Consider the following 57,671-nt stretch of genomic DNA (forward strand, 5'->3'; position numbering starts at 1 on the left):
ACCCGCCAACACATGGAAGAGTTATACGAAATGATCAGGAATAACAAGGATTTCCGCCTCGTTTTTGTAACCGGCCGTGGAATGGAAAGCGTATTACCTTTATTAAGTGATCCCGTTATTCCAAGGCCTGAATTCATCATCTGCGATGTGGGCGCCACTATACTCGATGGCACTACCCTTCAGCCCGTTCAGCCTATTCAGAACAATATTGAAAGCAAGTGGCCCGGTAAACAGGCCATCCTGCAACAGTTAAAAGATGTAAAAGGCATCCGCATTCAACCGGTGCCGCAACAGCGCCGCTGCTCCTTCATTTTCGATGAACACCTGGAACAGGAGGGGATCGCCGCACTGGAACAACAACTGGGTTGCGACATCCTCTTATCAGACAACAGGTTCTTTGATGTATTACCCATCAATGTAAATAAAGGCACCACCCTCACACAACTGATCGATCACCTGAATATTCCGGAGGAAAAAGTACTCGTTGCCGGCGATACGCTGAACGACCTTGCCTTATATGGCCGGGGTTATAAAGGTGTAGTGGTAGGCGAAGCAGAACCGGCACTGGTAACTGCCACACAAGGCCTTCCCGGCGTATTCCATTCTGCCATCCGTGGTGCGGGTGGTATCATGGAAGCGATGGCGCATTTTGAAGATTTTTCACCCTTCTATCAAAAGAAAGCAGCCAGAGATTGTAATACGGATTCTTCCCAACTGGTGATGCTCTATCACCGTTTCCCATTTGAAACAGCAGAAGAGAACGGCAGGATCATTAAACGCGCACCGAAAAGCCCCAACGGCATCCTGCCTACGCTTACTAATTTCTTCAAATCCAACCGGCCGGGATTATGGATAGCCTGGCAGGAAATAAAGGAAGGAGATGCCCCGGCAGGGAATTTCTACATTGATAAAGAAGTATATCCCCATTTGCAGGCAAGCCCTGTTATGATGGAGAAGAACGATATTGATATCTTCTACAAGCTCTTCTCAAAAGAAGCTTTCTGGCCCGCCATCTTTTCTTTCATAGAAAAAGTGCAGTTCAATCATGAACACTGGGAACACTACCTGGCCATCAACCGGAAGTTTGCAGAGAAAGCAGCAGCCGAAGCAGAACTGAATGCCACCGTATGGATCCATGATTACAATCTATGGATGGTACCCGGTTATCTCCGCCAGCTAAGGCCGGACCTTACGATCGGTTTCTTTCATCATACGGCATTCCCTGCTGCCAATACTTTCAATATCATCCCCTGGCGGGCAGAGATCATCGGCAGTTTATTACAATGCGATTATGTGAGCTTTCATATACCACGTTATGTAGAGAACTTCGTGGATGTGGTAAAAAGCCTGATGCCCGTAAAGATCATAGAACAGGAAAGTGCCGCGCCCCGTTTCCTTACTTACAGCTGTGCCATGGGTACCGGTGTAATGACGAGGGAGATACAGGCAGGCAGAAGGAAGGTACGTTTAGGGGCCAACCCCGTGGGCGTGCATGTGGATTATATCAAAGAACTCACACAACAACCCTCCACGCAGGAGCTGATCGCAGAACTGAAGAAAAGCACTGCAGGTAAAAAAACGATCCTCAGCATAGAGCGCCTGGATTATGTGAAAGGCCCATTGGAGAAGATCAGGGCCTTCGGGCAGTTCCTGGATGAACATCCCGGCCTGCATGGAAAGATAGAGCTGATCAATATCTGCACCCCTCCTGCCAGCGGCATGAAAATATACGAACAGGTGCAGCATGAACTGGAACAGGCCATCGGCGCTATCAATGGTAAGTATTCCCGGATAGACTGGGTGCCCATCCATTTCTTTTTCCGTTCCTTTTCTTTTGAAGAGGTACTGGCCTATTATGCTATTTCAGACATTGCCTGGATCACCCCATTGAGGGATGGTTTGAACCTGGTGGCCAAGGAATACATTGCCGTACAGGGGCAAAACCCTGAATCAGATGGCGTGCTGGTGTTATCAGAGTTTGCAGGGGCCTCGGTGGAATTGCCGCATGCCATCCTCACCAACCCTTATGATAATGATTCCATGAAAGGCAGTTTACTGCGGGCTATCAGTATGAATAAACAGGAAAGACAGATAAGGATGAAACGTTTATATGAAAACGTTAGTCATCACAACATAGGATATTGGGCAGATGAATTTATGCAGGAATTAAAAAAGGCCGGGTGTTAACCCCGGCCTTTTTTCTATTAAACACCGCCTGTTACGGCTACTACGATCATCACCACAAAAGCCAGTATTAAAAATGCAAGCATAATGATCGTAAATACGCCTACAAATTTAAAACTGGATTTCAGACTGGAAAAGGCGCTGTTCAATGCATTCTGATCAGAACCATGTAAAGCTGCCTTCATTCTGCTGCCAAACTGAAAAAGGTACAGATAAGGGAAAATAGAAATAACCGCCATAACAAGATAAATGACCCCAACCATCATAGGACTGCTATATCCCGCGTTTTGAAAGCTGGCTTCGATCAAGGCGTTTGAACTACCTAACCCGATGATGGAAAGGCTGATCAGCACCATAAAACCCACCATCACAAAACCCACAATAGAAAGAAATTTAGCCCAGCGGCTGGTTTCATTTAAAAAGCCGGAAGATGCTTCATCGATAGAGAGTTCGAATAAGTTTGGTGTTTCCATGCATTAGCTATTTGCTACCCAAAATAGCAATTTAACTGATATTATAAAATAAGGGGCCGGTGTTGACCGGCCCCTTACCAGTTAAAATGCCCCCCATTCCGCTATATGCGTAAAGTGAGTAGCTCCAAAGCTGGCAGAAACGGTTATCCTGTAATAACGGGCCTCCTGTGGCGCAGGCAGGTAGGCGTATTGCTTATCATAAGTATTCACAAAGGTGAAGTCTGTAGCACTGCTCCAGGTAGTGCCATCTTTGCTCAGCTCCACGCTGAGGTTCTGCGGGTTACCGGTTGCCACAGCGGAAGGCAGTGTGTAAAAACCATGCAGCATCACCGTAGTATCCATATCCACTACCAGGGTATGCGGATGTTTCGGTTGCGCGGCTTTCCATTGTGTATGCCAGGAAGTGGTCAATACATTATCCCAGGCTTTTTCTCCCGTATTAGGTGATTCTGAAGAAGATGCGCTCACCACCTTCCAGCGGGCGCGTGCAAACTCTGCATAATCCGCCCGGATCAGGAAATACGCCGTACGTAACTGCTCATTCACTTTTAAGGAAGGCGTGGCAGATTCCAGCGTTACCGGCAACAGGTAGTTTGTTTTGGAAGATAAGCCCCCCACTGTTTTTACCCTGATCTTTAGCGCATTGCTGCTGAAATCCTTTGGATGGATCACCGCATCCATGGCATCTACCTGGTAACTACCGGCAGGCATGGGAAGATAAGCGGTGTTGTTCTTTTTATTGAAGGTATCTACCAGCGCGTTGTTCACCGCAAAATGAACATTGATGAGATTAGGCTGGTCGTCCACACCACCATAGGCAGCACCCATTATAATGGTTTGCAGTGTATCTGCCATAATAAGCGGGCGGGAAGCAGGGTATTCCGTAGCCTGCGGCATATAGATCTTTGCGTATTGTTCCGGCTGTTTAATGAGTTCTTTCTTGTTACAGGCAGCCAGTAATATTGTGAAATAGAGGATCCTTTTCATGTTCAGTCTTTTTAGTAACCCGGATTTTGTACCAATGCTTTGTTACGCTCCATTTCTCCCTGTGGTATAGGAAACAGGTCGAAGGCCGGTCTGTAAGTGCGTGCTTCTACCAGGAACTTTTCGTACTTGAATGTAGTGCTGGTAGGTTTGGTGATACGCATGCCATAGATGTCTTTAAACACTTCCTGGCCAATACGCCACCTTCTTACATCCCAGAAACGGTGGGGCTCCATACATAACTCTATCCTGCGCTCGTGGCGGATGCGGAGGCGCATTTCGTCTTTGCTTAACCCGGCAGGTACAGGTGGCATTTTTACATTCTTCCTGTCGCGCACCAGGTTCAGTACATCATATACTTCCTGTGGCGGCGCATCAGAAGATTCATTCAGCGCTTCAGCATAACCAAGCAGGGTTTCCGCGTAACGCATAAATACCCAGTAGTGGTTACCGGGGCGGTAAGATGTGATCAGTGTAGCATTTTCATCCAGCAGTTTGGCGGTGTAGTAACCGGTTTGCGTGGAAGCAGTATTGGTATTTAAACCATCCACCCCGGCACCCACAAAAGTGTTGATCGTAGCACCGGCCCATTTGCTGCCATTGTAGATAATGGATTGTGCAAAACGGGGATCGCGGCCTGCATAGGGATTGTTGGCATCATAACCTGATCCGCTTTCTGTGATCATTTTACCATTGGCCATTTCGAATTCATCTACCAGGTTCTGTGAAGGTTGTAAATTCCCCCATCCGCCTCCCTGGCTGGGAGGTTCTGTATGGCGTACCCAATCCTGGGCTACTACCTGCCATACCTGGTTGATGGTGGATTGCATAATGATCTCGGCAGAATTGCGTACATGCAGTACGGTCTTATAATTATCATCGAGTGTATACACTTTCAGGTCCATCACCGCTTTGTGTGCATCCGCCGCTCTCTTCCAGAGATCGCGGTTATTGGTTGGGTTATGCAGCGGGCTGGCAGCATAGAGGTATACCCTTGCTTTCAGCATCATGGCGGCACCTTTTGTGATGCGGCCTAAGTTCACTGCGGGATAAGATAATGGCAGGTAAACGAGCGCACTGTCTATGTCCTTTGCAATGAAATCCACTACTTCCGCCACGGTATTACGCGGGATGTTCAGGTTCTCATCAATGCTCAGCACCCTGTCTATCAAAGGCACGCCGCCATAACGTTTCATCAGTTCAGCATAACACCATGCACGCATGAAGAAACCTTCTCCTTTCATACGGGGTTTGCTGTCTATCTGAATGGCCGTTTTGGCAGGCACATTGTCAATATACTTCAGAAAGGTATTGGCTTTACGGATGTTCTGGTAAGCCCCGTTCCAGATGTCTATCGGGTTATTGGTAGGCGATAAGGTTCCATTATTATAGTTGATGGTACCATAGGAGAAATTGTAAGGGCATTTGGCATCATCAGATGCTGCTGCATAGGTAAAGGTAGTCTGCGGCATCCAGTCGCCCGCACCAATGGTGGTGGCATACATATTGGCCAGGTAACCTTCTACCTGTACATAGTCTGCAAACAAGGCCTGTTCCGTTACACCGCCGGACTCTGCCTTGTCCAGGTAATCATTGATCTTTGTACAGGCAGATGCGGCAATGATGAGGCAGATGGCCAACAGGCTGCTGTAATATCTTTTGTTTGTCATGTTGCTCAGTTTGATCATCTTAAAAAGTAGCATTGAAACCCACATTCAATACACGTAACTGCGGATAGAAGAATCCTTTTCCACTGGGTGCTTCCGGATCAAAACTTCCGTCTCCCATCCTGTCCCAGGTGATCAGGTTAATACCGTTGGCAAATAAACGCAGGCCATCCAGCCCTTTTTGTTTGCTCAGGCGCACATTGCGGAATGTATAACCGATCTCTGCATTTTTGAAGCGGATATAAGAAGCATCTTTCATGAAGAAGGAAGAACCTTCCTGGTGATTGTTGGTATTAAGGCCATTATGTAAAACCGGGTAAGTAGCAGTAGCGGCAGTTGCCGGCGTCCACCTGCCCAGGTGCTGTTTCATTACGGAAGCACCGTTATAGAATTCCCAGGCTGCTTCATGGCTGAAGTTTACATTGTAATTACCTGCACCCTGGAAGAGTACACTTACGTCGAAGTTCTTCCAGTTTATACCAACAGAAACGCCATACAGGAACTCAGGAACCGTTGTTCTGCCAATAGGGCCTTTATCGTTGGCATCTATTACACCATCTCCGTTAAGGTCTTTGTAGCGGATATCTCCGGGGATAACATTGCCGAATTGTTTAGGACTGTTCTGAATTTCTTCTTTGCTCTGAAAGAAACCGATGGCAGTATAACCATAGAGTTGCCTGAGGGACTGACCTGTTCTGCGGAGATAGGCGTATGGATAACTTACTTCATCCATGTACAGGATCTTGTTACGGGAAAAAGAACCGTTGGCACGTACAAAGTAATTCACCTTGCCTATTTTGTTACGGTGGGAAAGTTCCAATTCAAAACCACGGTTCACCACTTCTCCCAAATTCGCGGGAGGCAGTTTTTCTGAAGGCACACCGATCATACCCGGTACAGTACCACGTGTAACAAGTATGTCGTTACGGCTTTCGCGGAACAGGTCTGCCTGCACATACAACAGGTCTCCCCAGAATTTTGCTTCTATCCCAACATTGAGCTTGCGTGCTTTTTCCCAGGTAATATCCACGTTAGCCATGGCACCTTCCAGTTTACCACCAATACCGGTGAGCGGATCGCCGAATGAATACCCGGTACCATTTCCATATTCTGATATGAACAACCAGCGGCGTGTGGATACAATGTTGCCATTGGCATCTTTCAGTTCCAGCTGATCATTACCTGTTAAACCATAAGATGCACGCACCTTCAGGAAATTAAGTACAGGATTCTGTTTGAGGAATTTCTCTTCGGAGATCACCCAACCAGCAGATACTGCGGGGAAGAAACCATACCGCTGCTTTTCGGAAAAGTTATCCGTTCCGTTGTAGCCGGCATTCAGCTCTGCGAAATACCTGTTCTTATAATTATAGGTGAGGCGGGACACAATACCCTGGGACACATAAGGGATCTGCCCTCCCAGAACACGTTGCTGGCGGTTGGCCAGAACAAGCCCTGATACAGTGTGTTGCCCGAAGCTGCGTTCATAGTTCACACTAAGGTCCAGCCATGTGCTGCGGATCTGGTCGTAGGAAGAAGATGGTGCCCCCAGTGGCACATCCGTACCACTGTAGATATAGCTGTTAGGGTCCATGTAATCTCCGCTTCCGATGTACTGCCCTGTTCTTACCGACCTGGTACGTACTAAGTTATTCTTGAAATAACCATCAAAGGAATAGTTGCCTTTTACATAAAGCCCTTTGGTGATCGCATCAAACCTCCGTGTAGCCGTGAGCATACCGGAAAGGGAAGAGTTAAAGCTTTGTGTAAAACCGGAGGTGTTCACCAATGCAAAGGGGTTCCCCCGTGTGCTGCCACCATACAAACCGTTGGGGTATTTAATGGGATAAGCGTTAGGCGGTGTTTTTTCCAGGTAGGTGAAGATGGCAGATGTTGCTTCGTTTGGGCCCGTTTTGTTTTCAATGGAACCAAAAAGGCTTAAACCTATTGAAAAGTCTTTATCAAAATCGATATCTATGTTAGAGCGGAAGTTATAACGTTTGTACTTCTGGTTAGGATCGTACTGATCGTTCTTCTCTGCCTTATACAAACCGTTCTGCTGCACATACCCAACATTCACAAAGTATTTCACCATTTGTGAACCGCCGTTGATGCTCATATCCGCGCGGGTCATATTGGAAGGTTTCAGCATTTCGTTCAGCCAGTCCACATTCGGATATTTATAAGGATCTGAACCGGTGCGGTAAGCTTCCAGTGCTTCTTCCGAATAAGGAATGAGGATGCCCGCGGGGTTATCGTTCTTATAGGCTTCGTTGGCCAGTTTGGCGAAGTTGTAGCTGTCCAGGTATTCCGGCAGGCGCGTAGGTGTTTGAACAGATGTTTGCACACCTGCGCTGATGCGTGGTTTACCAGCTTCTCCCCTGCGGGTTTTGATGATGATCACGCCATTCGCTCCCTTTACACCATACAGTGCAGTGGCAGAAGCATCTTTGAGGATGGTGATGCTTTCCACTTCGTTTGGGTCCAGCAGGGCAATAGCGCTGTTCTCTTTCTGCACACCGTCTATAGTGATCAGCGGTGCCGTGCTGTTGGAAGTAGCCATACCACGGATGTATAATTCCGGCACATCCACTCCGGGTTCACCTGAACGCTGCACCGCGATCAGGCCCGGCAGCCTTCCCACCAGTGCATTGGCAATGTTGGCTACAGGGCTTTGTTTGATGTCTTTAGTCGTAATGGAAGCAATGGCACCTGTTTGTGCAATCTTTGCCTGCTTCTGGCCAAAACCCAGTACCACCACTTCACTCAATGCACCGGCATTTTGTTTGAGCGGGATGCGCAAAGTGCTGTTCAGACCTACGGCCACCTCTTCCCTTCCATAACCCATATAGGCTATGATCAGTGTGTCCTGCGCATCCGCAGGGATAGAAAAAGTGCCTTGCGGATCGGTGCTGACCCCACGGCTGGTATGTTTTACCATAATGGTCACACCCGGCAGGCTTTCTCCCGTTTCTGCATCTTTCACCGTACCGGTGATAGTCCTTTGCTGTGCAGGTGTTGCGGCAGAAGGAGCAGATGGGGAAATGATAATGTACGCTTTACTTTCAGAAAAAGTAAGTGTAGTGTTTTTGAACAATGCACGTAATACATCCTGTAAAGATGCATTCGTGAACTTAGCGGCAGCATTGCGGAAAGGTGCTACATCTGCCTGTGTAAAGGCAAAAGACACCTTGGATTGCTGCTGTAATTGCTGAAGGGACTTACTTAAAGGCTGCGCCTCAAACGTGATCGTAACTTTGGTCTGCAGGCGGCTTTGTGCTAAAGCCGGGATCGTAAAGCCTGTGAGCAGGACAATAAAGAACAATAACCTGCCTAACCTGGAACATTGCCGTTCAGGTAGATTTTTTTTCATAAATTTGACTCAGTTTAAGTAGTAAAACACTATGTACACATCCATGGTTAGCAGGCCGGAATCCTGCCCCATGAAATCTTTAGAGAGCGCTCCGCATTTGATGGAGCGTTCTTTTTTTTATTTAATTATATAAGTATTTGCATCTTTCTTTTCATACGTGATCCCATTCAGTAAGCTTAATACCTGTATCACTTCTTCCACGGATGTTTCCCTTTTTAGCTGGATATTATACCGTTGCCTGCGCACCTTGCTGCTGGCCGTTTCCAGGTGGATGCCATAAAACAGTTCCAGTGCTGTTCCCAATTCTTCATAATTGGTATCTGTTAATTGCAGGGAAGATTCTTTCCAGATACCTGCCAGCCATTCCGGCTGATCTTTCCTTTCCACTTTTCCATCTTCTGCTACCAGCATTTGCCTGCCGGGCGTAAGCGCACCCAGTTCATGCCCCTGGTAACGGATGCCTACTTTACCTGTAGCAACGGTGATGATCACCTTTTGCGCCATATGTACACTAAAGGAGGTACCCAGTACTTTTGTTTCCACACCATTACTGTTCACCAGGAAAGGGTGTGAAGCATCCTGCTGTATATCAAAGAAAGCCTCTCCTTCCAGTAAGGTAACGGAGCGGGTTGTTTTGCCAAAGCTCAGGCTATCGTATTGCAAACGGGAATTTTGCTTCAGCCAGATCTCACTTTTATCAGGCAGGATGAATTTGCCCGCAGTAAGTGTGATCATAGAAGCAGAAGTGCTTGTGCGTTGAGACAGGAAGAACCAGCTACCTGCAACAAGTACCAATACTGCGGCAGCGGCGGAGAGCCAGGTGCGCAGATGGCGGGTACGCCGTACAGGGATATTGGCAAGAATGGATTGTTCCATGGCAGCCGGCATGGGATGTGCAGGTTCCTCCTGCCAGGCTTCTGCCATGTATTGTTCCACAGCATCCGGGTGTTCGGCCAGCCAGGCTTTCACCTGTTCAGCTTCTGCTGCTGTGCATTCATTTTTGATAAATTTCTCCAGTAGATTTGTATTCATCACTAGTATTCACGTACAAAGTGCCGGATACCGGTAAAAGAAATTTGTACTTAACAATCAGGTAACATTAGTGTTTGAAAGAACACAGGTTTAACGCCCTAATTCTTTTCGGAGGAAACGAAGGGAAAGCACGATCTGCTTCTCTACAGTGGCGGGGGAAATACCGAGTTGTTCGGCTACGGTCTTATGAGACAGCCCTTGCTCCTTCACCAGTTTGAAGATATGTTTCCTTTTGGCGGGCAGCTGTGCAATACCTGTTTCCAGTTGCTGCAGGCATTCTTTGTATTCCAGGTGATCCTGTTCAGGAGCGCCCAGGGTTTCTTCTTCCGCGGTCAGCGGAGCCTGGCGGCCTGCTGTTTTCCGCCAATGGTCTATAACCAGGTTGCGGGCGTAGGTAAATAATAAGGGAGCGATATCTTCCTCTTCATGCACTTTGGCAATATTCTGCCAGAGGCGCAGGTAACAGTTCTGAATAATATCCTGGGTATCCGTTTCATTGCGCACCAGTTTCCATACAAAATGGTGCATCCTGTCTTTGGTAGACTGGAATAGACGGTTGAATTTGTCCTCATTTATACGGCTGTTGTCCATTATAATGCAAAGGAAGTCATATAATATTACAACAATGTTAAGAATTAAGAAAGTTTGCTTTTTAAATCCGGGCTGACCGGTTCACCTGGTCAGCCCGGATCACTTATTATTTAGAGAACTGTAACTCCTTCAGGTTAAACCCACCTGTTCCTGCCAGCACACGCAGTTTATGTTTTCCTTTGGAAAGTGTAATACTTCCGGCATCAAGGGCCTGCCATTTCCCTGCAGGAACGGCCAGCTCATTGCCGGCTTTTTTGCCATCCAGCAGCAGGGTAATTTTGCCATTGGCATTTTCTGCGGACACCAGCAGCTTTAATTTATAAGTACCTTTCTGCGTTACGTCAATAGTGTACTGCAGCCACTCTCCTGTTTCTATATCAGATACATAATAGCTATCGTCCTTACCGATATCAACGCCGTCGTTACGGTAACCTCTGCCTTTGTTGCCTGCTGTGTTCTTCTTAGGATCTGATACCCGGTAATTAGCCGTATCCAGGTCGTAATAAGCCTCTCCGTTAATACCCAGATCGTATCCCACGGCTGGTATTACGGCATTGCCGTTCACCAGGTTGGCATCAAATGGTTTGGTTTCCCTGCTGAAGGGCTGGCGTATCATGGCATCGATCACATCTTTATGATAGATGTTCTTATCAAAGCGGGTGCTGTTAGCCAGTTCCATCAGGCCACGGTAAGCCTGCTCTGCTGAGGGTTTTGGCTTCTTCGGATCGTTCCAGTGATCTAATACTGCCTGGTAATCTGCATTCATGGGTACTTCCAGCGGGTTATTGGAACCCAGCTTCTTCAATGGCCACCAGGCCCAGCCGATGTTATGCGTTTCCAGCAAACGGATAGCTTCCGTGAACCATACATTAGAGTTCTCTCCTGTTTCTCCCAACCATACCGGCACCTGGTATTGCTCCCGGAAACGCAGGATATGTGCAATGGATTGTTCGTTGTTGTAGTTCCAGTATTTGTGGAAGCTCAGTACCATGTTCTTATCCCATGGTGGCAGAATGCCATTGTAATTATTACCCCAGCCATTACCTTCAATGATAATGATGTGTTGCTGATCTACTTCACGGATGGCCTTCGTGATGTCTACCATTAACTTTTTCAGCAGCACATTGCTTTTTTCCTTTAAGCCATTCTTATCGCTCTGCGGATCTTCAAAACCCCAGTTAGGTTCATTCAGTACATCATAAGCACCAATCCATGGCTCGTTTTTATAACGTTCTGCCAGTTTGCGCCAGAGCGCAATGGTTTTCTGCTGGTGTGCTTCATTTTCCCAGAGGGAAGGTTTGGAACCATCCCGGTCTGAGATGTTCAGGTCGTTCCCCTGCCCGCCGGGTGCGGCATGGAGGTCCAGGATCAGGTACATCTGGTTGGCTTTGCACCAGGCCAGCAAACTGTCTGTAATAGCAAAACCTTTTTCCAGCCAGGTTTGCCGGCCGGCTACCGGTTCCTTATCTACCGGTAAAGTGTAGAGGTTGAAATGCATAGGCAGGCGTACGGAGTTGAAGCCCCAGGCTTTCATGGCATCAATGTCTGCCTTCGTGGTATGGTTCTTTAACCAGGCATCATAGAACTCCTGTGTTCTTTCAGGGCCTACCAGTTCCTCTGCCCTTGCCCGGATCCGGTGTTGTTGTGCTTCCCTGTAGACCCGCAGCATATAACCTTCCTGGAGCATCCAGCCACCGAGACCTATGCCCCGGAGCAAAACGTTCTCCCCTTTGGCGTTCACGATCTTTGTGCCCGCTGTTTTCAGGAAACCCTGCGCATAACCAATACTGGTGGAAAATAGAATAGCCAGGAATAAAAAGACTGTTTTCATGTTAAGACGGTGGAATTTTAGGGATTTGAATAAGGGATCAAAATAGGAAATTAATTTTTCCCATTACCGGAAAAGTTGTCCGATATCGAACAACTTTTTCAAAACACCATGCGCTAATAGGCTGATAATCTGGTAACTAGGTTTGGCATTCCTATTGAAACAAGAACGGTCTAAACATCAGCTTATACCAATGGACAAAACCATAGAAGCAGAAGTAAAACAAAAAAGGAAGAAGCAATACCTGCTCATCGGCATCCTGTGCATCGCAGTACTGGTGGTAGCGCTCTTCCTCATGCGCAGCTTCTTTTCCACTACCATCAAACGTTCTGCCATTACTACCGCTGTTGTAGAGATGGGCAATATTGAGAATACCATCAATGCCACGGGAGAGATCAGGCCTGAATTTGAAGAAGTGATCACCAGCCCCGTCAGCGCTTCTATCCAGGAGATCATCCTCGATGCCGGCAGTAAGGTCACTACCGGGCAATCTATCCTTAAGCTGGATAAAACAGCTATCCAGGTGGAATATGAAAAGGGAAAGTTCCAGCTGGAATCCAAACAGAACGATATCCGCAAACTAAAACTGGAACTGGATAAGAGTTACTTCGATCTCAGGTCCAATAATAACATCAAACAATTACGTATCAACAGCCTTACCGCAGATGTAGAGAACAGCAAACGTTTATACAAAGCAGGTGGCGGCACAAGGGAAGATGTGGAAAAAGCAGAGCTGAACCTGAAGGTGGCACAGCTGGAAAAGGAGCAACTGGAAAATGAGATCAAAAGCAAACAGCAAACCATGCAGGTGGAAATAAGGGAATCAGAGATAGCCGCCGCCATCCAGCAAAATGAACTGAAGGAACTGATGCGCAAGGTATCACTGGCCAGTATCCAAAGTACACGTGGCGGTGTTGTCACCTGGGTGAACAAGAACATCGGCGCCGCTATCCGTGAAGGAGAAGCATTGGCCAGGATCGCAGATCTCAGCAGTTTTAAAGTGACCGGCACTATTTCAGATGCCCAGCTGAACAATCTGCATAACGGCATGCCTGCCATTATCCGGATCAACGAAGCAGAAGTCCGGGGCAGTGTTACCAATATCTATCCCGCCGTGGAAAATGGCATTGTTACATTCGATATCCAGTTGAATGAAAGGAATAACAAACTGCTCCGCCCCAATCTGAAAGTGGAAGTATTCCTCGTTACCGCCACAGGCAATAATGTAATGCGGGTATCAAACGGGCCCGCTTTCAGCGGGCTGGAAAGCCAGGACATCTTTGTTGTCCGGAATGGAAAAGCAGAACGAAGGAAAGTACAGGTAGGCATGATCAATTTCGATTATGTGGAATTGAAGGATAATGTAAAACCAGGAGATGTGGTGATCACCTCGGACATGAGCGGGTTCAAACATGCAAAGGAAATAACGATCAATAATTAATGATGATGAAAACAGGATTGATCTTTATACTCCTCGCATTTACCCGCACTGCGTACAGCCAGGATACCCTCCGCCTCAGTCTCGCAGAGGCAGTGAGCATGGCTAAAGCCAGCTCTATTGCCTCCAAACAGGCCGTTACGGTGAAAGAAACCCGTTATTGGGAATGGCGTACCTATAAGTCCAATTACCAGCCGCAGCTGGCTTTAAACGGTAATTTACCGGGGTACCAGAAAACCTTCAACCAGGTGCAGCAACCCAACGGCACTGTGGAGTTCCAGCCGGTGCATAATAACAATTCATCACTGAACCTCGCTTTCAGCCAGAGTATCACGCCTACCGGCGGAAAAATATACGGCGCTACGGAACTGCAGCGGTTTGATGATTTTGACAGGAAGAACACTTTGTACAATGCCATTCCTTATACCATCGGGTACCAGCAGCCGCTGTTCCAGTTCAATAAACTGAAGTGGGATAAACGGATAGAACCCCTGAAGTTCTCGGAAAGCAAACAGAACTATATTTCGGCCATGGAACAGATAGCCGTTACCGTGAGCGGGTACTTTTTTGACCTGCTGCTGGCACAGGTGAACTTCCAGATTGCGGAAACCAACCTGCAGAACACTTTACAGATCCAAAAGATAGCAGACGAGAAATTCAACCTGGGCAAGATCTCCAAGAACGAAATACTTCAATTGCAACTGGAACATCTCAAATCACAAAAGGCCGTGGGCAAGGCAAGAAGGGATATGGAAATAGCAATGCTGAACCTCCGCTCTTACATCGGCCTGCAGGAAAAAGGAAAAATAGAGCTGGTACTCCCTCCTTCCGCCATCAATATGGAAGTAACAGCTGAGAAAGTACTGGCGGAGGCTTATGTGAATAATGCCAACGCCATTGCTTTCATCCGGAAAGTGATAGAAGCCAAAAGAGATGTGGCACAGGCCAAAGGAGATAACGGGCTGAATGCTACCTTAACCGCCAACCTGGGTTTTGCGAACAGGGCCAGTACTATCCCTAAGGTGTATACGGCGCCACAGAACCAGCAACTGGTATCACTGGAATTTGCTATTCCTATCTTAGACTGGGGAAGGTCAAAGTCCAGGACCAAAACAGCAGAGGCCAACCTGCGGTTTACAGAATATGCGGTGGAGCAGGATAAACAAAGTTTTGCGCAGGCTGTTACTACCCAGGTGACCCTCTTTGATATGATGAAGGACCAGGTGGCCCTGAGTGCGCATGCAGACAGTATTGCCTCTGAGAAATACCAGATAGCCCAGACCCGCTATGTACTGGGCAACCTGAGTATCACAGACCTGAGTATTGCCTTCCAGGAAAAAGACCAGGCAAAAAGGGATTACGTAGTGGCCCTGCGGGATTTCTGGGGCGCCTATTATGAACTGCGCTATTTATCGCTATACGATTTTGAAAAGAACGAAAAGATCCATTATAATTAAAAAAACGCATTATGATCCGCTTACAGAATATTGAAAAAGTTTACCGTACAGATACGGTGGAAACACAGGCGCTGAACAGCATCAGCCTCAACATTGCCAGGGGTGAGTTCCTCTCCATCATGGGCCCTTCCGGCTGCGGCAAAAGTACCCTGCTGAACATCATGGGCTTACTGGATGAACCTACCCGCGGGGAGATCAGCATCTCAGAGAACAGCACTAATCATTTATCAGATAAACAACTGGCACAGTTCAGGAACAAAAAGATCGGTTTCATCTTCCAAAGTTATCACCTGATCAACGACCTGCGTGTGCTGGATAATGTGGAACTCCCCCTGCTCTACCGCAAAACCACCGCTAAAGAAAGAAAGGACATGGCGATTGCCGCATTGGAGAAAGTAGGCCTCGGCCATCGCACCAAACACTTCCCTACACAACTTTCCGGCGGGCAGAAACAAAGGGTGGCCATTGCGCGTGCCATTGTAGGGCGCCCGGAGATCATCCTGGCAGATGAACCTACCGGCAACCTGGATAGTGCCATGGGTAATGAAGTGATGGACATCCTCATCCACCTGAATAAAACTGAAGGTACCACCATCGTAATGGTAACGCACGATGAAAACATGGCCAGGAAAACGCACCGGCTCGTAAGGCTTTTCGACGGTACACAGGTTCAATAAAATTTAACATCGCCCTTATGCTAATTAATTATTTCAAAATAGCCATTGCGGTACTGAAGAGAAGAAAGTTCTTTACTTTCATCAGTCTCTTCGGCATCAGCCTGACGCTCACTATCATCATTGTGCTTACGGCTTTCATGGATAACCTGGTCAGCCCCTCCCATCCTGATATGAAAAGGGAGCGCTCCCTGTATGTGAACTTACTGCGGCTGGAACATACAAAACGCCATAGCGCCATGACCGGCCCTGTAAGTTTCTATTTCCTGGACCATTATGTGCGCAGTATGAAAAGACCTGAGAAAGTAGCTATCTTCTCTGTTTTCGGAGCTACTAATGCCTACGTCAACAATAAAAAGCTGGTCATCAATTTAAAACATACCAACGATGCTTACTGGGAAGTGGAAGAATATAAATTCCTGGAAGGGAAACCTTATACCGCGCAACAGATAGCCAATGCAGACAAGGTGGCTGTGATCTCCGAAGCAACAAAACTGGCCTACTTCGGCGATGTGCCGAACGTAGTGGGGAAATACATAGAAACAGACAATGTAAAATACAGGGTAAGCGGCGTGGTGAAAGATGTGCCGATCACTTCGTTCTACTCTTACGGCGATATGTATACACCCTATACCACATCAAAGGATGACTATAAGAACACGGGGTTTAATGGCATGTATATGGGCATTCTGCTGGCCCCCTCAAAGGCAGAAGTTCCTGCTATGCAAAAAGAATATGAACAGCTGATCAAAAGGCTGCCCATGAACGACAGTATGGAATACAATAAGATCACGGGATATGCAGACCGTTACCTGGCCAGTTTCACCCATGTGATGCTGGGTGATGAATCCAGTACAGGTGTTACTAAATTATTACTGATGCTTGGCGCCGCGGCTTTCCTCTTTATGCTGCTGCCAACTATCAACCTGGTTAATATCAACAGCAGCCGCATCATGGAGCGCTCTTCAGAAATAGCGGTCAGAAAAGCTTTCGGTGCATCGTCCGGTACACTGGCCATCCAGTTCATTGTAGAGAACCTGATCCTTACGCTGCTCGGCGGGATCATTGGAATAGCCTTATCTGCGTTGATACTATGGATATTCAACAACAGCCAGGTGATCCCTGCGGTTGAACTGCACATCAATATTACTGTACTGGCAGCAAGCCTTCTTGCCTGCCTCATCTTTGGCCTGTTATCCGGGGTATATCCGGCCTGGCGCATGTCCAGGTTGCAGGTAGTTACAGCCCTGAAATCTAACTAATTAAAAATCCTTTTATGATCAGGCATCTCTTTAAACTGATATGGAATAAAAAGAAACAGAACTTCCTGCTGATAATGGAAATGCTGGTTTCGTTCATGGTGATGTTTGCCGTGTTCTCCCTGCTGGTATTCTACTACACCAACTATAAACGCCCGATGGGTTTTGTTTATGAAGATGTATGGGCACTGACCTTTAATAATAACCGGCTGGATGTAAAAGCCCCGGATTCCATTGCCATGTATTATGAGAATATAAAAAGAAGAATAGCATCCTTCCCGGAAGTGCGATCAGTAAGCTATGTAAGCGGCAACAGTCCTTTTTCAGCCAACACCACCAACAGTAATATTGAAGTGAACAAAGCCACATTCAGTGCCCATATTTACCGTGTGGACGATGATTATGCAAAGACCCTGCAGGTGACCCTGTTAGCCGGGCGCTGGTTCTCAAAGCTGGATGATGCCGGTAAAGAAAAGCCCATTATACTTAACAGAAAAATGAAAGAACTTGCTTATGGCGATAAAGATGCCATAGGGCAGCGGTTCAGAGCCGATGATAAGGATGTGGTGGTGATCGGTGTTGTGGAAACCCTGAAAGATAAAGGAGATTACAATAAAGCAGAAGCAGGTTATTACATGCGTGCCGGCAGAAGTTCCGAATACTGGCCGAACAGGTTGCTGATCTCCCTGCAGCCCGGCACCTCTCCCGTTTTTGAGAGCAAGATCAATAAAGCAATGGCCGGTATAATGCCGGAAGCGAATATCGAGATTGAACAATTAACCAAGAAACGGGTAACCAAGAACAACCTCACGCTCATTCCCATGCTCATGCTGCTGATAGTAGCCGGCTTCCTGATCGTGAACGTAGCCCTGGGATTATTTGGGGTACTCTGGTATAACATCAGCAGGCGCAAGGCTGAAATAGGTCTTAGAAGGGCCATCGGGGCAACCGGCGGCAACATCGTATCACAGATCGTGAGTGAAACACTGGTATTATCCACGTTCTCCCTCATCATCGGATCTTTCTTCGCTATTCAGTTCCCTTTGCTCAATGTATTTGACCTTCCCTCCGGTGTATACATCAGCGCATTGGTACTGGCCATCCTCTTTATTTACGTGCTGGTGATCATCTGTGCTATTTACCCGGGCAAACAGGCTTCCAATATTTTACCGGCCGTAGCGCTTCATGAAGATTAATTAATGCTATTTTTACGACACTATGATATTGATCATTGACGATGATATAGCGGTGAGGACTTCCCTCTTACTGATCCTGCAGCAGGAAGGCTATAAAGCCGCCGGAGCAGGTACGCCGGAGGAAGCACTGGAAATGATAAAGCGCAGCAAACCCTCCCTGATCCTGCTGGACCTGAATTTTTCACTGGGCACTTCAGGTAAGGAAGGGATGGCCTTGCTGCAGGAGATCAAACAATATGATACATCCATTCCCGTGATCCTGATCACCGGCTGGGGCAGTATTGAACTGGCCGTGCAGGGCATGAAGCTGGGGGCGAATGATTTCATCAATAAACCCTGGGACAACGAAAACCTCCTTCAATCCGTAAAAACACTCCTGGACCTCCAGGATAAAAAAGCCGGCCATCATACCCGGAAACAACTGGATACCTTATACGATTTCAGTCATATTGTGGGAGAAGATCCTGCCATGCTGCAAATACTGGAAACCATCGGCAGGGTTGCCGGTACAGATGCTTCCATACTCATCATGGGCGAAAGCGGTACCGGTAAGGAACTGATCGCAGAAGCGGTTCACCAGAACAGCCTGCGCAGGAACAAACCCTTCATCAAAGTGAACCTGGGTGGTATTTCCACCACGCTCTTTGAAAGTGAAATGTTCGGGCATGTACGCGGCGCCTTTACGGATGCGCGTTACGACCGTACCGGCCGTTTTGAAATGGCCCATAAAGGCACCATCTTCCTGGATGAAATAGGCGACCTCGATCCCGGCAGCCAGGTAAAGTTGCTGCGGGTGCTGCAGGACAGGACCTACGAAGTACTGGGCAGCAGCCGCACCAAAACAGTGGATGTACGGGTGGTTTGCGCTACCAATAAAAGCCTCAGGGACATGGTGGCAGCAGGGAATTTCCGGGAAGACCTCCTTTACCGGATCAACCTGATCACCATACAGCTCCCGGCATTAAGGGAACGGCCCAAAGATATTCCCCTGCTGGTAAAAAGCTTTATCCGTAACCTCCGCGAGATCTATAACCGCCCCAACCTGCAGGTTACACCGGAAGCCATGAAGTGGTTACAGCAATTACCTTTGCCCGGTAATATCCGGCAATTAAAGAACCTCGTGGAAAGAGCCATCCTGGTGAGCAGAGCAGACCTCCTGCAGGTGGATGATTTCCGTTCCCAGCTGGAATTGTCTCCCGTTAAAAGCGGCAACCTGCAATTACCGGGTGTAGGCGCTATCACGCTGGAAGAGCTGGAAGTGGAGATGATCAAAAAAGCCATGTTATTCCATCATAACAGGATCTCCAAAGCAGCCGCATCTCTTGGCCTTACCCGCAGCGCGCTGTACAGGCGGCTGGAGAAATACAACATTCCATACGATGAAACTTCGGACTAAATACATCCTGTTTGTTGTGATCCTGCACCTGCTCGCGCTGGTGCTGAGCTATTTTATATTCCGGGAGAACAAGGTACTCTTCATTGCCTCCGAAATATTTATCCTGCTCTCCATTTGGATAGCCTGGAGTTTGTACCGGCAACTGCTGCAACCCCTGAGAACATTGATGGAAGGAGTAGATGTGATCAAAGAAAAAGATTTCACCGTAAAGTTCCCGCTTACCGGCAGGTATGAAATGGACGAGCTGATCAAGGTGTTCAATCAAATGATGGAGCAGTTAAAAACAGAAAGGGTAAGGCAGGAACAACAGCACTTTTTCCTGGAGAAACTGATCCACACCTCTCCCACCGGCATTATTATACTCAACTATGACGATGAGGTGCAGCAGATCAATCCAAAGGCCATGCAATTGCTGGGTATTGAACATACGGCGCAGGCGCTCTCCCATCCTATCTTTCAGCAGGTATTACAATTGCGCTCGGGAGAAAGCCGTACTATTTCCCTTACCGGTATTGCCACCTACAAACTGCAGAAATCGCATTTCATTGACCGCGGTTTTCCACGGCACTTTGTAATGATAGAAGAATTAACGGTGGAAATACTGGCAGCAGAAAAGAAAGTATATGAGAAAGTGATCCGTATGATGGCACATGAAGTGAACAATACCATCGGTCCTGTAAACTCCATCATTCAATCCACCTTAAAAGTACATCCTTTGTGGACGGCCCCGGAACACCAGGTATTGCGGGATGCCCTGGAAGTAGCCATAGACCGTAACCAGAACCTCAATGTATTCATGCGCAATTTTGCGGAACTGGTGAAGCTGCCGGAGCCGGATAAAAAACGGATAGACCTGCATCAGCTGCTCCTCGCCGTTACCCGCTTAATGCAGATGAAAGCGGCAGAGCGGGATACGCAGCTGGTACTGGCTCTGAAACCCGGCACCTTTATGATCATGGCAGATGAACAGCAACTGGAACAGGCCCTGATCAACATCGTTAAAAATAGTATTGAATCCATAGCGAACACAGGCACCATCACCCTTAGCACCCGGGAGCAGCAACTGATCATTTCCGATACCGGCAAGGGCATAGCTCCTGCAGATGCAGAACATATCTTTTCTCCTTTTTACAGCACCAAAAGAGATGGCCAGGGTATCGGGCTTACCCTGGTGAGGGAGATCCTCATGAACCATGGATGGGAGTTCTCTTTACGCACCATTGGGGAAAGAGATACACAATTTCAGATCAGGTTCTAGATTTTAAATGCTACATTGCAGCATTAATTACACAAACCCGGTACTTATGAACGTCCGCAAATTGCTTTTTATCGCGGTACTCTTTGCCTCCTGTACAAAAGAAGAAAGCCTCGAAATAACAGATAACTCCGGCGCCGTTAATGCAGATAAGCTGAAAGGAACTTATGTTTTTATAAACATGCAGGCGCACACCAGTGGTACAATAGAAGTAACAGATGGAACAGATGTAGAGAAAATGGTGTCTGTCAGCGATTATATCACCAAAGATAATGTGGGCAGTGTAGTGATCGATGCAACTAAATTTACTGCCATAGGCATGGGATATAGTGTGGATACTACGGTGAAAGGGTATTATTATGTGAACGGTGTGCTGGACGATACAATGGAGTCTGACTTTCAGTTCTCTACGCCTCCGCTCAGCAGCGTAGCCCCTTACAGGCTGGCAGGTACTGATTCCCTGTATTTTACTGGTGGTATTATCAACGCTCCTTCGGGAGGAGGTGGGGTAGCTACCCCGGAATCAAAAGCCCGGTTTGCATTTTCAGGAGATACCCTGATACTGTACCAGGGCTACTACAATAAAGCAACTACTACACAGGCAGGTGTAAGGATCACCCAAACGGATGTGGCAACGATCATCACCAGGCTGAAAAAGAAATAATTAAAAAGGCGGACCGTTAAGGCCCGCCTTTTTTTATTCTTTACCGCGCCCGCGGGTAAAAAGAAAAATGATCAATCCCGCCACTGCGGCAACAGCCAGTATCCCTACCCATACCCCTGCTTTAAAGATACCGCCTACTATCTCGCAGCTGCTTAGCGAAACCGCGAGGATTGCTAATAAGAAATATGCATAGTTTTTCATGCTATTACGTTTTAATTCAACAATAGCAGAACATATTTCATGCCGCTTTAAGCAGGTGATATTGGGTATTATTCTCTACACTAAGGCTCCATCCACACCAGCCGGACACCTTTCCTGTTACCTTCCACAGAGAGCTTCAGGGTTACATACACGTTCTTCTCCTGGTCGTAATCAGATACGGCAAATAATACCAGGTTATGATCGCGGTCCTTCTCCGGTTTACCGAACAGGAATTCCCTTGGCGGCAAGGTATTATTTCCTTCCAGTGTATAATAGAAACCATCACATTCACTCACACCTTTGATGTTAGTTAATTTACCTTTCAGGGCACGTTTTTCGTTTTCTTCCACATCATTGAACAACACGTAGATCTTATCTTTCCCATTTACGTAGGCAAATGATTTGAACTGATCTCCTGCAGCTAACCTGGCTGCGGTACCTTCCCGGTGTGCGTGATAGAAGGTACGGGGATCCATTTGCATCAGGAAATGTTCTTTAGGAATGAAGTAGCAGTTGATCTCTTTGCCTTTCAGGTCAAATGTAGATACCGCTATATGTTTCAGTTCTGTATTGCTTGATGCGTATCCACCGCCGACGGCAGTAGAATACTGGCGGGTAATGATCTCCAGCTCTTCATACACCACGGAAAAAGTACCGTCAGGATTGATAAAGAAGTTCTGTGGTTTTCCTTCAAACTCGTTCCTTCTGCCAAACAGCTCCTGGCTTTTTTCATTGGCCTTATGCGGATATACGGCGTTTACGGCATCCACCTTTTTCCGGGCAGGATCAATGAGTACAAGGCTGGTGAAATATTTCGCATTCCGTTTATCGGATTCTGCCACAAATGCCAGCATGATCAGCTGCTTTGTAATGGGATTATACTTCACCACTCCCCTGTCTATTTCCAGGTTGCGTGCAAATTCCAGTTCATACAATCCTACTTCGCCTGCTCCTTTTTTCAATTCGGCCAATACCAATGTATTCTCGTCTCCCCCGCTGGTACGGGTATTATAAGCGTAGGCCAGTATATCTACCGTTTGGGCATCTATAATAGCCATGTCTATGTACTTCATGTACTTGTACTTATCTTCCGGAGACTTGTAATACGCGCGGCTTAACTCGTTATGGTCCGGGCCGAACATGATCACTTCTATCCGTTTATTCCTGTCTGATTCAAACGAATTGAATAAGGCTACGGCGTAGTTATCTGTCAGCGGGTCTTTCTTCACATAAAAAGAAGGCGGGGGCACCTTTCCGAAAGCCATGGCATAACCATGTTTCATACTCAGGGGTAATAATTCTGCAATGGTTTCCTCCTTCTTTAAAGTACCGCTAACCCCATCTACGATCAGGCGGTATAACACCGGCGTTTTATTGTCCATTTCACTGATCAGGAACACGGCGTTGCCATTTGATTCAAAGATGGCCTCTATCTGCCCGCTTTTCAGTTTCCCGAACTTAGGCCCCAGGTGCCGTGCTGTTTTCTGTTTGTGTTTGGCATCGTAGATCTTGATGTCCAGGCCGCTTTTTAAAGAGATCACCACAAACATCGTATTCCCGTTCTTCAGTTGCAGGATGCGGGCAAAGCCATCTTCCGGCTCCACAAAAACAGGGCCTTCTGCAATCGTTTTGAATTGGGCAAAAGTGATCGCATGGCAGAGGGTTAACCCCAAAAAGAAGAGCATTTTTTTCATACGTACAGGGCTAATTTTGTTTAAGATCAGGGCCAAATGTAGGCATTATTTCAGAAAAGCCGTCCCGATGCGTCGGAACGGCTTTTGAATAATGCCTATACTGTTTCAGTCAGGCGGTCAGTGATCGTGTAATGCTCTACGCAATTGAACTCGTACCGTGCGGTATCTTCAAAGCTCCAGTCCATATTCCCCCGCAGGATCATAGCGAGGTCGTATGCATACTTCCGGGCACCTGCGGGAAAGTCTTCCAGAGAGTTGTAGTGTTCATAGAACTCGCGCATTTCTTCGTTGTGCAGCAATACCGTTTCGTGAATGGCATCATCCAGCTCCAGGTGCTTTTCCTGCTGGATCACCATCACGAGGTTATGCGTGTCTCCATGTGCAATTTCCTTACTTAAGGAAAACAGATCATTTGCCCAGCAGCCCAGGTGACCGCAGAGATCGTTCAGGCGTTGCAGTGTGGGATGGTCTTTTACGGAAGCGGGCAGCGTAATGTCTTCTGCAAAGTAAATAAGGCGGCCCGCAATGTGGGCACCTCCAATAATGGGGCGTCTTTCAATGTACTCGGAAATGCTGGGGGTCTTCCAGCTGTTCGCATTTTTGTTCTGCCATTCAATGGCATTGAACAAGAGCAGGATGTCCTGCACAAATTCCCTTTGAAATGCGGCGCTGCTGCAGGCTTTCATGCGCTGCCATACATCAGATAACGCGGCCAGCACATTGCCGCCGTTTTCCATGGTGAAGCGTTTATCCTCTGTGAGTACGCCGAGGAAATTCTTCATCAGCATCTTCAATGCAGCGGGGTCCTGCGCCACCGCATCCTGGTGATCAAAGAGATCGTCCAGCAGGAATAACAATACCAACAGGTCGTTGGTGATACAAAGTCGCTCATGTGAGGCTGTGGGATAGAACCTGCAGGTCATGTACCCGAAGTTGGATGCTTTTAATTCGTTGAACATGGCACCGGGATACAGCTGGAATGTTTCACACCATTGGAGGGTGTGGTTTTCTACAGACTGCACATAAGGACTAATACTTGGCTGAAAAGGGCAGAAAAGCTCCTGTTTTTTGGTAATGGTGAACATAAACACATGATTTAATGATTGAAAAGTTAATAGAACAACCGCAAGGATGCTCTTATCAGGCATAACAAGTTAAATCGTGAAAAGGTAACCACAGGGGTATTAGGAGCATAATTTGCTCTTGCAAATCCCTGAGAATAACAGGCGTTTACAATAGCTAAATAAGTAATAAGTAGGTGAAAAAAATATTACTTTTTACTAAAAAAAGTTTCGAGTTCACTGTAAAAAGTATCAAAAATAAGGGGTTTGGATAGAAAACCTACCGCACCGGCGGCCAGCATTTCTTCTTTTATGGCGGGAGCCGTTTCACCGGTAACGCTGATCACCGGGGTGCCATCAAGGGCTTCCTGTACTACTTTCAGGGCTTCTTTTCCATATATGCCGGGTAAACCGATATCGAGCAATACCAGGTCCGGCCGTTCATGCGAGGCTGCTTCAATACCCTGGAAAAGGTCTGCGGAAAGGAGCACCTGGCATCCCATCCTTTGCAGCAGCAGTTCTACCGCGCGCAGGTTCATCTGGTTATCATCAATTACCAGTACGGTTTTATTGAACTTCTTATAGCTGATCTTTTCTTCCAGCTGTTTGATACCTGCCGTAAGCGGCAGGGTAACGATGAATGTGCTGCCTATGCCGGTTTTACTTTCCACACGGATGTTGCCTCCCATGGATTCCACCGTTTTTTTCACCAGCGGAAGGCCAAGCCCTGTACCCCGGTAAGTACTGTGGCGCTGGCTGACGTAGGGTTTGAAGATCTGGACCCGCTGCAGATCGTTTAGCCCGGGGCCGGCATCTGTAACACTGATCACCAGCTGGTGTTTTTCATTCGGGAATGCTTTGATCCTTATCTCACTATCTGCTGCCGTGAATTTCACCGCATTTGAAATAAGATTGCTGATCACGGTGGTGAGTTCCCTTTCGTCGCTCAGAATGATCTCCGGTATGGCCGGGGACAGTTCGGTGCTGATCTTCACCTGCTTTTCATCCGCCATCACCTGGAAGGAGGCGGTGATCTCTGTGATCAGTTCCCGCAGGTCGAAATTGGAATTCACCAGTTCAAACTTGCCGTTTTCCAATGCTGAATAATCCAGCACGTTATTGATCACCAGGGTCATTTGCTTGCAGGCAATGTTCAGTGCCTTTACACGGTCTGCCGCTATCACGATCTTATCTGCACCCTTGCTCTGCCGCAGCAGTTCCTCACTGATGGAGGTCACAATATTGAGATGGTTCCTTGTTTCGTGGTTTGTTTTATTGAAGGACAGGCTTTTGGAGATGTTCACATCTTCCAGCTTCTTCGTTTTGGCCATCAGTTTATCGATGGATTCCTTAAAATGTTCTGAGTAAAAGTAGAACACCAGGATGTTCAGTGTAACCACTGCCATCAGCACCACCAGTTTGGTGATTTCATAGCCGTAATGGATGCCCAATGCTGTTAATACACTGAACACCGCCAAAAGGCTGAAGATCCTTTGCTGGTTGGTGGTAAATAACAGGAAGGACATCCCTATCAGGAAGATCACGATCAGCTCCACATTGGCCGCAGGGCCCATGATCACCCCAAAGAACAGGGTGCCCGCACAGTGTGTGCAGAACATGATAAATTTAGCAGTGAGGTATTTTCCGGATCTGTTGAAAAAGGGTACTGTTATCAGTATAAGGCCTTCAATAACAGGGCAGTACAGTAACCGCAGCTGGCCCGTGATAAAAAATAGGATCGGAGCCAGTAAGAAAGCAAACAGGGCTGGTATCGCAGCCATGATATTCACGATCACTACCGTTCTCGCCTTTGTTCCATCCTGAGTCTGCGCACCAGCATTAATGACCTTCTTTAGGATGTCACGTGGATTCATCAGAGCGTGTTTTCAATTAGCCGTAGGTTTTCAGAGTTTTGATCAGTGTAACAGCGCAAAGTTAACGCTTCGGATAAGAAATCCTACAGTTAAGGCTGATTAATCTACATGTAACGCAAAGCCTGACTCCCTGAGTGCTTCAGGAGCCTAATTTACATCCCTGCCAGTTGTTTTTTATCAACCAATAAACTGAAAAATGAGACAATCCCTGAAAGGCATATTATACCTCGTATGCCTGTTATTACCGCTTGTTATGCAGGCACAGCACAAAACCTTTTCCGGAAGAGTGACCGATGTGAACGGTAATCCCTTACCCGGTGCCAGTGTGAGCATCCAAAAGACCAAACAAGGCGCCATCACCAATACGGAAGGCAGGTTTGAGATCAGTGCCCCGGAAGGTGCTACCCTTGTGGTGAACTTCACCGGTTTCAAATCCCGCAATATTAAACTTACAGGCGATGCTGCGCTGGCCATTGTGCTGGAAGAAGATGTGGCCAAACTGGATGAAATTGTGGTAACGGGGCTCGCTACCACGGTTAAACGAAGAAATGCAGCTAATGCTGTGGCCTCCGTTTCCGCAAAGGAACTCACCGGCGTGGCACCTGCCCAGACCTTTGATGCCGCTTTAAGCGGTAAAATAACAGGGGCCAACATTGTAGCCAATTCCGGCGCACCGGGTGGCGGGCTCTCCATCAAGCTCCGTGGTGTATCCTCTGTTTTTGGTACCACCCAGCCCCTGTATGTAATAGATGGTGTGATCGTGAGCAACCGCATCACCTCTACCGGTACCAATGTTGTGACCAGTGCACAGGGTGGTGGCAGGATCACTTCTACTCAGGATAACGCTACTTCCCGCATTGCAGATATCAATCCGCAGGACATTGAAAACGTGGAAATACTGAAAGGAGCTTCTGCCTCTGCCATATATGGTTCACAGGCCTCCGCCGGTGTAGTGATCATTACTACCAAAAAAGGAAAAGCAGGCACTACCAAAGTGAATGTTTCCCAGGATATGGGGTTCATCACAGCCCGTCACCTGATGGGCATGAAAACGCTTACGGATGCACAGATCACTGCACGCAGGTGGAATGTGGGACTGTACAGGGCAGCGCAGCAGGCAGGCAAATTATATGATTACGAAAAGGAGATCTATGGCAACACGGGTTTCCTGCGCAATACCAGCTTTACTGCCAGCGGTGGAACAGAAAAAACCACTTTCCTTTTCTCTGCAGGGATGCGTAAAGAAGAAGGCATCATTCAAAATACAGGATATGCCAATAACAACCTGCGCCTGAATGTGAACCACCGGGTATCAGACAGGATCAAAGTAGGCATCACTTCTTCCTACACCAATTCTTCTTCTGACCGTGGTATCACCAATAATGATAACACGGGGGTTTCTATTGGTGTACAGCTGGCTTCCATGCGCCCGTACAGGGAACTGCATCCTAACGACAAAGGGCAGTATCCCAATCCGCTGAATGGCAACAACATTTTGCAGACGATCGCATTAATGAAGAACAATGAAAAGATCAACCGGGTAATTTCCGGTATCAACCTGGACGCTACTTTGCAACAATCTGATGTTTCCATCACAAAGCTGGTGGCAAGGGGTGGTGTGGATTTCTATAACCACAAATCTCAACTGCTCTTCCCCGCTATCCTTCATCTTGAAACAGCCGCGGGCACCGGCGGGCGGAACGTGCAGGGAAATACGAACGACCTTAATACCAGCTGGGCTGCATTCCTGGTGAACACCCTCAGCGCAAAACAATTATCGTTCGTTACCACTGCAGGTTTAACCCACGAATATGGCTCATACGATCAGTTGCTGAATGTTGCTTCGCAACTGGTAGGTGAAGAAACCAGTGGCGGGCAGGCCAGCTCTGTAAGCGCACAGCAAACACGTTATCTTTTCCGTAACGATGGTATCTTCTTACAGGAAGAAATTGCGCTGAAAGAGTTCCTGAACTTCACGGCAGGTGTTCGTTTCGACCGCTCTACCAATAACGGGGATTATAAGAAGTTCAATGTATATCCCAAAGCCAATATGTCCTGGAACATTTCAAAGATGGGCAACTGGGAAAACCGTACGGTAAATGATCTGAAGTTCCGTATCGCCTATGGTGAAAGCAGTGGTTTTCCTACTTTCAACAGCCGCTTTACCGTATTACCCGGTATGAGCATTGGCGGGCGCCCCGGTTCTTTGATCGGCATTACCCTGGGAGATGCGGATATTCAGTCTGAAAGGCAAACAGAACTGGAAGGTGGTATGGATATCAGCTTCCTGAACGGAAAGATCAACCTGGAAGCCACGTTGTACAACAAGGTGATCAAAGACCTGCTGGTGGCTGCTAATTTCCCTGCTTCCAGCGGCTTCACCAATCACTGGGTGAATGCAGGCTCTCTGCGCAACCGCGGGCTGGAATTAGGCTTAAGGACCATCCCTGTTGATAATAAGTTCCTGCGCTGGAATTCCACACTCAACTTCTGGTTCAACCGCTCCAAAGTAACGAAACTGAATGTTCCCAGCTTTGACCAGGGAGATGCCTTTGGTGCTAACTACGGTACCTTTTTCATTGAAGAAGGCAAATCAGCCACACAGATCCTGGCATTTAACGACGATGGCAACCTGCAGCAGTATGGCGACCTGGAACCTGATTACCAGCTGAGCTTCTATAATGAGCTTACTTTCCTGAAGAACATCAGCCTCCGCTTCCTGCTGCATGCACGGAAAGGCAGTTCCAACGTGAACCTCTCTCAATTGCTGCAGGACTATGGCGGCACTTCTCCCGACTGGGATGTACCGGATAAAGGCGGCAACCCTACAGGCCTGGTACGTTCCGGCCAGCCTTACCGGTATGTGCAGGATGCGAGCTATTTACGCTTCCGTGAAATAGCATTGTATTACCGCCTGCCGGTAATATGCCGCCACATCCAGAACATCAGGCTGGGCGTTTCTGCCAATAACTTTATTACATGGACCCCTTATAAAGGATATGATCCGGAAGTTTCCAATTTCGGCGCCGGCTTTGGTGCCGGAGTGGATGTAGCTCCCTACCCTGCTTCCAAACGCCTGCAATTCCATTTATCGCTTGACTTCTAAATCATTTATCAATGAAACATATTTTATCAGTAGTTTTTGTTGCAGCCAGTGTACTTACTGCCTGCACGCATGAATTCATTCCTAACCCCAACGCCCCCACGATGGAAGAGATCATTAAAAATCCCTCCATCTCCCAGTTGAACAACCTTGTAACAGGTTCCGAAGGAGGGCTGCGGGCACAGCTGGGACTGTATCACGACCTGGTGGGTGTATTTGGCCGTGAATTCTGGCGTTATTCCAATTCAGACAGCCGTAATACAGAAGATCTTTTGGGGAAAGGGAACATAACCCTGGACCCGAACTCCTACTATGCTATAAATAGCTGGCTGGCCCGTTATTCCGTAGTGAAGAACTGCAACCTGCTGATGGAGGCTACAAAGAACTGTACACTGCTGGAAAATGAAGCACAAAAGAACGGATATTACGCATTTGCCAAAACCATCGCAGCCTATCAGCTGCTGCTGAACCTCAACCATACGGACGATCAGGGTATCCGCACAGATGTGAACGACCCTAAGGACCTCGGGCCTATCGTTAATAAAACACAAGCGCTTACAGACATTGCCAAACTACTGGACGATGCAGATGTGTTGCTGAATAATGCAACGATCATATTCCCCCTATCCGATGGTTTTGAGGGGTTCAACAGTGTGGCTGGTTTCAAAAAGTTCAACCGCGCGCTTTCTGCCCGCGTATCCATTTACCGGGAGCAATGGACCAAAGCACTCACCGATCTGAATGGTTCTTTTCTTGACCTTTCTGCAGGGAGTAACCTGAATACAGGTGTTTATCATGTTTTCTCCTCTTCCAGCGGGGACCTGCTGAATGAACTATACCTCGCGCCGGATGGCCAGAGTGATATCAGGGCGGCTCATCCAACATTTGAAGCAGACCTGGAAGCAGGAGACGACCGTATCAACAAAACACATGTAAGAGCTGCAGCGGCCACTTTCGATGGCCTTACGAGCACCAGGGATGTAGCCCTTTACGCCACACCCACCACACCAGTGGCTATCATCCGGAATGAAGAGCTGATCCTGATCTATGCGGAAGCCAAACTGCAAAATAACGCACTGGCAGAGGCAGCAGATGCATTGAATACTATCCGCAGCAAACACAATCTTACACCACGGCTGGACCTTGATACAAAAGCAAAGCTCATAGATGAGTTACTGAAACAAAGAAGGTATTCCCTCTTTGGAGAAGGACATCGCTGGGTAGATATGCGCCGGTACAACAGGTTAGCCACCCTTCCCATTGACAGGGCAGGTGATGATGTATGGCCGCGTGTACCGCTCCCGGCCGGGGAATAAATTAAAAAGGCTGGTCCGTTGGGGCCAGCCTTTTTTTTATCAGTTCATTACAATAAAGATCAGATCTTCATAATCATGTGCGGACACAAACATGGGAATGCCGGCCCAGGCGGCCCTGTTCTTATGTGCTGTTACCGTTTGTTTGAAAAGCTGGTATAAGCGGAGGATCACCAGGTATTCATGCAACTCGCAGGCAGCACGTAAATTATCATCCCGGTACCCTTCTGTTTTCATGTACTCCCGGTTGGCCTCCTGCAAGGCTTCAAAGCCGGTAATGCTCATGCTCTTTTCAGACTGGCCATCAAACTCCGCCAGCCAGTTCAGGGTATCTTCTTCTTCTACTGTTTCATAGGCAAAAAGATCTATGAACCAATGTTCATAGTTCACCGTAAAGGCGTTCATTTCGCAAAGGATGGCTTTGATATCCAGCTCTTCTTCTTCCTTCATGGCTTTATAAAAACTATTCAGGAACTGGCCGAGGATGGGCTGCAGGTGAAGAAGGTCTTTCCCGATCACCTGGTGAAAAGGGGTTTCCGGCAGTTCTGCCAGTTTATCTTCCGTATAACGGATGGCAGCATCTATCTGCCCGGCCCTTATCCAATCTACTAATTTATCCATTGCTTTGTGATTTACAGGTATTCCAATAACTCTATCCTGTTATTAAAAGGATCTCTGAAAAAACACCTGGAGCGGCCTTCTATAACGGAGGAATACGAAATTTCAATGCCTTTGCTTTCCAGGTAGGCCTTTGCGGCTTCGAGGTCCTTCACTTCAAAAGCCGGATGGCGGCCGGATACAGGCCCCGGTTCTTCTTCCACAATATGCAGCTGAATGTTACCGATATTGAACCAGATGGCGCCCCGTGGATGATTTCCGGGTATCTCTTCAAGCTGTAATACCTCTTTGTAAAATGTTTTGGCTGCTTCTTTTTTGCCGATCGGTACCATTTGCGTAACATGGTCTAACCGCGAAAACTGTATCATACTTACCTCAATTAATCCTGCAAAGTAAAGGATAAGGTATGAGAAAACAAGCTATTCGCTTTCCGGCAACAGCCAGGCCAGGTTGTTCACGTTCAGGCCTTCCAGCAATTTGTAGTGCTGATCTGATAAAGTGAGACTGAAAACATCGTCATCTGCCGGCACGCTGAAGGGATCATTGGGGAGTTCCCTTAAGTATTTCGCCTGGCCGTATAATACAGGCACCCGGCATTTTTCATAAAAACCCCTGGCCGCTTTTTCACAACATCCCAATGTTTCTATTTTCCGGCTCTCCATATTGGTTTTGATCTGATGCAGGAATAACTTTCCATTCCCCTTCCTTTCTTCTATGGATACAAAACCCACCAGCTCCGCGAAAGGATAGACCTGATGCCTGATCTTTATCCTGAAATCGAAATTAATACGGGCCACGCATAAGATAGCAGCGCTCATGCCAACCAGGAAATGAAATTCCGAATGGCGGTATTTGTGAATGAAGTCTTTATCTTCTATGCCCGTCCAGGGTTCTACGTCCCAGCATGCGAGGATGGTTTTGATCTCCATGCTGGTGAGGTCTGCAGGTTTTTTGATCAGGTGTTCAGGCATGAGATAAAGATATACTATCTTAGTTAAATCATGATTGAACTATTACAGGGAGATATCACAAAAGTTAAGGCAGATGCGATCGTTAATGCTGCGAACAGCTCTTTGCTTGGTGGTGGAGGTGTTGATGGCGCTATTCACAGAGCCGGAGGCAGTGACATACTGGAAGCCTGCCGGAAAATAAGAGATAAGCAAGGTGGTTGTAAAGTAGGAGAAGCCGTGATAACAACAGCGGGTAAGTTGCCTGCGAAATACGTGATCCATACTGTTGGCCCGGTGTGGAACAATGGCAAAAGCAACGAAGAAAAATTGCTGGCCGCTGCTTATACTAACAGCCTGCAACTCGCCCTGGATAACCAGGTAAAAACAATAGCCTTCCCTAATATCAGCACCGGCATCTACCATTTCCCAAAAATAAAAGCGGCTGAAATTGCAATTTCCACGGTAAGAAATTTCCTGCACACCACAGATAAGATCCAGCAAGTGATCTTTGTTTGTTTTGATCAGGAAAATTATGAGATCTATAAAAAAATAATGGGTAGCTGATTTTTAAAAAAAAAAATTACGTTTTTGATTTTTATTTCAAATAAAGTTTTACCTTTGGTATGATATAGTCTGCCACCCCTCTGTTTACACGGGCAAATCTGGCAGGCTTTTTTTTTGTTTGTAACCGCCATTAAATGTATAGAAGTCAATACAAAGCCTCTTCGCTTAGTATACCTGAGCAAATTCAACTTCTTAAAGATAAAGGGCTAACAATAACCTCAGAAGAAAATGCTAAACAATGGTTGTTTTATGTCAGCTATTTTAGATTAAAGAACTACACAAACAAGTTTAAGGATTATCAAACCGGTCACTTTACGCCTAACTGCACCTTCGACCAGGTCATTCAACTCTATTTGTTTGACAGGAACCTTAAGTTCATTTTATTTGATGCCATTGAAACAATTGAAGTTGCGATTAAAACATTAATATCAAATGCAATGGCCCAAACGCACGGCCCCCATTGGTATATGGAAAGGAAACATTTCCTGCCGGCATTTAATTTTGATGAATTCCTGGCCGCTGTTGAAAAGAAAGTTGCAGATTCCGATGAATCATCCATTAAAAATTACAAACAACTTTTTGATCATCCGCCATTACCTCCCTGCTGGATGATCTTCGAATCACTTTCTTTCGGTAGCATATCCAAGATATTCGAACACCTCGCAGTCAGGGATGTGAAACTACAGATATGCTGGCAATATGATCTGCCAGACAATATACTCGTTAACTGGCTACATTGCATCACGCAACTGAGGAACAGGTGTGCCCATCATTGCCGTGTTGTTTACAGGTCCATGAACAAAACAATTATCCTACCCTCAAGGGCTAAACACCGGTTTCTGGAAGCAGCTGACCAAATAGACCCAAGTAGCCTTTATGCCACTTTGTGCTGTATGCAAAACCTCATCAACAAGATCCGGCCTGGATCCAACTTCAAAAAGAAACTCCTTGCCCTGATAGATAAGCATTCAGAAATTGATTATGCACATATGGGATTCACTAAAAACTGGCGGAAAGAAAAAATATGGCAGTAAGGCTAAAAAATATGTAGCCATTTAACTTCCTTTCCCTATATTTGTAGTCAAATGGCTTCATAATGGAAAAACGAAGAGATGTATTCCAGGCAATAGCGGACCCTACCCGGCGGGAGATCATTCACCTGATCTCCAGGGAATCCCTGAACCTCAACGCAATAGCAGATCACTTTGATTCTGCGCGCCCTACTATTTCCCAGCATATCAAGATACTGACGGAATGCGGGCTGATCATCATTAAAAAACAAGGCAGGGAAAGGTTCTGCGAAGCAAAGCTGGATAAGTTACAGGAAGTATCTTCCTGGGTGGAACAATACAGTAAGGCATGGAATGAAACGATCGATGCAATGGAAAACTTCTTAAAAAATAAAAAACATGGTAACAAAAAATGAGGATGTATTGATATCCCGAATTGTAGATGCTCCGAGGGAGCAGGTATTCCAGGCATGGACTGATCCGGCAGGCCTGGAACAATGGTTTGCACCCAAAGGATGCACCATTCACTTTAAACAGATCGATATCCGTGAAGGCGGTACGTTTCACTCCGTGATTAAAAATCCTGCCTATAAGGATTGCTGGTGTGTGGGTACTTACCTGGAGATCGTTAAACCGGAACGCATTGTTTTCACCATGGTGAATGCAGATGAAAACGGGAATCCGCTGACTGCTGTGGAAGCAGGCATGGACCCGGAATGGCCTGTATCCACTACGGTAACGGTTACCCTGGGTGCAATCGGCAACAAGACCGAATTCACTTTGCATCAGACCGTAAATGAAGCCATCGCTAAACGCACCGGCGCACATCCAAGCTGGCTGCAGATGTTAGATATCCTCGAAGCATATCTGCACAAAAAATAATCAGTATTCCGGCTAACCCCATGTGAATGGTGCTGTTATCATTAACAGGCGCTGGCGGATGCTTTGTGCCTGTTAATGATTATTTTTGAATGCTTGAAAATGTTCACCAACTCCTACCGTCCGAACTCAAGGTTGGATAAGTAGATCATTTCCATAATACTGAAAATAAGAGAAAAGCTCAGCACAAAGGACAGAAAGCGCCAGCGCCCTGCGGAAGGATCTTTTTTAAACAACAGGGGCCTGTAAAAACCTTCGGAAACAGTTAAAGCGCTGCCTGCTGCAATCATTACTGCGCCTACAACAAGTACTAAACCGATGCCGTCAAAAGATATCGCTAAACCATACCTGTTTATCAGGATATAAATAATGCAAAAGAGCAGTACAAACGATGTAAAAAGCCAAAAAGCCTTAGCGCGTAGTGCTTTGTAGATCTGTAAGGATAAAAAGAAACAAAGGGCAGATATTATTGCTGCTGCAAAAAAAATTACGAAGGTTATCAATACAATTCCCATAGGTCCATTATTCAGATACGAATATATGATTTCCTGAACCTGTACCAAATACTGCATACCCTTTTTCTTCCCTGATAAGTTTACCTCCGGACACTTTACCATATTTCGTTGGCACCCATACTTCTGCGCTGGTATTAGGGGGTATACTTACCCTGAGATCAAACTTTCCGTTCGCTATTTTCCAGTTGCTGGAGATAGCGCCGTAGGGAGAGTCATAACTTCCTTTGGCAAAGGTAAGGTCCCCTGCAGGCTGTGGTTTTATGATGATCTTTTTGAAGCCGGGGGCTGCTGGGTTAATCCCCAGCAAAGACCTGTAGAACCACTCTCCTATTGATCCGAACATCGGGTGGTTCTTGGAATAGGTATTATCTGAAGCGGCCCATGTTTCCCACAAAGTGGTAGCACCATTTTCCAGCATATGGCCCCAGCCCGGGAAACCACGCTGATCTGCAATACGGTATGCCAGATCGTTCTGGTCCCTTTCCCGGAATACATCAAACAACATCTTGGTGCCAAAGATCCCCGTAGCTACATGCCAGTTACGTTTTGCGAATGCAGCTTCCAGTGTATCCGCTGCTTTCTGTGCATCTGCACCTTTCACTACATCAGACCATACGCCTATCACCTGCGCGGATTGATTGGCTTTTTCAAATGCGCCGTTCACGTAGTATTTCGCTACGATCGCTTTGCGGATATTTTCGGCTAATGCCGTATACTTTGCTTTGTCTTCTTCCTTATGCAATACCTCCGCGAGTTCTGCGATGATCCTTACCTGCGCCAGATAGAACACGGCAGCAACCAGGGGTGAAGCCTTCCCGTCCAGCGATTCATGATCTCCCAGGCATTTATCGGAAAGGTAATTTTCTGAACGGGATTCCAGGAATGCGATCAGGCGGGCTACGGCTCCATAGTTCTCTTCAATGATCCTTTTATCTCCGTAGTATTCATACATTTTTTTGATCAGGAAAGGATAGGCAGCCTGCCAGCCTAAAGGACCGGAACCATCTCCGGGACCTTTATCCGCAATGCCTACAAATGGGGCCGTTTCCGTGATGCCACCGAGCGGGCGCTGGTCGTTGGCAAAGTCCCGGATGGTTTTGGCATAGAACTGCGGCATATGATAATTGTACATATAGGTTTCCGCCACACACAATATATCGCCGCCGTATTGCAGTTTTTCCCTTGCAGGGCAATCAGATTCCACGCTGAACACATTACTGAGGAAAGTCCATTGGATCACTTCGTTCAGTTGATTGAACATTTTGTTGGAACTGGTGAAGCTGCCGTTCTTTTGCAGGTCTGAATTCATCCGCAGGCCTTCTATATCCTGCAAGGTGGGTTTACCGGGCCAGCCGGTTACTTCAATGAAACGGAAGCCATGAAAAGTGAAACGCGGTGCCCAGGTTTCGAGGCCTTTGCCTTTCAGGGTGTAACTATCTTCCTGCCATGCAATAGCCGGAGCCCCCGGGCCTCCGTTGCTCTTTTTGACCTGCCCCGCTACTGCCGTCATACCATTCAGGCTGCCATCGGGGTATTTATCTTCTCCGTAACGGATACTTACTTTAGTACCGGCGGCACCTTTTACTTTCAGGCGTACTACACCTGCAAAGTTCTGCCCCATGTCCAGTATGAACACACCGGGTTTTATTTCACGGATGCTAACGGGCTTTACGATCTTTGTTACCCGTATAGGTGGCTGCATTTGCGGCGTGAGTTCTCCTGCGGGGCCCTGCACCTTTACAGCCTGTTTCCAGCCCGTTTGCGGATCTTCCAGGCGGGCGTCATAATGTTCCCCCAAAAAGATGCTGTTACGCACTACAGGGCCCGGCGCTGTTTGCCAGGTTTCATCTGTTGGTACCAGGGCGGTGCTGCCATCTGTATAGGTGATCCGGATCAGGGCTTTTACACATGGCCTGCCGGTTGTAAGCTGCGCGCGCATATTGATGCTGCCCCAGAAACGTAATGGGAGTGTATTGTACCATCCGTTGCCCAGCATTATGCCGGCAGCGTTTATGCCATTCCGTACCTGTGAAGTGATATCGTATACGGTATATAAAACCTGTTTGCGGTAAGCGGTTAACCCGGGGTCCAGTACATGATCCCCTATTTTCTGCCCGTTCAGGTAAGCTTCGTAATATCCCAGGCCGCTGATGTACAAACGGGCGGAGGCGATCTTCTTCTTTGCTTCGAAAGACTTCCGGAACAAAGGCATGGGATCTTCTTTATAGAATTCTTCATCCTTTTCAAACTGCTTGCTGCCATCTCCGATCCATTGTGCAGCCCAATCTGAAGAAGCGGTTTCAAACCATTGCGGTAAGCTCCAGGCCGATGCCCTTCCATCCTGGTCATATACTTTCACCTGCCAGGTATAACGGGAAAAAGGTTCCAGGGCTTTACCCGCGTAGGTGATATGCAGGTTCTCTGCGGAATTTACTTTGCCGGTCTGCCATACAATATCTTTACCGGGACCTCTCACCACTATTTCATATGCAGACTGCCATTGGTTTTGCCCATCGCCTGCAAGGGTCCAGCTGAAACGGGGTGCAGCGGTGGATATGCCCAAAGGGTTTTGCAGGTATTCACAGGTAAGCTTTGCCGGTTGCAGTGCCGGTGCAGCTTCAGCATAACTAACAAGGCTTATCAGTGCTATGCATATAGTGGTCCTTAATCCCATCGGTTTTGAATTTACCGGGCAATATAGGTACAAATACATATTCGTAGGTAGCAAAGCAGGTAGGTACAGGTTGGTTTAACCTAATGCGTATATTTGCATGACCACCGGAAACGATGATGCGGAATACCTTTTGTTATGGAGGATTAATACCAGCACATGAAATTACCTGTTATCATTGCCATCCTGTTTTTCATGGCGGCATGCCAGCCCAACAGCACTTACACACAGTTAAACAATGCGGATACGGCTATCCTCACCAGTGATTCCGTTCAACTGGTTGTTAAGGTGGCAGGCCAGGGAGTGCCCTGCATCTTTGTGCATGGCGGGCCGGGCGGCGGTTTTCTGTCCTTCGAAAAAATGGGCGGAAATAACCTGGAGCAGTGTATGACCATGGTGTATTACGACCAGCGAGGCTCCGGCTCTTCACAGAACGCGGCAGATTATAGTCTTGACCGCATGGTGGAAGACATAGAAGAACTCCGGCAGGCCATGAAATCAGAGAAGGTATACCTGCTCAGTCATTCTTTCGGCGGCATCATTGCTTTCAACTACGCAAAGAAATATCCTTCCCATGTATACGGGTTGATACTGGCTAACGCTACCCTGCATTTCTTCAATACTGCGTCTATCAAAGAGCAGGTAGAATATGGGTATCGCCTGCTGGGCAGGGATACTGTTATTCAGGAAACAGATTCCCTCCTGCAGCTGATGACGGTGGTGAGAAAAGAAATGAGTAAACAGCGCATCGGTTATAAGTTCCTTACGGATGATATACAAACCATCGTCAGGCTGGATAGCCTGGATGAAATGTATCCCCGCACGAATGACTTTGGCATGGCCATCGTGGCGCCATTATTAGATACTTCCGGGAAGGTACGTTATCCTGAATACTCGCTTGACTACACTGTTCAAACATCCCGGCTGCAGCTTCCCGTGCTCACCATTACCGGCAACAACGATCATGCGATCGGCATTCATCATTATGAAAAGTTCAGGTTCCCGCAACAGGAGGTAGTGAAGATCAATGGCGGGCATTTGCTCTATTATGAGCAGAACGCTGCCTTTGTAAAAGCGGTTTGTGCATTTATCAAAGCAAAGGGCGCGGGTCAAAAATAACTTTAAGGGAAGTGATCTTCTCATCCTCTACATGATACCAGCCACAGCCGAAGATGGTTTTCCCGGAGATCTGCAGGTCGTACAGGAGGCATACATCGTCTCCTTCCGCAATAGCTTTTTTCACATCGTATTTCAGTTTCATTTTCTCCATATCATCAAAGTATGCCTGTGCCCCATCCCTTGAGCCCATTACGCCAATGAACTGCATATCGTCGTCCACAAAGGTCCTGGCAATCTTGAAATCCTGTTCGTTGATGGCTTTCACACAGGATAATACGATCTCTTTTGCACTGCTTGCAATAACTGTCTTGTGTGTCATTTTAATGGTGTTTAGTTAACAGTTATGCAGTAATTACTATGCCACGTTGCGGTTGTTCCATTTTATTATTTGCAACTTTGTTGCGTATAAAGGGGTTTTATTTACCTTTGCCATATGAAGGCAACATATGATGTAATGATAGCGGGCGGCAGCTATGCCGGTCTTTCAGCAGCCATGGCTTTAGGGCGGGCATTGAGACATGTGCTGATCATTGACGGCGGCGATCCCTGCAATAAACAAACACCTCATTCGCATAACTTCCTCACACAGGATGGGCAAACACCTGCACAAATTGCGGACAAAGCAAAACAGCAGGTGTTGCAATACCACACCATTTCCTGGCACCAGGGCTTAGTATCCAATGTAGTGAGCACCCCTGCTGGTTTTGAGATCAGTACGGCGGCGGGAGAAACCTTCCGGGCTAAAAAGGTACTGTTTGCAACGGGCATCAAAGACCAGTTCCTGCCGGTCAAAGGGCTTGCAGAAACATGGGGCATTTCCCTGGTGCATTGCCCTTACTGCCATGGTTATGAGATCAGGGGGAAAGCCACAGGGCTCATTGCTAACGGGGAAATGGGGTTTGAGCTATGCCGGTTAATTTCCAACTGGAGCAACAAACTAACGCTCTTCACCAATGGCCCTTCTACTTTAACAGCAGAACAGGCAGCGAAGATCAAAAGCCATAAGATAACGGTGATTGAAACGGAGATCAGCGAATTTGAACAGAAGAACGGGCAACTGCAAAACATTGTATTAAAGGATGGCTCCAAACATGCCCTGGAAGCTGCTTACATAAGACTGCCCTTTAAACAGCACAGCGATCTGCCGCAGCAATTGGGTTGTGCTATTGATGAACATGGATATATTGAAGTAACGGAACTACAGCAAACCACGGTTCCCGGTGTTTATGCAGCAGGCGATAACAGCAATAAGTTCCGTGGTGTTTCCATGGCTGTTGCTGCTGGCACAAAAGCAGGTGCCATGATCAATAAGGAATTAACGGATGAAACATTCTAAGCCAGGAGGTCCGATAGTTTGAAGTACCCCAGGTGCAAAACATCCTCTGCCATCTCCTGTGGTGCAGGTGTTAAGGTCAGGCGGTATTGCTCACGCACCGTTGCAGGCAGTATCTCTTCCACCAGTGCCATATCGTCCACATCCACACCATATTTATCATCGATGTGTGCAGTGGCCCCTTTGAAACCGGTATGTTTAAAAAAGGCGGTAGCCTTCGCTTTACGGAGTGCTTCGTTTTTATCTTTCCCGGTGGCCAGCATTTTGTAATGGAACTCTTCCATTTCATTTTCTTTATAGCCGCCCAGGTTAATAAAGAACAGGTATTCGGAGGAAGGAACTGTTTCATTGATGCCAATGCGGTACCCATCTACTTTTGTTACTTCCCGGTACCCGTCTATATGCAGATCGTCTGCCTCCGGCCAGAAGGCAATGATAGCGGGTATGAGTTCTTTCAGGGATGCTGCTATACCAAAGAAGATATCGTGTTGTTCTGTATGGCGGCCTGCGGGTTTACAGCCGATCAGTACCATAAATAATTTCACCATGTTATTGTATGGTTCCTTTAAACAGCTTCAGTGTTCTTTCCCAGGCGAGCTTAGCGGCAGCTTCGTTATAACGGGCTGCAGAAGTATCATTATGGAAGGCGTGTTGTGCCCCTTCATAGATGTACAGTTCATATTTAACATGCGCTGCTTTTAAAGCTGCTTCGTAGGCAGGAATACCTTCATTCACCCTTTCGTCCAGCCCGCCATAATGCAGTTGCACCGCAGCTTTGATCTTCGGAACATCTGCTGCTGCCGGCTGGCGGCCATAAAATGCAACGGCTGCTTTCAGATCAGGATCATTCACGGCCAGCTGATTAGCCAATGCACCTCCCCAGCAAAAACCAACACAGCCTGTTTTACCATTGGATTCCGGGAGAGATTTGAGATAAGTAAATGCTTTCAGGAAATTCTGCAGGTTTTGTGCTGCATCCAGTTTTCCGAACTGGGCGCGGCTTTCATCTTCGTTGGCAGTGGTGCCGCCAAATACAGATAAGGCATCCGGTGCCAGCGCCAGGTATCCCGCTTTGGCGAGACGGCGGGTTACATCTTTGATGTGCGGTGTAAGGCCCCGGTTCTCATGGATCACTACTACCGCTCCCCTTTTGCCGGCAGCTTTCGGGCGTACGAGGTATCCCTTCATGGTAGTGCCTTCTCCGGGATAGGTGATATCCTCCTCTGTAAGGTCCGGATCCAGTGGCTGCACCGTAGCTGCCTGGGCATAATTGGATTCCAGCAGGGGCAATACAGCCATGGCCGCTGCCATACCTCCGGTGAGCTTTACGAGGCGTTTGAAGAAATCTTCCCGGGTAAGGGGTTTGTGGGTATACTCATCAAAAAGGCGGATGATGTTCTGATCCATAAGATAGCATTTGTAGAAAGTTACAAATTATCGTGCTCTTCACCAATGCCCCTTGGCGTATTATTTCACGCTCCATTCATGCAGGCCCGCAGAATATTCCACAGGCTGCTGTATTTCCATTTTCAGCGCGGTGGTGGTCAGGGGCTCAAAATGAACGGTATCGTATTTGTCTTTTGTGATGGTATATGGACTGGTATGTTTCACTGCTACCCACTCCTCTCCTTTTTTGTAATACAGTTTCCAGGAAAGCGGAATGCGGCATCCGCCCCATGGGCCATCATCGTACCAATATACGCTGGCGGAAGAGATGGTTTGCGGGGAATCAAAATCGTATTGTACCCATTCCAGTGAATTCTTCTTTGGCCACCAATGCAGGTAAGGTGCATTGTTATCTTTTGCGTCCGCAGGTTCATACTGATCATTCAGGGCTTTGAACATGCGCTGGTTACCAAGGGAAGCACTCACCTTTGCTTTGGAGGCAATGGTAGGTGCAGGTTTGGGTTTGGCTGCTGAGGCTTCATATGGGATCCATACAGTCATATCTGCCGGGCCACGGTTGGCCCATGCATAATATGGAATGGCGGTAACGGTTTGCGTGCTATGGACCAGTTCATCACTGTTCAGTTGCCGTTTTGTGGATGCGCCTTTCATTTCCAGTATGGTTACGCCATTCAGCAATAGGGGTTTAAAAACTGCGCTAACAGCTGCGTGCCGATCTACTACAATGTTCTGCACGCTGCTATCCAGGTTATCCGGGCCTTCAATACAATACATGAGCGGGCCACGTTCCAGTGCAAAACGGTATTGATCATCCTTCACCTGTTCGTTGGCTAAGATCTTCTCTGCTTTCATGGGTAACTCTATCGTGATCTTATCTCCCTTTTTCCAGGTACGATCGATTACAGCGTATCCTTTTTCTGTTTTATAACTATATGGTTCACCATTCAAAAGAAGCGGTATTTTTTTGAACACGGGGTCCTGTACACGATAGAGATCACCAGGTACCGGATGGTCCTGCGCCCAGCCCGGTATACGGATGCGCAGGGTAAAAGCGGCTGGCTTTGCGGGATTAACAGTGATCTCATTCTTTCCCTCCCAGGGATAATTGGTTTGTTGTGTGAGTGTTACTTTCGTTACAGGTAATTGAATGCTGGCTGTGTTGCCTGCAAACAGGTTCACGTACAGGTTGTTCTTATCCTGTGCGTAGATATAACCCGGCATGGAAGGCAGAAAGCGCGTCATATTGGAAATGCAGCAGGCGCAGCTGAACCAGGCACTGCGCTGATGCTGGCTCATAGAAGCCAGTGGATTGGGATAAAAGAAACGGTCGCCGCTTAAGGATACACCTGAAAGCAAACCATTGTATAAGGTACGTTCCAGTACATCTACGTACTTCGCATCTCCGTGCAGCAGGAACATACGGCTGTTCCAGTATACATTGGCAATAGCTGCGCAGGTTTCTGCATAGGCGCTCATATTAGGCAGCTGGTAGGCTTTACCGAATGCTTCGCCTGCACCTGTTGCTCCAATGCCGCCGGTGATATACATTTTCCTTTCCACTACATCATGCCAGATATCATCGATGGCATGCAGATAATCTTCGTCGCCGGTAAGTGCTGCTACATCTGCCATGCCGGTATACATATAAGCAGCGCGTACAGCATGCCCTACGGCTTCGTGCTGATCGGTCACTCTTTTATGTGCCTGGTTGTATTCCTGGCTATATTTTTTTCCTGGGCCCCGTACATCCAGGAAGAATTTGGCGAGGTCCAGGTATTGTTGATGACCTGTTACGCGGTATAGTTTAGTTAAGCCGGTTTCCACGATCTGGTGGCCGGGGAACCTTTCTGTTTTACCAAAGCCGAAATCACGCACCAGCAGGTCTGCATTTTTAATAGCAATGTTGAGCATCGTTCTTTTGCCTGTAGCCTGGAAATGTGCCACAGCCGCTTCAAACAGGTGACCGGAATTGTAGAGTTCATGGCTCAGGTCTTCTTCTTTCTCCCATCGCTGTGCACCTATCCAATCATGTGGCTTGGCGGCTTTCACGGTACGGAAAGTATAGAGATACCCATCCGGTTCCTGTGCGATCGCAATATAAGAGATCAACGTGTCCAAATACATTTCCAGCTCCGGGTTCTTTTGTACCTGCAGGCTGTAAGAAGCACCTTCAATTACTTTATACACATCCGTATCATCAAAGGTGAATTCCGTTAGTTTATCGCCGGGCAGTTTTCCTGCAGCACGCAGGAAATTATCTACTCTGCCGGTTTTACGGCATTGCGCTAAAGTGTAGGGAATGGTAACATCCGCATTCACTTTTATTTTGGGTGCCCAGAAATTATCGTTCACTTTCACCTGTGTAAATGCAACAGGCTGAATAGGGTAATCTCTCTGTGCCATGGCATCACCGGCACTGAGCAGCAAACAGATCAGGATCTTCTTCATATTGGTATTTAACTGTCATTCCAACATTTAAATATACCTCAATGATATTGTACCTACTTTATGTATTTTGATCAATATTTATCGGATTTTATCCCGGCTCTGAAATACTTTATAGTGTCAATTTGAATTTTATTATCACAAAGTTTTTCGGTAATTTCCGTATATGAAAGTCCTACAGTTTACCATTCCTGTTGCGCGCGACAAAGCCATTATCACGCAAAGCGATCTTCTCCCTGAATTCTATCCCTGGCTGCACCGGCATGAAGAGATCCAGCTCACGCGGGTGATCCGTGGCAGCGGTACATTAGTAGTAGAAAATAATATGTACCCTTTCCAGGAAGGAGATATCTTCTGGATAGGCAGTAATCAGCCACATGTATTTAAAGGAGATGGAAACACTTCACCCGTGCAGGCCTTAACGCTCTTCTTTAATCCACAGGGTATGCTCGGCGCTGTATTTGAATTACAGGAGCTGAAGAAGATAAAAGCCTTCCTGCAGAAATCAGATGCCGGCTTTAAAGTACCGGAAGATCAAAAGGAAGATATCTTTCTGCGCATGCTGCAGATAGATCAAACCAGCTGTGCCAAACAACTTATTCATTTCATGGACCTGCTGCATACTTTTCAAAGCATGAACGACCTGCCTTCGCTTATTTCCGGCACACGTTTAATAGCCGTGAACGAACAGGAAGGGATCAGGATCAGTTATATCTATGATTACATCATGCAGCATTACGATGCGGATATCACACTGGAAGATATCGCGCAGCACGCGAATATGTCTGCCCAGGCATTCTGCCGTTATTTCAAAAAACATACGCGGCTTACGTTCATCTCTTTTCTGAATGAAGTACGGGTAAGTGAAGCCTGTAAAAAACTGGCCGATGGTAATTTCGACAGTATCTCTACGGTAGCTTATCAATGCGGGTTTAACAGTATTGCCAATTTTAACCGGGTATTTAAATCCATAGCAGGCAAATCTCCCCGTGATTATATCCGGGAATTCGGGCAGATAGAAGAAAAGCAGGATATTTATTAAGACAGGAATAGGATAATCATTATGTGGGAATAGGATATAATTATGCTAAATATCATCCCTATATTAGCTGCTATGAAGAAGATCCTTTTCTTTTCCCTGGTAACCCTATCCCTGCGCCTGAGCGCCCAGGAGGTTTTTAATTATGACGAATTAAAAGTGGGTAATCTTCCCCTGCCTGCTGTACTAACGCCTGCCGTGAAAAACGCAGCGGACTGGCAACGCAACCGCAGACCGGAGATCCTTCGGCTTTTCACAACCCAGATGTACGGTGTATTTCCGGGTAAACCTCCTCATATGCATACACAGGTACAGCTGGTAGACAGTAATGCGCTGGGTGGCAAGGCCATCTCCAAACAGGTAAGGCTGTTCCTGGCTGCCGGAGACCAGGCACCTTTTATGGATATCCTCCTCTTTCTGCCTAAAGAAAGCAAAAAGCCGGTGCCGGTATTCATTGGCTGTAATTTCCTGGGCAATCATACGGTTTCGGGAGAAAACAATATCCTGGTTAAAAAAGTAGCACATCCCGTTGCGTTAGGTTTCCAGGAAAGGCGCTGGGAAGTGGCCAGGCTGATCGAAAACGGTTATGCGCTGGCTACCTATCATTATGGCGACCTGGAGGCGGATAGTACAGACGGATGGAAAACAGGCATCCGCACTACTTTACAACAGGAGCTGAAAACAGCCCCTGATGCATGGGCTGCCCTCAGTGTATGGGGATGGGGCCTGAGCCGGCTGCTGGACTACCTGGAAACAGAAAAAGCCGTAGATGCTAAAAGAGTGATTGCAACAGGACATAGCCGTTTAGGTAAAGCTGCTTTGTGGGCCGTAGCGAATGATCCCCGTTTTGCGGCCGTGATCTCCAACAACTCCGGAGAAGGTGGGGCTGCTTTAAGCACCCGCTGGTACGGGGAAACCATTGAACGCATCAATACCCGCTTCCCATACTGGTTCACCGATGCCTATAAGCAATACAATAAAAAACCCGAAACCTTACCTTTTGACCAGCATATGCTGCTGGCTCTGATCGCACCACGCCCTTTATATGTAGCCAGCGCAACGGAAGACCTCTGGACTGATCCCAAAGGTGAATTCCTGGCTGCCCGGGCTGCCGGGCCTGTTTATGCCTTATTTAAATATGAAGGTGTAGGCGTATCCGAAATGCCTGCGCCAGACCATCCGGTAGGAAAACGTATCCGCTATCATGTGCGTACCGGCAAACATGATATACTCTGGTACGATTGGGAGCAATACATAAAGTTTGCGAACGAGGAACTACCTTAATACAAGGGTTTCGTAACACGTCCATTACGGTTCATCACATTCCGGTCCCCTCTTTTCCATGGTGTTATATCCTTGCATAAAATATACACCATGAAAAAGTATGGCATGCTCATCCTTGCCGTTTGCAGCATCACCCAATGCCTGGCACAATCTATCCTTACGGGAAAGATCAATGGCGTGGCCGGGAAAGAAACTGAACTGAATATCTCCCGGGATGTATGGTATCAAAAGGATAATTCTGTTTTCAGCGAAATAAAGCCGGATGGCAGTTTCTCTTTTACCGTTCCCGGAACGGACCCATTATTTGTTACTTTACATTACAACAAACAGCAGCAACAATTATTACTGAGCCCGGGCAGGCCATTGCATGTAACCTTTGAAGATGCAGACCTGCCCGGCACGATTCAGTTCAGCGGTAAAGGGGCTGCGGAAAACATGCTGGTGCATGCCACATTCCCGGCACGCCCATTCTTTATGCAACCCTTCTCTGCGGAGAACCCTTACGGGAAGTTAGACCAGTATTCCCTGATGAATATATTACTGCCTAACATCCTGGATACGGTAGATCACCTCTCCCTGAACGTTACCAAAGCAAAGCTGCCTGCGGTTGTAAAAGCCTCCCTGCATACACAGATCAAATACTATTATGCCCTGAACATGGAAGAGTTCAGCATCATCTTGCAAAGCTATGCAAAGAACCCTGCGTACCAGGCCTGGAAGGACACTGTGATAAAACTCACCGGCATGCCTTCCATCATTGACCTTAACAGAAGCCCTGCCGCCAATTATTTCCTCGATGCCTACGCCAAATACAAAATGATGGAGATGGGACAGGTGTACAGGAAAGATAAGGCACAGGGGGCTAAAATGCTGGAAGCAGCAGCGGGCCTGCCCTTTGATTCACTCATGCAGCTGGCAGGAGAATATGGCGATGAGATCATTACCCTCCTGGCCACCGGAAAGATCTTACCTCCGGCGCAACATGAAAGACTGCTGGCTAACAGGGTGATCTATTACAGCAACGAAAAGGAAACCATGATGGCCCGCAAGGTGATGACGGAACTCACAAAATACTTTGCAGGCAGTAAGGAAGAAAAAAACGCCAGCCAAAGGATGGCCAAACTGGAAAGTATGCTGGCAAGCGGCAAACAGAATGAGCATATAGCGATCCGCACCGGCATTAGTACCCTGGAACAAATGCTGGCGCCCTATAAAGGCAAACTCGTTTACCTGGACATCTGGGGAACCTGGTGCGGACCCTGCAAAGCAGAAATGCGTTATGCGCCTAAGCTGAAAGAGCAGATGAAAGGAAAAGATGTGGTATTCCTCTACCTCAGTAACGACAGGGACCAGGCTGATAAAAAGTGGCGGGAATACATACAGGTGAATAATATCACGGGAGAACATGTGCGGCTCACCGGGGAAGCCATTGAAACCATCTGGCAAACCCTGCTGCCGGGCGAAGGAACCAGGTACTACCCTACTTTTTTCATCTTTGACCGGGTGGGTAAAGTGTTGATCAAAAAAGCAAAACGGCCCAGTGATGAGGACGCATTGTATACCCAGCTGCTGGGGGCCTTATAATTTCTTTCCTATATTTGGGTCCAAAATCCCTGTATCATGGCCCGAATGCTCAGCTTCCTCTGCCTCTTAACTGTTCTTCGTGTACACGCACAGGATACCAGCCATGTTGTTACGCTGAAAGCAAACAACCAGGAGAAGCAGTATAAAAAAATACTCATTGCCGGATGCGGTTCCGTTGGTATCCGGCATTTTATTGAAACACTTACGCCCCAACTCACCGCATTTTATGAAAAGAAAGGCATTACCTGTGTGTATGAATATATGGGCGATAACCCCGGGGGGCTTAGATCGGGGGTTTCTGCTGCCTATAATAACCATCAGCCGGATGCAACGCTGATCATGTACCAGTTAGATGATGCGCCGGACACGCTCAAAACCAAACATTCCAGCAGGGTGCCAAGAGCGATATTGATGGGTGGAGAGCGTTATCAGCAAAGGAGGCGTGTTAAGAACCTCAACAGCCACATTGATGAAGAAGTGAAGCTGGTGATACTGGAAGGGAAAAACATGGTGCCTGTATGGCAGGGGCAGCTGAATATCATTGATGAAAAGATCAGGGAATCCCTGTATGAAAAGATCTGTTCCATCCTTGCAGCAGAACTTTCCAGGAACAAGATACCTTTAGCAGAATAAAAAAAGGCCACCCGTTTCCAGGTGGCCTTTTATAATTATGGAAAGTAGAAGAACGCTTAGTAACCGGGATTCTGTACCAGGTATCCGGGAAGGTTCGAAGCAGCATCTATCGCCGTTAAAGGAATCGGGAAGATCCTCTTTTGCTTATCGGTGCTGGTCTTTTCCGTCCAGGTGCCTTCGTATTTACCAAAGCGTACCATGTCTGTACGGCGCTGGCTTTCCCAGTAGAATTCGAAACCTCTTTCACGGAACAACAGGTCCAGTGTAATGGAAGTTAAGGCAGGAGCTGGTGTAGAAGCTGTTCTGGAAGCCCTTACGGTGTTCACATCTGTAAGCGCAGTAGCAGCAGCATCACCTCTTCTCAGTTTAGCTTCTGCACGCATCAGGTAAATGTCCGCGAGGCGCAGGATAACGATATCATGCTCTCCGAAGTTCCTTCCGCTCACAGAGGTTTTGCTGAACTCATATTTAGAAACCCTGAAACCGGTGTTGTAATCACTACCGGCAACGGTGAAGTCGCACTGCTCAGTGAACTCAACTGGTTTGGTGGGTTTGCTGCGGGTATCGTAGAATAATTTACCTACTAACATTTTGCCACTGGTGCATTTCAGGAATACACCGTTCTTACGGATCAGGCCATATTGCTGGCCTCTTAAAATACCACGATTGATATTGAAAGCAGCTGCATCTACGCAGGAGTCCCCGGGATTGGTATAAATACCCAGGTTCTGTTTGTAAAAGCGGGGATCGGCAGCAGCAGGGTCGATAGGTGTATAGGCATTCACCCAGCTACGGTAGAAATCAGAAGTGATACCAGGCCCGTCTGTACCGTTTGCACCGGTATAAGCAGGGATCGGGAACTGATCGCCGGAGAGGGAGAAGTAAGCCATACGGTTATGACCATTCAGGTCTGCACGCTGGTCCACTGCAAAGATCAGCTCTTTGTTAGTGTGGTTCGCATCATCAAACAGCGCAAAGTAGCTGGGAGATAAAACGAATTGTGGTGTAGCAATGATCTTATCGCAGTACTCCACTACTTTATCCATGTCTTCTTTTTTGAAGTCGAAAGTAGCAGCATAACGATCGCGGTAAACGGCGGCATTCAGGTGAAGGCGTGCCAGCAAACCCCAAACGGCGGCTTTGGTGATACGGCCGGGACCTGTAGTGTTATCCAGTACAGGCTCAATGGCCAGCAGCTCAGATTTGATGTACTCTACAGCGTCGTTGCCTCTTAAAACAGTAGAGGTTACCTTGGGATCTTCTTTCTTAAATACCACACCAAAAAGGTCCAGTGTAAGCATGGAGTAGTAAGCTTTCATACCTCTTGCTTCTGCCAGGAACAAAGCGGCACTCGCATCTTTGTTAGTGGCCAGTACTTCAATAGCAGATACCGCCCTTGATTGTGCCTGCGTGATATTGTTCCAGGTATTCCGCACGTTCACATCAGAACTCACGTTTTCATGTTTGTGCAGTTGCAGGTAGATACCGTTATCACCCCAGTCTGTACCACCACGGTAAGGCAGGATCGCCTCATCTGTAGAGATCTCCTGCAGGGCAAAATAGTTAGTATGCAACCAGATATCCGGGAGCCTTGCATAAACAGGGGCAATAGCGCCCTCTGCAATTTGTTTATCGGTAAGTCCTGTTACGGACGATTCATCCAGAACGTTCTCATCCAGTTTTGCACAACCAGCCATCATTGTAATACCTGCACAAGTGGCCAGCAGCAATAATTTCGTCTTTTTCATATACTGAAATATTAAAATGAAGCATTTAAACTAACAATAAAAGATCTCGCTTTAGGATAACTCAGGTAATCCATTCCATAGGAAGTGAAACCATCAATATTCCTGTCTAAGTTCACCTCAGGATCGTAACCATCGTATTTGGTGATCACAAAAAGGTTCTGACCTGTTGCAGACAAGCGGATGGTTGGTACCCATTTGCTGATACCCAGTGCAGTGGTATTAAAGTTATACCCGATTGCCAGGTTGTTCAGGCGAAGGAAAGCACCATCTTTCAGGTACCTTGTACTAACAGGTGCAGAGTTGTTGATGGACTCCTGCGGGAAAGCGAGTGCTTCTTTGGTAACGTTTACGTTTTTAGATAATCTCAGTTTATAGAAGTTAGCATTAGCGGTATTGTCGTATACCTTATTGCCGGATACACCGTTGAAATTCGCTACGAGGTCCAGGCCTCTCCAGGCAAAGTTCACATAGAAGCTATACAGTTTGTCAGGGATGGCAACACCTGCATATACCCTGTCCTTATCTGTTACTACACCATCCTTGTCTTTATCCAGGAAAGTGCTGATACCGTTGGCATCAAATCCTGTAAATTCTTTCAGGAAGTAAGTACCCACCGGCTGACCATTAATGTAACCGTTAACTGTAGCAGAGGTAAGACCAGCACCTTGTGCAGAACCTGATGCTATGATAGAATAAGGGGAACCGTTCACTTTATTCTTAATATAGGAGAAGTTACCACCGATACCAAATGTGATATCCTTGGTTAATTTTTTGGTATAAGCCAGGTCTACTTCAATCCCTTTATTGGTCACCGTCATGTTCGGTATATTGGCCCATAAGGTGGTAGCCGGTTGTACCGGATCAGTAGGAGGCACTTTCAATAAGATATTGCTGGATACTTTATTGAACACATCGATAGAACCTGTGAGGTCACCATTCAGGATACCGAAGTCCAGGCCGATGTTTGTTTGCTTGGATTTCTCCCATTGCAGATCCGGGTTGGCCAGTCTCACGAAAACAGAACCAGCAGGATATGCGCCGGTTGGGTACAGCGGGTAACTGTTAGCAGCTGTAACTTCTGTACGGAAGAGTGGCTGGGTACTTTTCGGATCAATTTCCTGGTTACCTGTTTCACCATAACCACCTCTCAGTTTTAAATTACTGAAGGGTGAGTTCTTCATGAATTCCTCTTCTGAGATCCTCCATCCTAAAGAGAAAGATGGGAAATATCCGTACCTGTTGTTGGAACCGAACTTAGAGGAACCATCCGCCCGGAAGTTCACGGTTACCAGGTATCTGTCGTCAAATGAATAGTTGACCCTTCCAAAATAAGAATTCAGTTTATTCTCTGTAGCGCCGCTGTTAGGCCTGTTATTAGCCAGCGTTAACTCCTGCCCCTGATTTGGATTGTAGATAGGGTCCAATGGGGAGATCGGGAATTTATTGATGCTGGAAGACCTTGACTGAATAAAGAATTTCTGAAAAGACTGACCTGCCAACACAGAGAAGTTATGTGCTTTCTTGCTAAAAGTATAGGTCAGGTAGTTTTCATACAAGATATTCCTGTTCACAAAATTATAGGTCTCCAGTCTGCCATCCCGTTGAGGAACAGCATTTGGTTTATTCACAAAATCCTGGGTAGCAGTAGAATTATCTATGCCCAGCGTGAATTTATAGATCAACCCTTTGATGATCCTGATAGAAGGGCTGATGCTACCGGTTACCCTGTTAGTTACAACCTGCTCCCTGTCCAGATCAAAGTTCAGCAATGGGTTGCTCATATTATCATATGCAGCAGCACTGCCATCTGCCTTATAAGCAGGATAAGTGGGGTTGTTGCTGATCGCCTCTCCTATTCCGAGTGGCGGACGTACCTGTTTTGTGTTGGCAACACCGAGGTTCACATCTATGATCAATGCATCGTCCAGGAATTTCTGTGTAGCATTGAAGCGTCCGTTATAACGGTCTAACTGGCTGCGTTTGATAACACCCTGCTGAGACTGCACACCAAAAGATGCATAATAAGTGAGCTTATCTGCGCCACCGCTCAATGCGAGGTTATGCGTTTGTGTGATAGCTGTTCTGCTGATCACATCCTGCCAGTCTGTATTACCACCTTTATCATCCAGTGCGGAACCTCCCAGTTTCGGTACCTCTGTACGGAATTCATCGGCTGTGAGCACAGGCAGTTTTCTTGCCATCTTTGAGAAACCAAGGCTGGAATTGAGGGACAATGTAGAGGAACCTGCTTTACCTTTTTTGGTAGTGATGATGATCACACCATTGGCACCTCTTGTACCATAGATAGCAGTAGCAGATGCATCTTTCAATACATCGATGGATTCAATATCCTGCGGATTGATCGTATTTAACGGATCACCACCACCGCCAGTTCCGGAGTTATCCAGCGGCAACCCGTCAATTACAAAGAGAGGTGTGTTACCGCCACGCACGCCACCGGCGCCGCGGATGGTGATACCCAATCTCTGACCGGGTTCACCACTCGCCGTTGTAACGTTCACACCTGCCACTTTACCCTGCAGTAATTCCTGCGGGTTGTTGATAATACCTTTGTTGAAGGATTCGCTCTTCAACGTTTTAACTGCTCCGGTAACGTCCTTTTTGTTTTGTGTACCATAACCTACTACCACTACCTGTGTAAGATCTGTAGCGGCAGAATGTAATAAGATCTCGATATTAGACCGGTCTCTGATAAGCACCTCCTGGGTAACATACCCGATGAAACTAACTACCAGCGCGGGAGTTTTGTCAGGAACCGAGAGGGAAAAAGCTCCTTTAACATCAGTGCTGGTGGTCTTGGAGTATCCTTTCACTCCAATGGTTGCGCCAACCAACGGTTCGCCTGTTGCGGCATCTTTCACTGTTCCTGTAATTGTTTGGTCGAAGGGGGCTTTGCTCTTTTCTACAGGCGTGGTTGCGGCCGCCCGGGCATTCCCTTGCATGAAGAAGCAACTACAGCAAACCAGTGAGGCGAACACCAATTGCAAGTTGCACTTAGGTACGTAAATTTTGTTCATGGAAAGCAATTGAGTTTTTGGTTACGTAATAACGGGACAAAGGAAACAACCCTATGTTACCGGATTGTTACGTGGAATTTTTGGTTGTATCAGTTTTTGGTTGATGGCTAGCGAATTACGGGGTCAATTTAGACGATTTTAATTACATGGCTGGGGAATTCTACGAAAACGGTTTAGTAACCGATGGGCCTGCGTTTACTCAAAAACACACTTTTTTAAGTGTGTTAAAAAGTTAACACAGACTTCACATCGGATTACGATATACTATCAACAAATAAGGAGTTCTATTTGTTTAAAGCGTACTTAGTACACTAAGTTTAAGAAGGTTTCATTCACTTTTGTAAGACCACTCATACCACCCGCCTGGTAAACAATTTTGTACTTACCGGGTGCAGTGAGCTGGTATCCTTTTAAGAGATCTATTTCAACAGATACACTGTCTCCCGCAGGTACTTTAATATAAGCTTCTTCCGGCGGCGGCATGATCCTTTTTGCCATGGCACCACGGTATTGTACATGGGCACCGCTGGTATCCGTGATGTCCAGGAACATGGCCATGAAACCTTCAAACGGTGTATGCCATTTGCAGAACTTCAGTTCTTTGGAAGCAGGATTCCTTACAGTGAATTTTAAAGGAACGGGGTTACCGGCCTTTACGGTTTCCGGAACGGATATTTCCGTGATAAGTTCATTGCCGGTTGCAGTATTCTTTTGCATGTTTCCACAAGCCGCGAATGTAAAGCAGGTGATCAGTACTAAAAGGTTCTTCATTTTGTCTGTTTAAATTGCTGCAAAATTAGGATTCCTTTCCTTACAACATCCAATCCATTCATGATCCTGACATAAAAAACAATGAAATAAGCATTATCTTTATTCTCTATGAGACCCTTATACCTGTTACTCCTGCTATTTATTTCCTGCAAAGCAACGCCTGTTAAAAAGAAATATACAGGCCCCTGCAAGCCTTTTACGGTAGAAGAACTGACATCCTGCAGACTGCGTTATAATGCGGAATTTATTATGGTGCTGGATTGTTCGTTCTATAAGGAGAAAGAAGATTTCGAAAAACGTTTCCTCCCTTCTCCGGATATTGATTTTTCCAGCTATGCAGTGGGGGCTATCCTCCTGGACAATAAAGTAGCAGTACTGGAGCATGGCAAACCTGCTTTGCATGATATTAATCTGACCTTGAAGATAGACAGCAGTTATATGAAGAACTGCGAAATGAACCTGCTGTTTACCGCTAACCGATGGGAGGATTCGATCCCTCCGGATGGATATAAAAAGAAGTTCTTCCTTTTCAAGGTGCCGAAAGATTCGGGTATTGTAAAAGTGAATATCATCAGTTCAACGAAAACGGCGTCCTGGTCTTTTAAGATGGATTAGCGCGGGCTGGGAACCTTCCCGCAAAATGGGAATGTTCCCTATTCATTTATGGGGCTTCCCCTGTACGCTTTTTTAAGCCGGTACAATTAATTTGGCTGTACAATGGCCAGATTCCACGTAATTCATATGATCTTCTGCCTGTTACTCCTGCAGGCACATGCACAATCTCTCCGCTTAACGGACCCTTCCGGCTCAACCGCCGTATCCTTATCGGGCAATACCTATAGCGTAAGTGCGGGTAAACGGATGATCCTTGAACCCTCCATGCTGGACGTAAAAGCGCATAGGGTTTCAAGGCAATATGTAAGTGGTAATTCCCGGGTGTATGAAATAGATTCCCTGCTGGAATTCCGGTTGTTCAAAGATGGTTGTGCTTTCCGTTATAAGGTTCCGGGCAACTGGACAATACAGCAAGAACTTACCTCTTTTGTGATACCCGCCGCTTCGAGGGTATGGTTCTTTGAAAGGAACAGCGACTGGAAATTAAAATCCTATGCGGGATGGTGGACGCATACTGCTGTTGACAGTCTTCCTGTGATCTCCCCTACCGGCCCTATCCAGGGCAAACCGCTGGTGATACAGCTGGCGGATAAAAGTTATATGGTGATCACGGAAGCGGCCTTATATAATTACAGCGGCATGCGGCTGGAAGCTGTTGGCAACAGAACAGTGCGGGTGAACTTTACGGAAAAGAGCTTTGATGTACAGGGCGGGCAGTATACGCCCTGGAGGGTGATCCTTCATGCAGCTGATCTGAACAGCCTGGTGAACAATGGTGTGATAGCGGCATTGAATCCTTCGCCGGATAAAACATTATTTAAAGATCTTTCCTATATACAACCCGGTAAAGCGGTTTGGAGCTGGATCACGCGTAAGGAGCATTACATGCAGCCATCGGAAGAAAAACGTTTTATTGATGCAGCGGCTCAGCTTCAATTCAATTATACTTTATTAGACGACGGATGGGAAACTGCATGGCCTGATAAATGGGAGCAGCTGAAGGAGATCTGTACCTATGCCGCTGCGAGGAAAGTGAAAGTATGGATATGGAAGGATTCCAAATGGCTGAGGGAACCTAAGCAACGGGATGCGTTCCTGGACAGTGTTGTACGCTTCGGTGCCGTGGGTGTTAAAACAGACTTCATGAACAGTGAAGCAAAGGAGCTGGTTGATTTTGAGATAGGTTTCCTCAAAGCCTGTGCGGCGCGTAAACTGATGGTGAATTTTCATGGATGCCATGCGCCTACTGGTGAAAGTGTGACCTATCCTAATGAAATGACGCGGGAAGGGATCAGGGGAATGGAGTTGAATATCATGAAGGAGCCGATCCCTGCCTGGCATAATGCGGCCTTGCCTTTTACGCGTTTCCTGGTTGGGCATGGGGATTATACGCCGGGGTTCTTTTCCAACAAAGGGCCTACTACGTATACGCATCAGCTGGCTTTAATGTACCTCTTCAATTCCCCGTTTCAATGTATGGCAGAAAACCCTGTGACCATTGTAAATGATCCTTTGTATGCGCCTGTTATTCCTTTACTGCAAACATTGCCGGTGACCTGGGATGAAACGATCGTGTTGCCGGGGAGTGAGATCGGTTCTCTTGCGGCTTTTGCGAAAAGGAAGGGGAAGGTGTGGTATGTGGCTGTTATTAATGGGACTGCGCAGCCGAAGGAGCTTGTGTTGCGGTTTGATTTTTTGAAGCGGGGAAAGCAGTATAAGGCGCTTATAATTACAGACGGGGAGCATGGGTTTAAGCAGCAGGAAGAGGGAATTCATGGTACTAAAAAATACATATTGCCTGCAACCGGCGGGTTGGTATTGCAAATAAAAGAGAAAAGCTGAGGGTGGTTTTGCAGCAACCTTGCCGCGCAGCAGCAGGCGGAGGTTTTTAATTTTTGCGGAAGGGTGAAAGTTTTCTTTTTTTAGTTTTCCTGAATGGATTAAAAGAAGCTGCCTCATTGCAATTGTGAAACAGCTTCTTCTTTTTTTAATCTTTTAATCCGAGATACACTTGTACCGCAGCATAGTCTGACCAGTTTACCGGAGATGCTGATCTTGCTGTTACATCGCCGGGCACGATCATGTAACGGTATTGCTGATACTTCTTGCCATTGGCAGAAACGGTACCCACGTCCGCATTAGAATACAACTGGATCTTTTGCGTGTAAGCCATCACCGAGATGTAAAGACCCGAAATAGCGTTATAAGGCAACGGATAAATTTCAGGATCACTTGCATCGTTCGTGTTGACGTATACTTTTACATCTGCCTTACTCAACAGCGCCAGGGTAAGTTTAGGTGCATCAATAGTGGTATAGAAGCCCACCGTATCAATGGTACCGTTTGCAAGGTGGATCGTATCAGCCTTAAACGACACATCCAGCCACGCGGAATAGATCACAGAGCCTGATCCGGCATCACCTTTGGGGCCAACAGGGCCAGCAGGGCCTTCAGGACCGGCAGCGCCTTCCTTGCCGCAGGATATCATGAACATAACAAAAAAGAGACCTGACAACAGGGCTAATGGAGAAATAAAATGGTGTCTTTTCATATTTGATCTAGTGTTAGTGGTATGAATGGTTAAGGATTTCACACCTGATTCATATTTAGGGTTACCAAAGTACAAATTGATACTGGTAAAGAAAAGAGGCTGCCTCAATTACTTTTGACAGCCTCTTTAAGGTGGCATAACAGGTTATCTCGCAAAGCCCGGAGGGTAACTCTTTAAAAA

47 protein-coding genes (1 of these 47 only partly in view) are annotated in these 57,671 nt (G+C 47.0%); 23 read left to right on the top strand and 24 right to left on the bottom strand.

The annotated features are described in order from the left end of the window. Positions 1-2,187, top strand: partial view of a glucosylglycerol-phosphate synthase gene (ggpS, locus tag BUR42_RS08500; RefSeq protein WP_074238817.1) — the 3' portion only. It extends 42 nt beyond the left edge of the window; the window shows 2,187 of its 2,229 coding nt (coding positions 43-2,229); the start codon falls outside the window, past its left edge; the stop codon is at positions 2,185-2,187. A gap of 17 nt (positions 2,188-2,204) precedes the next feature. On the opposite strand, the gene BUR42_RS08505 is transcribed toward ggpS, so the two are convergent. The 7 genes from BUR42_RS08505 to BUR42_RS08535 form a co-directional block, all read right to left on the bottom strand. Continuing rightward, positions 2,205-2,657 carry a DUF5362 family protein gene (locus BUR42_RS08505; RefSeq protein WP_074238818.1) on the bottom strand — a complete coding sequence of 151 codons (453 nt, stop codon included), beginning with the start codon at positions 2,655-2,657 and terminating at the stop codon, positions 2,205-2,207. Positions 2,658-2,738: 81 nt separating this feature from the next. Then, positions 2,739-3,644 (bottom strand): BT_3987 domain-containing protein, encoded by a 906-nt coding sequence (locus tag BUR42_RS08510; RefSeq protein ID WP_074238819.1) that lies wholly within the window; start codon positions 3,642-3,644, stop codon positions 2,739-2,741. Between the two features lie 11 nt (positions 3,645-3,655). Further along, complete coding sequence (locus BUR42_RS08515) at positions 3,656-5,311, bottom strand: RagB/SusD family nutrient uptake outer membrane protein (protein WP_159442240.1); 1,656 nt, start codon at positions 5,309-5,311, stop codon at positions 3,656-3,658. Positions 5,312-5,330: 19 nt separating this feature from the next. Beyond that, on the bottom strand, positions 5,331-8,681 hold the full coding sequence (locus tag BUR42_RS08520; RefSeq protein WP_074238821.1) for a TonB-dependent receptor: 3,351 nt from the start codon (positions 8,679-8,681) through the stop codon (positions 5,331-5,333). Positions 8,682-8,798: 117 nt separating this feature from the next. Next, a complete protein-coding gene (locus BUR42_RS08525; protein WP_074238822.1) occupies positions 8,799-9,713 on the bottom strand; it encodes a FecR family protein in 915 nt (304 codons plus the stop codon). A gap of 90 nt (positions 9,714-9,803) precedes the next feature. Beyond that, on the bottom strand, positions 9,804-10,304 hold the full coding sequence (locus tag BUR42_RS08530) for an RNA polymerase sigma factor (RefSeq protein ID WP_074238823.1): 501 nt from the start codon (positions 10,302-10,304) through the stop codon (positions 9,804-9,806). Positions 10,305-10,410: 106 nt separating this feature from the next. Next, positions 10,411-12,135 (bottom strand): cellulase family glycosylhydrolase, encoded by a 1,725-nt coding sequence (locus tag BUR42_RS08535; RefSeq protein ID WP_074238824.1) that lies wholly within the window; start codon positions 12,133-12,135, stop codon positions 10,411-10,413. Between the two features lie 190 nt (positions 12,136-12,325). Between BUR42_RS08535 and BUR42_RS08540 the strand changes: the two genes are divergently transcribed. The 8 genes from BUR42_RS08540 to BUR42_RS08575 are packed head-to-tail and all read left to right on the top strand — an operon-like array spanning position 12,326 to position 21,471. Continuing rightward, positions 12,326-13,573, top strand: a complete 1,248-nt coding sequence (locus tag BUR42_RS08540) for an efflux RND transporter periplasmic adaptor subunit (protein ID WP_074238825.1) — start codon at positions 12,326-12,328, stop codon at positions 13,571-13,573. Between the two features lie 5 nt (positions 13,574-13,578). Next, positions 13,579-15,027 (top strand): TolC family protein, encoded by a 1,449-nt coding sequence (locus tag BUR42_RS08545; protein WP_234979626.1) that lies wholly within the window; start codon positions 13,579-13,581, stop codon positions 15,025-15,027. A gap of 11 nt (positions 15,028-15,038) precedes the next feature. After that, positions 15,039-15,704, top strand: a complete 666-nt coding sequence (locus BUR42_RS08550) for an ABC transporter ATP-binding protein (protein WP_074238827.1) — start codon at positions 15,039-15,041, stop codon at positions 15,702-15,704. 17 nt (positions 15,705-15,721) lie between these two features. After that, positions 15,722-16,963, top strand: coding sequence for an ABC transporter permease (locus tag BUR42_RS08555; protein WP_074238828.1), 1,242 nt, complete (start codon positions 15,722-15,724; stop codon positions 16,961-16,963). Between the two features lie 14 nt (positions 16,964-16,977). Then, positions 16,978-18,156, top strand: a complete 1,179-nt coding sequence (locus BUR42_RS08560; RefSeq protein WP_074238829.1) for an ABC transporter permease — start codon at positions 16,978-16,980, stop codon at positions 18,154-18,156. Between the two features lie 22 nt (positions 18,157-18,178). Next, positions 18,179-19,552: a sigma-54-dependent transcriptional regulator gene (locus BUR42_RS08565; RefSeq protein WP_074238830.1), complete on the top strand. Its 1,374-nt coding sequence runs from the start codon at positions 18,179-18,181 to the stop codon at positions 19,550-19,552. After that, a complete protein-coding gene (locus tag BUR42_RS08570; RefSeq protein ID WP_074238831.1) occupies positions 19,536-20,810 on the top strand; it encodes a sensor histidine kinase in 1,275 nt (424 codons plus the stop codon). Before BUR42_RS08565 ends, BUR42_RS08570 begins: the two co-directional genes overlap by 17 nt. A gap of 46 nt (positions 20,811-20,856) precedes the next feature. Next, positions 20,857-21,471: a hypothetical protein gene (locus BUR42_RS08575; protein ID WP_074238832.1), complete on the top strand. Its 615-nt coding sequence runs from the start codon at positions 20,857-20,859 to the stop codon at positions 21,469-21,471. A 33-nt stretch (positions 21,472-21,504) separates the two neighbouring features. On the opposite strand, the gene BUR42_RS08580 is transcribed toward BUR42_RS08575, so the two are convergent. The 4 genes from BUR42_RS08580 to BUR42_RS08595 all read right to left on the bottom strand — a co-directional run bounded on the left by BUR42_RS08580 (position 21,505) and on the right by BUR42_RS08595 (position 26,301). Further along, positions 21,505-21,672, bottom strand: a complete 168-nt coding sequence (locus BUR42_RS08580) for a phosphatidate cytidylyltransferase (RefSeq protein WP_074238833.1) — start codon at positions 21,670-21,672, stop codon at positions 21,505-21,507. Positions 21,673-21,752: 80 nt separating this feature from the next. Continuing rightward, the gene (locus BUR42_RS08585) at positions 21,753-23,366 is read right to left on the bottom strand and encodes a hypothetical protein (protein ID WP_143197389.1); all 1,614 of its coding nucleotides are present in this window, start codon (positions 23,364-23,366) and stop codon (positions 21,753-21,755) included. A 95-nt stretch (positions 23,367-23,461) separates the two neighbouring features. Then, positions 23,462-24,451, bottom strand: a complete 990-nt coding sequence (locus BUR42_RS08590) for a terpene synthase family protein (protein ID WP_074238835.1) — start codon at positions 24,449-24,451, stop codon at positions 23,462-23,464. Between the two features lie 185 nt (positions 24,452-24,636). Continuing rightward, positions 24,637-26,301 (bottom strand): ATP-binding response regulator, encoded by a 1,665-nt coding sequence (locus tag BUR42_RS08595; protein WP_074238836.1) that lies wholly within the window; start codon positions 26,299-26,301, stop codon positions 24,637-24,639. 196 nt (positions 26,302-26,497) lie between these two features. Here BUR42_RS08595 and BUR42_RS08600 point away from each other — a divergent pair, with 196 nt between their 5' ends. Beyond that, the gene (locus BUR42_RS08600) at positions 26,498-29,407 is read left to right on the top strand and encodes a SusC/RagA family TonB-linked outer membrane protein (protein WP_074238837.1); all 2,910 of its coding nucleotides are present in this window, start codon (positions 26,498-26,500) and stop codon (positions 29,405-29,407) included. 11 nt (positions 29,408-29,418) lie between these two features. Next, positions 29,419-30,720, top strand: a complete 1,302-nt coding sequence (locus tag BUR42_RS08605; protein WP_074238838.1) for a RagB/SusD family nutrient uptake outer membrane protein — start codon at positions 29,419-29,421, stop codon at positions 30,718-30,720. A gap of 39 nt (positions 30,721-30,759) precedes the next feature. Here the strand turns inward: BUR42_RS08605 and BUR42_RS08610 are convergent, their stop codons facing one another. The 3 genes from BUR42_RS08610 to BUR42_RS08620 are packed head-to-tail and all read right to left on the bottom strand — an operon-like array spanning position 30,760 to position 32,306. Further along, a complete protein-coding gene (locus tag BUR42_RS08610) occupies positions 30,760-31,338 on the bottom strand; it encodes a hypothetical protein (protein ID WP_074238839.1) in 579 nt (192 codons plus the stop codon). Positions 31,339-31,349: 11 nt separating this feature from the next. Then, entirely contained in the window at positions 31,350-31,703 is a 354-nt protein-coding gene (locus tag BUR42_RS08615) for a VOC family protein (RefSeq protein WP_074238840.1), read from the bottom strand. Positions 31,704-31,754: 51 nt separating this feature from the next. Beyond that, positions 31,755-32,306 (bottom strand): hypothetical protein, encoded by a 552-nt coding sequence (locus tag BUR42_RS08620; protein WP_074238841.1) that lies wholly within the window; start codon positions 32,304-32,306, stop codon positions 31,755-31,757. A gap of 30 nt (positions 32,307-32,336) precedes the next feature. On the opposite strand from BUR42_RS08620, the gene BUR42_RS08625 reads away from it, so the two are divergent. The 4 genes from BUR42_RS08625 to BUR42_RS08640 all read left to right on the top strand — a co-directional run bounded on the left by BUR42_RS08625 (position 32,337) and on the right by BUR42_RS08640 (position 34,741). Next, a complete protein-coding gene (locus tag BUR42_RS08625) occupies positions 32,337-32,849 on the top strand; it encodes an O-acetyl-ADP-ribose deacetylase (protein WP_074238842.1) in 513 nt (170 codons plus the stop codon). 134 nt (positions 32,850-32,983) lie between these two features. Continuing rightward, on the top strand, positions 32,984-33,883 hold the full coding sequence (locus tag BUR42_RS08630) for an Abi family protein (protein WP_074238843.1): 900 nt from the start codon (positions 32,984-32,986) through the stop codon (positions 33,881-33,883). Between the two features lie 62 nt (positions 33,884-33,945). Next, positions 33,946-34,275 carry an ArsR/SmtB family transcription factor gene (locus BUR42_RS08635; RefSeq protein ID WP_074238844.1) on the top strand — a complete coding sequence of 110 codons (330 nt, stop codon included), beginning with the start codon at positions 33,946-33,948 and terminating at the stop codon, positions 34,273-34,275. Next, positions 34,259-34,741 carry an SRPBCC family protein gene (locus BUR42_RS08640; RefSeq protein ID WP_074238845.1) on the top strand — a complete coding sequence of 161 codons (483 nt, stop codon included), beginning with the start codon at positions 34,259-34,261 and terminating at the stop codon, positions 34,739-34,741. Before BUR42_RS08635 ends, BUR42_RS08640 begins: the two co-directional genes overlap by 17 nt. A gap of 113 nt (positions 34,742-34,854) precedes the next feature. Here BUR42_RS08640 and BUR42_RS08645 read toward each other — a convergent pair whose 3' ends face one another. Both BUR42_RS08645 and BUR42_RS08650 read right to left on the bottom strand, forming a co-directional pair. Beyond that, positions 34,855-35,310 carry a hypothetical protein gene (locus BUR42_RS08645; RefSeq protein ID WP_143197390.1) on the bottom strand — a complete coding sequence of 152 codons (456 nt, stop codon included), beginning with the start codon at positions 35,308-35,310 and terminating at the stop codon, positions 34,855-34,857. Continuing rightward, positions 35,261-37,927, bottom strand: coding sequence for a family 78 glycoside hydrolase catalytic domain (locus BUR42_RS08650; RefSeq protein ID WP_074238847.1), 2,667 nt, complete (start codon positions 37,925-37,927; stop codon positions 35,261-35,263). The genes BUR42_RS08645 and BUR42_RS08650 overlap by 50 nt, the downstream gene beginning before the upstream one ends. Before the next feature lie 156 nt (positions 37,928-38,083). On the opposite strand from BUR42_RS08650, the gene BUR42_RS08655 reads away from it, so the two are divergent. After that, positions 38,084-39,043, top strand: coding sequence for an alpha/beta fold hydrolase (locus BUR42_RS08655; protein WP_074238848.1), 960 nt, complete (start codon positions 38,084-38,086; stop codon positions 39,041-39,043). Here BUR42_RS08655 and BUR42_RS08660 read toward each other — a convergent pair. After that, the gene (locus tag BUR42_RS08660) at positions 39,015-39,362 is read right to left on the bottom strand and encodes a nuclear transport factor 2 family protein (protein WP_074238849.1); all 348 of its coding nucleotides are present in this window, start codon (positions 39,360-39,362) and stop codon (positions 39,015-39,017) included. The two genes, BUR42_RS08655 and BUR42_RS08660, sit on opposite strands and share 29 nt — an antisense overlap. Before the next feature lie 114 nt (positions 39,363-39,476). On the opposite strand from BUR42_RS08660, the gene BUR42_RS08665 reads away from it, so the two are divergent. Next, positions 39,477-40,379, top strand: a complete 903-nt coding sequence (locus BUR42_RS08665; protein ID WP_074238850.1) for an NAD(P)/FAD-dependent oxidoreductase — start codon at positions 39,477-39,479, stop codon at positions 40,377-40,379. Here BUR42_RS08665 and BUR42_RS08670 read toward each other — a convergent pair. The 3 genes from BUR42_RS08670 to BUR42_RS08680 are packed head-to-tail and all read right to left on the bottom strand — an operon-like array spanning position 40,376 to position 44,231. Then, the gene (locus tag BUR42_RS08670) at positions 40,376-40,924 is read right to left on the bottom strand and encodes a DUF1543 domain-containing protein (RefSeq protein ID WP_200798235.1); all 549 of its coding nucleotides are present in this window, start codon (positions 40,922-40,924) and stop codon (positions 40,376-40,378) included. The two genes, BUR42_RS08665 and BUR42_RS08670, sit on opposite strands and share 4 nt — an antisense overlap. 1 nt (position 40,925) lies before the next feature. After that, positions 40,926-41,783, bottom strand: coding sequence for a dienelactone hydrolase family protein (locus BUR42_RS08675; RefSeq protein ID WP_074238851.1), 858 nt, complete (start codon positions 41,781-41,783; stop codon positions 40,926-40,928). 60 nt (positions 41,784-41,843) lie between these two features. Continuing rightward, entirely contained in the window at positions 41,844-44,231 is a 2,388-nt protein-coding gene (locus tag BUR42_RS08680; RefSeq protein ID WP_074238852.1) for a glycoside hydrolase family 127 protein, read from the bottom strand. A 163-nt stretch (positions 44,232-44,394) separates the two neighbouring features. On the opposite strand from BUR42_RS08680, the gene BUR42_RS08685 reads away from it, so the two are divergent. The 4 genes from BUR42_RS08685 (at position 44,395) to BUR42_RS08700 (ending at position 48,768) form a co-directional block, all read left to right on the top strand. Further along, positions 44,395-45,270: an AraC family transcriptional regulator gene (locus tag BUR42_RS08685; RefSeq protein ID WP_074238853.1), complete on the top strand. Its 876-nt coding sequence runs from the start codon at positions 44,395-44,397 to the stop codon at positions 45,268-45,270. Positions 45,271-45,342: 72 nt separating this feature from the next. Continuing rightward, positions 45,343-46,551 carry a glucuronyl esterase domain-containing protein gene (locus BUR42_RS08690; RefSeq protein ID WP_074240505.1) on the top strand — a complete coding sequence of 403 codons (1,209 nt, stop codon included), beginning with the start codon at positions 45,343-45,345 and terminating at the stop codon, positions 46,549-46,551. 90 nt (positions 46,552-46,641) lie between these two features. Further along, complete coding sequence (locus BUR42_RS08695) at positions 46,642-48,135, top strand: TlpA family protein disulfide reductase (protein ID WP_074238854.1); 1,494 nt, start codon at positions 46,642-46,644, stop codon at positions 48,133-48,135. Positions 48,136-48,171: 36 nt separating this feature from the next. Then, positions 48,172-48,768, top strand: a complete 597-nt coding sequence (locus BUR42_RS08700) for a hypothetical protein (protein ID WP_143197391.1) — start codon at positions 48,172-48,174, stop codon at positions 48,766-48,768. A gap of 56 nt (positions 48,769-48,824) precedes the next feature. On the opposite strand, the gene BUR42_RS08705 is transcribed toward BUR42_RS08700, so the two are convergent. The 3 genes from BUR42_RS08705 to BUR42_RS08715 all read right to left on the bottom strand — a co-directional run bounded on the left by BUR42_RS08705 (position 48,825) and on the right by BUR42_RS08715 (position 54,325). Next, entirely contained in the window at positions 48,825-50,516 is a 1,692-nt protein-coding gene (locus BUR42_RS08705) for a RagB/SusD family nutrient uptake outer membrane protein (RefSeq protein WP_074238856.1), read from the bottom strand. Positions 50,517-50,527: 11 nt separating this feature from the next. Beyond that, on the bottom strand, positions 50,528-53,554 hold the full coding sequence (locus BUR42_RS08710; RefSeq protein WP_200798236.1) for a SusC/RagA family TonB-linked outer membrane protein: 3,027 nt from the start codon (positions 53,552-53,554) through the stop codon (positions 50,528-50,530). A 303-nt stretch (positions 53,555-53,857) separates the two neighbouring features. Then, the gene (locus BUR42_RS08715; RefSeq protein WP_074238858.1) at positions 53,858-54,325 is read right to left on the bottom strand and encodes a hypothetical protein; all 468 of its coding nucleotides are present in this window, start codon (positions 54,323-54,325) and stop codon (positions 53,858-53,860) included. Between the two features lie 108 nt (positions 54,326-54,433). On the opposite strand from BUR42_RS08715, the gene BUR42_RS08720 reads away from it, so the two are divergent. Together BUR42_RS08720 and BUR42_RS08725 are read left to right on the top strand one after the other, a co-directional pair. Beyond that, positions 54,434-54,940, top strand: a complete 507-nt coding sequence (locus BUR42_RS08720; RefSeq protein WP_074238859.1) for a hypothetical protein — start codon at positions 54,434-54,436, stop codon at positions 54,938-54,940. A 102-nt stretch (positions 54,941-55,042) separates the two neighbouring features. Next, the gene (locus BUR42_RS08725; RefSeq protein WP_074238860.1) at positions 55,043-56,782 is read left to right on the top strand and encodes a glycoside hydrolase family 97 protein; all 1,740 of its coding nucleotides are present in this window, start codon (positions 55,043-55,045) and stop codon (positions 56,780-56,782) included. Positions 56,783-56,927: 145 nt separating this feature from the next. On the opposite strand, the gene BUR42_RS08730 is transcribed toward BUR42_RS08725, so the two are convergent. Further along, positions 56,928-57,491: a collagen-like protein gene (locus tag BUR42_RS08730; RefSeq protein WP_143197392.1), complete on the bottom strand. Its 564-nt coding sequence runs from the start codon at positions 57,489-57,491 to the stop codon at positions 56,928-56,930. Positions 57,492-57,671 lie beyond the last annotated feature (180 nt).

Origin of the sequence: Chitinophaga niabensis (assembly GCF_900129465.1) — a bacterium.
Taxonomy (GTDB): Bacteria; Bacteroidota; Bacteroidia; order Chitinophagales; family Chitinophagaceae; genus Chitinophaga; species Chitinophaga niabensis.

Coding starts and splice junctions, on each gene's coding strand:
- BUR42_RS08685 (WP_074238853.1), top strand. CDS start 44,395: ATGAAAGTCCTACAGTTTACCATTCCTGTTGCGCGCGACAAAGCCATT.
- BUR42_RS08505 (WP_074238818.1), bottom strand. CDS start 2,657: ATGGAAACACCAAACTTATTCGAACTCTCTATCGATGAAGCATCTTCC.
- BUR42_RS08535 (WP_074238824.1), bottom strand. CDS start 12,135: ATGAAAACAGTCTTTTTATTCCTGGCTATTCTATTTTCCACCAGTATT.
- BUR42_RS08530 (WP_074238823.1), bottom strand. CDS start 10,304: ATGGACAACAGCCGTATAAATGAGGACAAATTCAACCGTCTATTCCAG.
- BUR42_RS08720 (WP_074238859.1), top strand. CDS start 54,434: ATGAGACCCTTATACCTGTTACTCCTGCTATTTATTTCCTGCAAAGCA.
- BUR42_RS08640 (WP_074238845.1), top strand. CDS start 34,259: ATGGTAACAAAAAATGAGGATGTATTGATATCCCGAATTGTAGATGCT.
- BUR42_RS08600 (WP_074238837.1), top strand. CDS start 26,498: ATGAGACAATCCCTGAAAGGCATATTATACCTCGTATGCCTGTTATTA.
- BUR42_RS08670 (WP_200798235.1), bottom strand. CDS start 40,924: ATGGTGAAATTATTTATGGTACTGATCGGCTGTAAACCCGCAGGCCGC.
- BUR42_RS08725 (WP_074238860.1), top strand. CDS start 55,043: ATGGCCAGATTCCACGTAATTCATATGATCTTCTGCCTGTTACTCCTG.
- BUR42_RS08605 (WP_074238838.1), top strand. CDS start 29,419: ATGAAACATATTTTATCAGTAGTTTTTGTTGCAGCCAGTGTACTTACT.
- BUR42_RS08555 (WP_074238828.1), top strand. CDS start 15,722: ATGCTAATTAATTATTTCAAAATAGCCATTGCGGTACTGAAGAGAAGA.
- BUR42_RS08515 (WP_159442240.1), bottom strand. CDS start 5,311: ATGACAAACAAAAGATATTACAGCAGCCTGTTGGCCATCTGCCTCATC.
- BUR42_RS08570 (WP_074238831.1), top strand. CDS start 19,536: ATGAAACTTCGGACTAAATACATCCTGTTTGTTGTGATCCTGCACCTG.
- BUR42_RS08675 (WP_074238851.1), bottom strand. CDS start 41,783: ATGGATCAGAACATCATCCGCCTTTTTGATGAGTATACCCACAAACCC.
- BUR42_RS08580 (WP_074238833.1), bottom strand. CDS start 21,672: ATGAAAAACTATGCATATTTCTTATTAGCAATCCTCGCGGTTTCGCTA.
- BUR42_RS08665 (WP_074238850.1), top strand. CDS start 39,477: ATGAAGGCAACATATGATGTAATGATAGCGGGCGGCAGCTATGCCGGT.
- BUR42_RS08645 (WP_143197390.1), bottom strand. CDS start 35,310: ATGCAGTATTTGGTACAGGTTCAGGAAATCATATATTCGTATCTGAAT.
- BUR42_RS08525 (WP_074238822.1), bottom strand. CDS start 9,713: ATGAATACAAATCTACTGGAGAAATTTATCAAAAATGAATGCACAGCA.
- BUR42_RS08550 (WP_074238827.1), top strand. CDS start 15,039: ATGATCCGCTTACAGAATATTGAAAAAGTTTACCGTACAGATACGGTG.
- BUR42_RS08565 (WP_074238830.1), top strand. CDS start 18,179: ATGATATTGATCATTGACGATGATATAGCGGTGAGGACTTCCCTCTTA.
- BUR42_RS08615 (WP_074238840.1), bottom strand. CDS start 31,703: ATGATACAGTTTTCGCGGTTAGACCATGTTACGCAAATGGTACCGATC.
- BUR42_RS08700 (WP_143197391.1), top strand. CDS start 48,172: ATGGCCCGAATGCTCAGCTTCCTCTGCCTCTTAACTGTTCTTCGTGTA.
- BUR42_RS08655 (WP_074238848.1), top strand. CDS start 38,084: ATGAAATTACCTGTTATCATTGCCATCCTGTTTTTCATGGCGGCATGC.
- BUR42_RS08560 (WP_074238829.1), top strand. CDS start 16,978: ATGATCAGGCATCTCTTTAAACTGATATGGAATAAAAAGAAACAGAAC.
- BUR42_RS08620 (WP_074238841.1), bottom strand. CDS start 32,306: ATGCCTGAACACCTGATCAAAAAACCTGCAGACCTCACCAGCATGGAG.
- BUR42_RS08650 (WP_074238847.1), bottom strand. CDS start 37,927: ATGGGATTAAGGACCACTATATGCATAGCACTGATAAGCCTTGTTAGT.
- BUR42_RS08610 (WP_074238839.1), bottom strand. CDS start 31,338: ATGGATAAATTAGTAGATTGGATAAGGGCCGGGCAGATAGATGCTGCC.
- BUR42_RS08705 (WP_074238856.1), bottom strand. CDS start 50,516: ATGAAAAAGACGAAATTATTGCTGCTGGCCACTTGTGCAGGTATTACA.
- BUR42_RS08695 (WP_074238854.1), top strand. CDS start 46,642: ATGAAAAAGTATGGCATGCTCATCCTTGCCGTTTGCAGCATCACCCAA.
- BUR42_RS08510 (WP_074238819.1), bottom strand. CDS start 3,644: ATGAAAAGGATCCTCTATTTCACAATATTACTGGCTGCCTGTAACAAG.
- BUR42_RS08545 (WP_234979626.1), top strand. CDS start 13,579: ATGAAAACAGGATTGATCTTTATACTCCTCGCATTTACCCGCACTGCG.
- BUR42_RS08540 (WP_074238825.1), top strand. CDS start 12,326: ATGGACAAAACCATAGAAGCAGAAGTAAAACAAAAAAGGAAGAAGCAA.
- BUR42_RS08710 (WP_200798236.1), bottom strand. CDS start 53,554: ATGAACAAAATTTACGTACCTAAGTGCAACTTGCAATTGGTGTTCGCC.
- BUR42_RS08590 (WP_074238835.1), bottom strand. CDS start 24,451: ATGTTCACCATTACCAAAAAACAGGAGCTTTTCTGCCCTTTTCAGCCA.
- BUR42_RS08585 (WP_143197389.1), bottom strand. CDS start 23,366: ATGAAAAAAATGCTCTTCTTTTTGGGGTTAACCCTCTGCCATGCGATC.
- BUR42_RS08630 (WP_074238843.1), top strand. CDS start 32,984: ATGTATAGAAGTCAATACAAAGCCTCTTCGCTTAGTATACCTGAGCAA.
- BUR42_RS08635 (WP_074238844.1), top strand. CDS start 33,946: ATGGAAAAACGAAGAGATGTATTCCAGGCAATAGCGGACCCTACCCGG.
- BUR42_RS08595 (WP_074238836.1), bottom strand. CDS start 26,301: ATGAATCCACGTGACATCCTAAAGAAGGTCATTAATGCTGGTGCGCAG.
- BUR42_RS08575 (WP_074238832.1), top strand. CDS start 20,857: ATGAACGTCCGCAAATTGCTTTTTATCGCGGTACTCTTTGCCTCCTGT.
- BUR42_RS08680 (WP_074238852.1), bottom strand. CDS start 44,231: ATGAAGAAGATCCTGATCTGTTTGCTGCTCAGTGCCGGTGATGCCATG.
- BUR42_RS08520 (WP_074238821.1), bottom strand. CDS start 8,681: ATGAAAAAAAATCTACCTGAACGGCAATGTTCCAGGTTAGGCAGGTTA.
- BUR42_RS08730 (WP_143197392.1), bottom strand. CDS start 57,491: ATGAAAAGACACCATTTTATTTCTCCATTAGCCCTGTTGTCAGGTCTC.
- BUR42_RS08660 (WP_074238849.1), bottom strand. CDS start 39,362: ATGACACACAAGACAGTTATTGCAAGCAGTGCAAAAGAGATCGTATTA.
- BUR42_RS08715 (WP_074238858.1), bottom strand. CDS start 54,325: ATGAAGAACCTTTTAGTACTGATCACCTGCTTTACATTCGCGGCTTGT.
- BUR42_RS08625 (WP_074238842.1), top strand. CDS start 32,337: ATGATTGAACTATTACAGGGAGATATCACAAAAGTTAAGGCAGATGCG.
- BUR42_RS08690 (WP_074240505.1), top strand. CDS start 45,343: ATGAAGAAGATCCTTTTCTTTTCCCTGGTAACCCTATCCCTGCGCCTG.